55 protein-coding genes (2 of these 55 running past the window's edge) are annotated in these 57,671 nt (G+C 56.8%); 17 read left to right on the top strand and 38 right to left on the bottom strand.

Annotated elements, in window-relative coordinates:
- Positions 1-471, top strand: partial view of a pyroglutamyl-peptidase I gene (gene pcp, locus ABLO27_RS19040; RefSeq protein ID WP_353034745.1) — the 3' portion only. The gene continues 198 nt to the left of window position 1, outside the view; 471 of the gene's 669 nt are visible here — the last part of the coding sequence; its start codon lies off the left edge, out of view; the stop codon is at positions 469-471.
- Positions 472-526: 55 nt separating this feature from the next.
- Here the strand turns inward: pcp and ABLO27_RS19045 are convergent, their stop codons facing one another.
- The 5 genes from ABLO27_RS19045 to ABLO27_RS19065 all read right to left on the bottom strand — a co-directional run bounded on the left by ABLO27_RS19045 (position 527) and on the right by ABLO27_RS19065 (position 4,670).
- Positions 527-1,279, bottom strand: coding sequence for an ABC transporter permease (locus ABLO27_RS19045; protein WP_353034746.1), 753 nt, complete (start codon positions 1,277-1,279; stop codon positions 527-529).
- Between the two features lie 9 nt (positions 1,280-1,288).
- Entirely contained in the window at positions 1,289-2,089 is an 801-nt protein-coding gene (locus ABLO27_RS19050) for an ABC transporter ATP-binding protein (protein ID WP_353034748.1), read from the bottom strand.
- Complete coding sequence (locus tag ABLO27_RS19055; RefSeq protein WP_353034750.1) at positions 2,076-2,837, bottom strand: ABC transporter permease; 762 nt, start codon at positions 2,835-2,837, stop codon at positions 2,076-2,078. The genes ABLO27_RS19050 and ABLO27_RS19055 overlap by 14 nt, the downstream gene beginning before the upstream one ends.
- 72 nt (positions 2,838-2,909) lie before the next feature.
- Positions 2,910-3,887, bottom strand: a complete 978-nt coding sequence (locus ABLO27_RS19060) for an ABC transporter substrate-binding protein (RefSeq protein ID WP_353034752.1) — start codon at positions 3,885-3,887, stop codon at positions 2,910-2,912.
- A gap of 93 nt (positions 3,888-3,980) precedes the next feature.
- Positions 3,981-4,670 (bottom strand): FadR/GntR family transcriptional regulator, encoded by a 690-nt coding sequence (locus ABLO27_RS19065; RefSeq protein ID WP_353034754.1) that lies wholly within the window; start codon positions 4,668-4,670, stop codon positions 3,981-3,983.
- Between the two features lie 193 nt (positions 4,671-4,863).
- Here ABLO27_RS19065 and ABLO27_RS19070 point away from each other — a divergent pair, with 193 nt between their 5' ends.
- Positions 4,864-5,550, top strand: a complete 687-nt coding sequence (locus ABLO27_RS19070; protein ID WP_353034756.1) for a fumarylacetoacetate hydrolase family protein — start codon at positions 4,864-4,866, stop codon at positions 5,548-5,550.
- Positions 5,551-6,395: 845 nt separating this feature from the next.
- A complete protein-coding gene (locus ABLO27_RS19075; RefSeq protein WP_353034758.1) occupies positions 6,396-8,171 on the top strand; it encodes an SLC13 family permease in 1,776 nt (591 codons plus the stop codon).
- Between the two features lie 4 nt (positions 8,172-8,175).
- On the opposite strand, the gene ABLO27_RS19080 is transcribed toward ABLO27_RS19075, so the two are convergent.
- Entirely contained in the window at positions 8,176-9,075 is a 900-nt protein-coding gene (locus ABLO27_RS19080; protein WP_353034759.1) for an AraC family transcriptional regulator, read from the bottom strand.
- A 233-nt stretch (positions 9,076-9,308) separates the two neighbouring features.
- Here ABLO27_RS19080 and ABLO27_RS19085 point away from each other — a divergent pair, with 233 nt between their 5' ends.
- The 3 genes from ABLO27_RS19085 to ABLO27_RS19095 all read left to right on the top strand — a co-directional run bounded on the left by ABLO27_RS19085 (position 9,309) and on the right by ABLO27_RS19095 (position 10,671).
- Complete coding sequence (locus ABLO27_RS19085) at positions 9,309-9,662, top strand: hypothetical protein (protein WP_353035072.1); 354 nt, start codon at positions 9,309-9,311, stop codon at positions 9,660-9,662.
- 74 nt (positions 9,663-9,736) lie between these two features.
- Positions 9,737-10,195 (top strand): MaoC family dehydratase, encoded by a 459-nt coding sequence (locus tag ABLO27_RS19090; protein WP_353034761.1) that lies wholly within the window; start codon positions 9,737-9,739, stop codon positions 10,193-10,195.
- Entirely contained in the window at positions 10,192-10,671 is a 480-nt protein-coding gene (locus ABLO27_RS19095) for a MaoC family dehydratase (RefSeq protein ID WP_353034763.1), read from the top strand. The genes ABLO27_RS19090 and ABLO27_RS19095 overlap by 4 nt, the downstream gene beginning before the upstream one ends.
- A 46-nt stretch (positions 10,672-10,717) precedes the next feature.
- On the opposite strand, the gene ABLO27_RS19100 is transcribed toward ABLO27_RS19095, so the two are convergent.
- From ABLO27_RS19100 to ABLO27_RS19160, 13 genes are all read right to left on the bottom strand, one after another.
- The gene (locus ABLO27_RS19100; protein WP_353034765.1) at positions 10,718-11,197 is read right to left on the bottom strand and encodes a GNAT family N-acetyltransferase; all 480 of its coding nucleotides are present in this window, start codon (positions 11,195-11,197) and stop codon (positions 10,718-10,720) included.
- An 11-nt stretch (positions 11,198-11,208) separates the two neighbouring features.
- Complete coding sequence (gene bluB / locus ABLO27_RS19105) at positions 11,209-11,871, bottom strand: 5,6-dimethylbenzimidazole synthase (protein WP_353034767.1); 663 nt, start codon at positions 11,869-11,871, stop codon at positions 11,209-11,211.
- A gap of 6 nt (positions 11,872-11,877) precedes the next feature.
- The gene (locus tag ABLO27_RS19110) at positions 11,878-12,426 is read right to left on the bottom strand and encodes an adenine phosphoribosyltransferase (protein ID WP_353034768.1); all 549 of its coding nucleotides are present in this window, start codon (positions 12,424-12,426) and stop codon (positions 11,878-11,880) included.
- A gap of 129 nt (positions 12,427-12,555) precedes the next feature.
- The gene (locus tag ABLO27_RS19115) at positions 12,556-13,437 is read right to left on the bottom strand and encodes an S-methyl-5'-thioadenosine phosphorylase (RefSeq protein ID WP_353034770.1); all 882 of its coding nucleotides are present in this window, start codon (positions 13,435-13,437) and stop codon (positions 12,556-12,558) included.
- 129 nt (positions 13,438-13,566) lie between these two features.
- Positions 13,567-14,406: a cytochrome c1 gene (locus ABLO27_RS19120; protein ID WP_353034772.1), complete on the bottom strand. Its 840-nt coding sequence runs from the start codon at positions 14,404-14,406 to the stop codon at positions 13,567-13,569.
- 30 nt (positions 14,407-14,436) lie between these two features.
- Positions 14,437-15,702, bottom strand: a complete 1,266-nt coding sequence (locus tag ABLO27_RS19125) for a cytochrome b (RefSeq protein WP_353034774.1) — start codon at positions 15,700-15,702, stop codon at positions 14,437-14,439.
- 25 nt (positions 15,703-15,727) lie between these two features.
- Positions 15,728-16,288: a ubiquinol-cytochrome c reductase iron-sulfur subunit gene (petA, locus tag ABLO27_RS19130; RefSeq protein ID WP_353034775.1), complete on the bottom strand. Its 561-nt coding sequence runs from the start codon at positions 16,286-16,288 to the stop codon at positions 15,728-15,730.
- 307 nt (positions 16,289-16,595) lie between these two features.
- A complete protein-coding gene (locus tag ABLO27_RS19135; protein WP_353034777.1) occupies positions 16,596-18,434 on the bottom strand; it encodes an ABC transporter ATP-binding protein in 1,839 nt (612 codons plus the stop codon).
- Positions 18,435-18,436: 2 nt separating this feature from the next.
- The gene (locus tag ABLO27_RS19140; RefSeq protein ID WP_353034778.1) at positions 18,437-18,865 is read right to left on the bottom strand and encodes a hypothetical protein; all 429 of its coding nucleotides are present in this window, start codon (positions 18,863-18,865) and stop codon (positions 18,437-18,439) included.
- Positions 18,866-19,314: 449 nt separating this feature from the next.
- Entirely contained in the window at positions 19,315-21,165 is a 1,851-nt protein-coding gene (locus ABLO27_RS19145; RefSeq protein ID WP_353034780.1) for a putative bifunctional diguanylate cyclase/phosphodiesterase, read from the bottom strand.
- A 147-nt stretch (positions 21,166-21,312) separates the two neighbouring features.
- On the bottom strand, positions 21,313-22,632 hold the full coding sequence (locus tag ABLO27_RS19150) for a methyl-accepting chemotaxis protein (RefSeq protein WP_353034782.1): 1,320 nt from the start codon (positions 22,630-22,632) through the stop codon (positions 21,313-21,315).
- A gap of 205 nt (positions 22,633-22,837) precedes the next feature.
- Positions 22,838-23,239: a DUF2177 family protein gene (locus ABLO27_RS19155; RefSeq protein WP_353034784.1), complete on the bottom strand. Its 402-nt coding sequence runs from the start codon at positions 23,237-23,239 to the stop codon at positions 22,838-22,840.
- A gap of 67 nt (positions 23,240-23,306) precedes the next feature.
- Entirely contained in the window at positions 23,307-25,094 is a 1,788-nt protein-coding gene (locus ABLO27_RS19160; RefSeq protein WP_417714813.1) for an ABC transporter ATP-binding protein, read from the bottom strand.
- 224 nt (positions 25,095-25,318) lie between these two features.
- Between ABLO27_RS19160 and ABLO27_RS19165 the strand changes: the two genes are divergently transcribed.
- The gene (locus ABLO27_RS19165; RefSeq protein ID WP_353034787.1) at positions 25,319-25,789 is read left to right on the top strand and encodes a tRNA (cytidine(34)-2'-O)-methyltransferase; all 471 of its coding nucleotides are present in this window, start codon (positions 25,319-25,321) and stop codon (positions 25,787-25,789) included.
- Positions 25,790-25,846: 57 nt separating this feature from the next.
- Positions 25,847-26,773 (top strand): oxygen-dependent coproporphyrinogen oxidase, encoded by a 927-nt coding sequence (gene hemF / locus ABLO27_RS19170; protein WP_353034788.1) that lies wholly within the window; start codon positions 25,847-25,849, stop codon positions 26,771-26,773.
- A gap of 13 nt (positions 26,774-26,786) precedes the next feature.
- On the opposite strand, the gene ABLO27_RS19175 is transcribed toward hemF, so the two are convergent.
- The 5 genes from ABLO27_RS19175 to ABLO27_RS19195 form a co-directional block, all read right to left on the bottom strand.
- On the bottom strand, positions 26,787-27,899 hold the full coding sequence (locus ABLO27_RS19175; RefSeq protein ID WP_353034790.1) for an HD-GYP domain-containing protein: 1,113 nt from the start codon (positions 27,897-27,899) through the stop codon (positions 26,787-26,789).
- Positions 27,900-28,004: 105 nt separating this feature from the next.
- Entirely contained in the window at positions 28,005-29,249 is a 1,245-nt protein-coding gene (locus ABLO27_RS19180; protein ID WP_353034792.1) for a CCA tRNA nucleotidyltransferase, read from the bottom strand.
- Between the two features lie 4 nt (positions 29,250-29,253).
- Entirely contained in the window at positions 29,254-29,514 is a 261-nt protein-coding gene (locus ABLO27_RS19185; protein WP_352940851.1) for a DUF6111 family protein, read from the bottom strand.
- On the bottom strand, positions 29,514-30,164 hold the full coding sequence (locus ABLO27_RS19190; RefSeq protein WP_353034793.1) for a CoA pyrophosphatase: 651 nt from the start codon (positions 30,162-30,164) through the stop codon (positions 29,514-29,516). Before ABLO27_RS19190 ends, ABLO27_RS19185 begins: the two co-directional genes overlap by 1 nt.
- Before the next feature lie 46 nt (positions 30,165-30,210).
- Positions 30,211-30,819 carry a DUF1285 domain-containing protein gene (locus ABLO27_RS19195; RefSeq protein WP_353034795.1) on the bottom strand — a complete coding sequence of 203 codons (609 nt, stop codon included), beginning with the start codon at positions 30,817-30,819 and terminating at the stop codon, positions 30,211-30,213.
- 284 nt (positions 30,820-31,103) lie between these two features.
- Between ABLO27_RS19195 and ABLO27_RS19200 the strand changes: the two genes are divergently transcribed.
- From ABLO27_RS19200 to ABLO27_RS19215, 4 genes are read left to right on the top strand one after another with little or no spacing between them, the layout of a single operon-like run.
- A complete protein-coding gene (locus ABLO27_RS19200) occupies positions 31,104-32,123 on the top strand; it encodes an AAA family ATPase (protein ID WP_353034797.1) in 1,020 nt (339 codons plus the stop codon).
- A 30-nt stretch (positions 32,124-32,153) separates the two neighbouring features.
- Entirely contained in the window at positions 32,154-33,077 is a 924-nt protein-coding gene (locus ABLO27_RS19205; protein ID WP_353034799.1) for a DUF58 domain-containing protein, read from the top strand.
- A 3-nt stretch (positions 33,078-33,080) separates the two neighbouring features.
- Positions 33,081-35,900, top strand: coding sequence for a DUF4159 domain-containing protein (locus tag ABLO27_RS19210; RefSeq protein ID WP_353034801.1), 2,820 nt, complete (start codon positions 33,081-33,083; stop codon positions 35,898-35,900).
- Between the two features lie 8 nt (positions 35,901-35,908).
- Complete coding sequence (locus ABLO27_RS19215; protein WP_353035074.1) at positions 35,909-37,984, top strand: hypothetical protein; 2,076 nt, start codon at positions 35,909-35,911, stop codon at positions 37,982-37,984.
- A 3-nt stretch (positions 37,985-37,987) separates the two neighbouring features.
- Here the strand turns inward: ABLO27_RS19215 and ABLO27_RS19220 are convergent, their stop codons facing one another.
- A complete protein-coding gene (locus ABLO27_RS19220) occupies positions 37,988-38,485 on the bottom strand; it encodes a GNAT family N-acetyltransferase (protein ID WP_353034802.1) in 498 nt (165 codons plus the stop codon).
- A 371-nt stretch (positions 38,486-38,856) separates the two neighbouring features.
- Here ABLO27_RS19220 and ABLO27_RS19225 point away from each other — a divergent pair, with 371 nt between their 5' ends.
- Positions 38,857-39,831, top strand: a complete 975-nt coding sequence (locus tag ABLO27_RS19225) for a glutathione S-transferase family protein (RefSeq protein WP_353034804.1) — start codon at positions 38,857-38,859, stop codon at positions 39,829-39,831.
- Positions 39,832-39,858: 27 nt separating this feature from the next.
- Here the strand turns inward: ABLO27_RS19225 and ABLO27_RS19230 are convergent, their stop codons facing one another.
- On the bottom strand, positions 39,859-40,299 hold the full coding sequence (locus tag ABLO27_RS19230) for an NUDIX domain-containing protein (protein ID WP_353034806.1): 441 nt from the start codon (positions 40,297-40,299) through the stop codon (positions 39,859-39,861).
- 372 nt (positions 40,300-40,671) lie between these two features.
- On the opposite strand from ABLO27_RS19230, the gene ABLO27_RS19235 reads away from it, so the two are divergent.
- Both ABLO27_RS19235 and ABLO27_RS19240 read left to right on the top strand, forming a co-directional pair.
- Positions 40,672-40,797: a hypothetical protein gene (locus ABLO27_RS19235; RefSeq protein ID WP_353034808.1), complete on the top strand. Its 126-nt coding sequence runs from the start codon at positions 40,672-40,674 to the stop codon at positions 40,795-40,797.
- 81 nt (positions 40,798-40,878) lie between these two features.
- Positions 40,879-41,805 carry a metallophosphoesterase family protein gene (locus tag ABLO27_RS19240; RefSeq protein WP_353034810.1) on the top strand — a complete coding sequence of 309 codons (927 nt, stop codon included), beginning with the start codon at positions 40,879-40,881 and terminating at the stop codon, positions 41,803-41,805.
- Positions 41,806-41,931: 126 nt separating this feature from the next.
- Here the strand turns inward: ABLO27_RS19240 and ABLO27_RS19245 are convergent, their stop codons facing one another.
- Positions 41,932-42,513, bottom strand: a complete 582-nt coding sequence (locus ABLO27_RS19245; RefSeq protein ID WP_353034812.1) for a hypothetical protein — start codon at positions 42,511-42,513, stop codon at positions 41,932-41,934.
- Positions 42,514-42,740: 227 nt separating this feature from the next.
- Between ABLO27_RS19245 and mtnA the strand changes: the two genes are divergently transcribed.
- Positions 42,741-43,847 (top strand): S-methyl-5-thioribose-1-phosphate isomerase, encoded by a 1,107-nt coding sequence (gene mtnA, locus ABLO27_RS19250; protein WP_353034813.1) that lies wholly within the window; start codon positions 42,741-42,743, stop codon positions 43,845-43,847.
- Between the two features lie 14 nt (positions 43,848-43,861).
- On the opposite strand, the gene ABLO27_RS19255 is transcribed toward mtnA, so the two are convergent.
- Positions 43,862-44,473 (bottom strand): GNAT family N-acetyltransferase, encoded by a 612-nt coding sequence (locus ABLO27_RS19255; RefSeq protein WP_353034815.1) that lies wholly within the window; start codon positions 44,471-44,473, stop codon positions 43,862-43,864.
- 143 nt (positions 44,474-44,616) lie between these two features.
- Between ABLO27_RS19255 and ABLO27_RS19260 the strand changes: the two genes are divergently transcribed.
- Positions 44,617-44,892 carry a flagellar biosynthesis protein gene (locus tag ABLO27_RS19260; protein WP_353034817.1) on the top strand — a complete coding sequence of 92 codons (276 nt, stop codon included), beginning with the start codon at positions 44,617-44,619 and terminating at the stop codon, positions 44,890-44,892.
- Between the two features lie 38 nt (positions 44,893-44,930).
- On the opposite strand, the gene flhA is transcribed toward ABLO27_RS19260, so the two are convergent.
- The 10 genes from flhA to ABLO27_RS19310 form a co-directional block, all read right to left on the bottom strand.
- Positions 44,931-47,105 (bottom strand): flagellar biosynthesis protein FlhA, encoded by a 2,175-nt coding sequence (gene flhA, locus ABLO27_RS19265; protein WP_353034819.1) that lies wholly within the window; start codon positions 47,103-47,105, stop codon positions 44,931-44,933.
- A gap of 83 nt (positions 47,106-47,188) precedes the next feature.
- Positions 47,189-48,541, bottom strand: a complete 1,353-nt coding sequence (locus ABLO27_RS19270; RefSeq protein ID WP_353034821.1) for a sigma-54-dependent transcriptional regulator — start codon at positions 48,539-48,541, stop codon at positions 47,189-47,191.
- Positions 48,542-48,553: 12 nt separating this feature from the next.
- Positions 48,554-48,889: a flagellar motor switch protein FliN gene (gene fliN / locus ABLO27_RS19275; protein ID WP_353034823.1), complete on the bottom strand. Its 336-nt coding sequence runs from the start codon at positions 48,887-48,889 to the stop codon at positions 48,554-48,556.
- Positions 48,886-49,617: a FliH/SctL family protein gene (locus ABLO27_RS19280; protein ID WP_353034825.1), complete on the bottom strand. Its 732-nt coding sequence runs from the start codon at positions 49,615-49,617 to the stop codon at positions 48,886-48,888. The genes fliN and ABLO27_RS19280 overlap by 4 nt, the downstream gene beginning before the upstream one ends.
- Positions 49,617-50,663 carry a flagellar motor switch protein FliG gene (gene fliG / locus ABLO27_RS19285; protein ID WP_353034827.1) on the bottom strand — a complete coding sequence of 349 codons (1,047 nt, stop codon included), beginning with the start codon at positions 50,661-50,663 and terminating at the stop codon, positions 49,617-49,619. Before fliG ends, ABLO27_RS19280 begins: the two co-directional genes overlap by 1 nt.
- Positions 50,664-50,665: 2 nt before the next feature.
- Positions 50,666-52,279, bottom strand: coding sequence for a flagellar basal-body MS-ring/collar protein FliF (fliF, locus tag ABLO27_RS19290; protein ID WP_353034829.1), 1,614 nt, complete (start codon positions 52,277-52,279; stop codon positions 50,666-50,668).
- Positions 52,280-52,766: 487 nt separating this feature from the next.
- Positions 52,767-53,042, bottom strand: a complete 276-nt coding sequence (locus tag ABLO27_RS19295) for a DUF1153 domain-containing protein (RefSeq protein ID WP_068412649.1) — start codon at positions 53,040-53,042, stop codon at positions 52,767-52,769.
- 388 nt (positions 53,043-53,430) lie between these two features.
- Positions 53,431-54,090, bottom strand: a complete 660-nt coding sequence (locus tag ABLO27_RS19300) for a flagellar hook assembly protein FlgD (RefSeq protein WP_353034831.1) — start codon at positions 54,088-54,090, stop codon at positions 53,431-53,433.
- A gap of 31 nt (positions 54,091-54,121) precedes the next feature.
- Positions 54,122-56,197 (bottom strand): flagellar hook-length control protein FliK, encoded by a 2,076-nt coding sequence (locus ABLO27_RS19305; RefSeq protein WP_353034833.1) that lies wholly within the window; start codon positions 56,195-56,197, stop codon positions 54,122-54,124.
- A gap of 219 nt (positions 56,198-56,416) precedes the next feature.
- A protein-coding gene (locus ABLO27_RS19310; protein ID WP_353034835.1) for a GNAT family N-acetyltransferase crosses the window boundary here: on the bottom strand, positions 56,417-57,671 show its 3' portion. Its footprint extends 410 nt past the window's final position; the window shows 1,255 of its 1,665 coding nt (coding positions 411-1,665); its start codon lies beyond the right edge, outside the window; its stop codon occupies positions 56,417-56,419.

Raw genomic sequence — 57,671 nt, forward strand, 5'->3', positions numbered from 1 at the left:
ATGATGGGCGAATATGGTGGCCGCGCAACGATTACGGTCGAACGCATCGCCCAGAACTTCAACGATTCCACCCGCTACAAGCTAAAGGACAATGCCGGGGTATCCCTGCAGGGCCAACCGACCGCCCCCGACGGCCCGCTTGCCTATCAAAGCACATTGCCCATTCGGGCGATGGTGAAGGCCATGCGTGATGGCGGTATTCCGGCAGACATTTCCGATGCGGCCGGTACCTTCTGTTGCAACCATCTTTTTTACGGGATCCAGCACCATCTGGCAGTGCTCAAGAGCAAGGTACGGGCGGGCTGCGTGCACCTTCCTCACCTTCCCGAGGTCGCGGCTATGGAAGAAAATCTTGGCGCGCCAAGCATGTCTGTTGAAACCGCTGCCAGGGGCGTGAAGCTTGCAATCGCGGAAGTCATCAAGCATCCGCAGGATATTGACCTGCCGATCTCCGGTCGCCTGCAGATCTGAGCTTCACGGAAAAAAGCCCGGAGATACCTCCGGGCCAGTTTTCGTCATCTGAAACTCAGCGCTTGGCTGCATAGTAGGAAACGCGACGTTCCAGATAGGCGAGAAATTCCGAAACCGTGAACGCCAGCGCGAAGAGCACCAGCAGGACAGCCCAGAAATGCGCCATCAGAAAGTTGTTGGCGTAGAGTTCGAACAGGGCTCCAAATCCGACAATCGAGATTAGAAGCTGGCCGATGATCACTCCCTTGACGGCGCGGATGACACCAATGCGCACCCCGCCAAGAATTTCCGGCAAGGCTGCCCAGAAATAGATCTTGTAAAACGCCTGGAACGGGTTGGCCCCATAACACCGGGCCATTTCAACAAGGGAACGGTTGATCTGCAGAACTCCTGCCCGCGCATTCAAAATGATGATCCAGATCGCAAACAGCGTCGTGGTGATGATGATCGACTTCATCCCGAACCCGAACAACACCATCAACACGGGTACGAGGGCTGTCAGCGGTGCGCTGAGGAAAACATTGACCCACGGCAGCAACAGTTCATCCACCAGCCGGTTCTTGCCCATCAGAATGCCGATCGGAATTCCGATGATGACCGCGAAGAACACGCCGGCTGCGAAGGCATAGGCGGTTTCAGACAGTGCTTTCAGAAACGGTGCGGTCCCGATGACTGACAAGAGGGTCACGAAGACTTCTGACAGCGGCGGCAAAAAGAATGTCAGGTCAAGCCGCCCGATAATCTCCCACAGCAGTCCCCAGAGTATGAGGGACGACATCGCCGGCAAGCGGACACCAGATATTGTCATGGCATCCTCCTATTCCACGTAGCTTCGCAGAGAAGCCCAGATCCGGTCGACGATATCCAGGTATTCCGGATCCCGGCGGATGTTGTCAGTGTTCTTGTTCCGGAGACCTGCCGGACGGATGATTTCCGAAACCCGGCTCGGACGCGGCAACAGGATTGCGATCTGATCGGACACATAGACCGCCTCCTCGATGGAATGAGTGACGAAGATGAAGGTCTTGTTCTCATTCTGAACGAGATTCAGGAGATCTTCCTGGAACTTGCGCCGGGTTTGCTCATCGACCGCTGAAAAGGGCTCGTCCATCAGCAGCACATCCGCATCCACGGACAATGCGCGGGCAAGGCCAACGCGCTGCCGCATGCCGCCTGACAGCTGGTGAGGGAAGCTTTTTTCAAATCCGGACAGGCCGACTTCAGCGATGTATTTCTCCGCGATGGCCTCACGCTCGGACTTCGCGACACCGCGCAACTCAAGACCAAAAGCCACGTTGCGCAGCACGTTGGCCCAAGGCAACAGCGCGAAATCCTGAAAGACGAATGCGCGGTCAGGTCCAGGACCGGTTACGGGCCTGCCGTTGACTTCGATTTCACCCGCCGTTGGCTCGAGCAGACCAGCGATGATTTTCAAAAGAGTTGTCTTGCCGCATCCCGAAGGCCCCAGCAATGAGGTCAGCTGGCCGCGTGGAAACTCCAGCGTGAGGTTCTTGAGTGCTTCCACGGTGCCGTAGGTCTTCGATACGCCCCGGGCGACAACAGCGTTGTCGTTACCAGGCCCCTCGACGGCGTCAACGACTTCCTTAATCTGAGGCATAACCACGGACATTTCCTTCAAAGAGGTAGACTTCCAGCCGCTCCAGCAGGTTGAGGAACAGGACAGCAAGAAGGATGATTGAGAAGATCGCGGCATACATGGCGGGGTAGTCCGCGATCGAACGGCTGTAGGTGATGATGTCGCCAACTCCGGTCGGCGTGATCTTGAGTTCGGCCAGAACGGCACCGATGAAACCGGCAGAAATGCCCAGCCTCAATCCACTGAAGATCACGGGCGATGCCGCCGGAATGACGATCTTGAGAATGATCTCGGTATCAGATGCCAGAAAGGACCTGCCCATTTCCTTGATCGAGGAAGGCGTGTTGCGGACAGCCCCGGCCGTGTTGAGCACGATCACCGGCATTGCCATGATGCAGACCACGAAGACTTTTGAGGTCAAGCCGATGCCGTAGGCCATGACCAGCAACGGTATCAGGGCGGCCAGCGGAGCTGCCTGCATGACGATGAAGATCGGCGAAAACAACCAGTCGAATTTTTCGCTCAGACCGATCCAGAGGCCGAGCGCAATGCCGAACACGGCAGAGATCGCAACACCAACAACCAGTGGCCGAAGCGTTTCGACATAAGCCTGGAAGAGCGTGCCGTCACCGGCCATGCGGACAAGCGCCGACATTGATTCAAGGAAAGTCGGAAAGGCGTAACTGACCGGGATCATACCCGCGACCTGCCAGGCGCCGAACAGGAGCACTGCGGAGAGAATTTTCAACCAGAACGAACGGTTTTTCATAAGCCGGGGCCCTTTGCATGACAGGAACCGGGATCGGCTGCCGGACAGTCCCGGCAGCCATGGAAGCCGGACTTACTGTGTCGCCGCATCCAACGGTGCGAGATACCAGAAATCCTCAATGTTCAAGGATGCCGGATCCCCCTCCAGCTGACCTGCATTCGAGTACCACTCGATGTCCGCAGCCGCTGCTTTGCGGCCTCCACCATTGGGGTCGTAAAGCCCTCCCGCGACCGCGTCGGTGTAGAAGGCATCCAGGTTCCCCAGAATTTCCGGTGGCAGTTGGCCGATGGGACCGTCCGGGTCCGTTTCCCTGGAGATGATCGTCGGGTCTTCGGCCATATCCTGCCAGACACTCACCAGAGCGTTGACGAATATCTCGACGTCCTTCTCGTTGTTCTTGATCCAGTCAAGATTTGCAAACAACGCTTCGTCGCTGGCATCGACTTCGAACATCGGCAGGACGTTGAACTTGTCACCTGCGATCTTCATGACCTTGTTCTTGTTGGACAGGTCAATGATCGTTGCATCCGTCTGCCCCGCCATCAGGGCAGCGACACGGTTTGACGATCCGGGCACGTAGGAGCGATCGCCGAACTTGATGTTCAGCTTGTCCTCGATCACGTTGGCGATGGAGTCCGTTCCTCCGCCACGCGAATGCAACATGATCGGTTCGCCGTTGAGGTCTTCCAGTTTACTGTATTTCTGTGAGGTGACCGGGAAAAATTTCAGTTTGGAGAGCTGAAACACGATACGGATCGGAGCCTTCGAGCGTTGCATCGCGGCATAAGGCGTTCCAAAACCGATATCCATTTGTCCGCTCAACACGGCCTGGATCGCAAGCTCCTCATCGGAAAACGCCGTCCATTCGTATTCAAGACCATTGGCCTTTGCCCGATCCAGCGCGACAAAGAACGCAGCCAGTTCATCAGATGGCGTCTCGGCCAGGGCAATCTTGATTTTCCCGGCGGCTTCCGCAGCACCTGCCATCAGACCGACGGCAAGCGGAACAACGGCAACCGCCGTCCCCAGTTTGCGTAATAAAGACTTCATCGTTTCCTCCCTGAATTAGGACCTTCTGGTCCTCTGTGTTTCAGATCAGGTCGCGGCTTTTGGGCTCTCTTGACCCGCTGAATGCTGCTCTCCCTAAACCTCCCCGAACAAACGTGCTGATACGGAGCTGATGTGCTGCCACATGGCATCATGCGCAGCCTTGGGATCCCGATCCTCGATCGCGGCACAAATGCGATCATGCTCGGCAAAACTGGTGTGGTTTTCCGGCGGGCGTTCCGTTTCGCGAATGACGGTGCTCACAGCCACGGCCCGGCGCACCTTGTTCAACTGATCGAACAGGGCAATCAGCAGAATATTGTCCGTGGCCTCGGCGATAGCGTAGTGGAACTGGTCGTCCTGGGTTTCATAGTCGTTCCAGTTGGAAGCCTGCCTTGCCCGTTCCTTAATCTGCTTGATCTTCATGACCGCCTGGCGCGATGCATTGATCGCCGCTTCACGCGCGATGACAGCCTCGATGCATTGACGCGCCCGCATCATCTTGACCGGTGTGATCTGGTGACCGATCTCCGAGAGCTTGGCGATGTCGATCTGATCGTCATGTCCGGCGATGAAGGTCCCCTTGCCGACATGCCTCCAGATCACCCCTTCGCGCTCCAGCGAATCCAAGGCCTTGCGCAGCGAATTGCGCGTCATGCCGAGATGCCCGATCAACTCTCGTTCCGCCGGCAGGCGATCACCGGGCGCGTAGGCTTTTTCGGCAATGAAGTCCTTCAGTAGGCTGACAGCGCCACTTCGGTCTGCGGTCTCGGAATGGTTCAGCACAAGCGCCTCTCTTCATCACAAACGTGTGAACACTCTTCAGATTGATCGACCAATTTGCGATCAATACCCTAATTAATCTCGAATCAATCCAATTTTGCAAGAAAAAATCGACAAATTAAAAAATTGGTTGTGATTGATATGAAATTGGTTAGGGTCTTTTGCGAAGAAATTCCAGAGAAGGCAGAGGGAGCGCATGTCTGAATTTGTTATCGAGTTGCCACAGCTTGCAACGCTGCCGGTCAGAGGCACGGACAGCCTTTTTCCGGTTCGCCGGGTCTATTGCATAGGACGGAATTATGCAGCTCATGCCGTTGAAATGGGCCATGATCCGGACAAGGAGCCGCCTTTCTTTTTTCAGAAAAATCCCAATAACCTCAACATCTCGGGTGAATTCCCCTACCCGCCCAAATCAGATGATGTGCATCATGAAATAGAGTTGGCCGTTGCCCTGAAATCCGGCGGCAGCAACATCCCGGTCGATAAAGCTCTGGATCACGTTTTCGGCTACGGCATTTCGCTTGATATGACCCGCCGCGACCTTCAGGGCCAGGCAAAAAAAATGGGACGTCCCTGGGAAATCGGGAAGGCTTTCGAAGCCTCGGCTCCGATCACACCGCTGGTTCCGGCAGCCGAGTGCGGCCATCCGGACAACGGTGCGATCATATTGAAGGTCAACGATGATGTTCGTCAGCAGGGCGACCTCAACCAGATGATCTGGAAGGTTCCGGAGATGATTTCCTACCTGTCGGATTACTTCGAACTGGCTGCCGGAGACGTCATCCTAACCGGCACACCCGCCGGTGTCGGACCGATCAAGCGTGGTGACAGGATGGAAGCGACGGTGGACGGATTGCCCTCCCTGGCTGTCACCGTCATCTGACCAGCGGAAACTCGCGCAAAACAAAACCCCGTTGGGCTTCCAACGGGGTCTTTTCTCAACTGCGGTCCAGTCCCATCATCATCAATGGATTTGGGCCTTTTTGGTCTTTCCACTTTCGGCTTCTCTTCAGGCCGATCCGTGAACTCCAACTTGTTTTCGGAGCGCCATACTCCCGCAGCAGATGGTTCATTTCGTAGTACGAACGATTGTTGAATTCCATTGGTCTCACTCCCTTTCTTTCGCAACGGCTTCAAAGCCTTGCTGCTGATCAGGATATGGGGAACGCGCATGTCCGATGCCTGACCGGGAAATTACAAATCGGACACACGCTGCCAAGCGCATGAGATTCAGGGAGAATTTTGTTGGGCTGTCTGAAGTAGCAGATGGCCGGTAATCAATTACGCCACCCGGGGAACTGATTCCGCGTCTCGCAAGTCTTTCAGACTGCGCCGGAGCCCCGTCCGGTTCGACAACAGCTTTCAAAAGGTCAAAAAAACCCCCGCTGGAAAACCAGCGGGGTTTTGATTAGCTGCGATCCAGCCCCATCATTGTAAGAGGGTTCGGGCCTTGATGATCTTTCCATTTGTTCTTGTGATTTCCGAAGCCGAACAACGAACTCAAACTTGAGCTCCGTGCGTTCCTTGCACGCACCATGATGTCAACTTCGTCTGCTACTCCTTTTCTGCTTCTCATATCTTCTCTCCCTTTCTTGCAGCGGCGTCATTGCCTTGCTGCTGATTAGAATATGGAGAGCACACATGTCCGATGGCTGGCCTTGAGATTACGTTTTGGTCATGTTCATCTGGCAATGTCCCAGCAGTGGAAGACCAGAAGGCCTGCCTTACGTGACCAGTGATCAAATTGAACTTTTCGCCCTGTTTGCCGTCGTTTTCGCGCTGTTGGTCTGGGGCCGGATACGCTTTGATCTGGTTGCTTTTTCCGCGCTCATTCTCGGTGCGTTCCTGGGACTGGTGCCCTCGGATCAGATCTTTTCCGGCTTCGGCCACCCCGCCGTCATCATCATCGCCCTGGTCCTGATCGTCTCGCGGGGTTTGATGAACTCAGGTGCGGTCGAGCTGATCGCCATGCACCTCCTGTCGGCTTCGCGTGGCCTGTCCGGTCATATCGGTCTCATGGCGGTGGTTGGGGCCGGTCTCTCCGGGATCATCAACAATGTCGCCGCCCTCGCCCTGCTGATGCCGCTCGATCTGGAAGCCGCCAAAAAAGCCGGTCGGTCTCCGGGGCTCTCGCTGATGCCCCTCTCCTTCGCGACGATCCTCGGCGGTATGATCACCTTGATCGGCACACCTCCGAACATCGTGATCGCGGAGTACCGTTCCGATGCACTCGGCAGCCCGTTTTCCATGTTCGACTTTGCACCTGTCGGCTTGACCGTTGCCGTGTTCGGCATCGCCTTTGTCGCAATGTTCGGCTGGCGCCTGTTACCTTCCCATTTTCGCGACAAGCCGAAACAGGAGGGTTTTGCGGAAAGCCTTTATTCCGCAGAGCTGAAAGTCGGCAAGATATCCGAAGACAAACCTTTGTCGGTCGGCGACCTTTATCCCATCGCCGAAGACAAGGATGTTGCAATCATAGGCCTCATCCGCAACGGCCGCCGGATCAGGGGCTTTGCCCGCCGTGAACCCATCAAGTCAGACGACTATCTGGTTGTCGAAGGCGATCCCAAAGCCATTGAGAGCTTCATGGGAGCCGCCAAGCTGGATTTTGCCGGTTCCGAACAGCACAAGGGCGGACTCGTCGGCTCCGCCCTCTCGCTCGTTGAAGCGATTGTTCCGGACAGTTCGCGGATCACGGGACAGTCCGCGTTCAACATGCGGCTTCTTTACGGGCACAGTGTCACCCTGCTTGGTATTTCACGTCAGGGCAGACGCATCCAGAAGCGCGTGCGTCACGAGACCATTCGCCCCGGAGACGTCCTTCTTCTTCTCGGCAAGTCCGAGCGCCTGGAAAACGCCTGCAACTGGCTGGGTGTGCTGCCCTTGGAAGGCAGGCAGACCGGCCTGATCCAGCGCAACAAGGCCTGGTTGGCGATTGCCGGCTTCATTCTGGCCATCTCTGCTGCGGTCGCCGGCATTGCCTATCTGCCTGTTGCCCTGGCAGCTTGTGTGGTGCTTTATGCAGCCAGCGGGCTGATCAGCGGAACGGAAGTTTACAGTTCCGTGGAGTGGAAAGTGATCGTGCTCCTGGGCTCATTGATCCCTCTCGGGCAGGCATTTGAAAACGCCGGAAACGCCCAGTTGATCGCCGACGGCATCATAACGCTCACTTCTGGTGCACCTGCTTGGGTCACGCTCTCGGTTCTGATGATCGTCACCATGACCCTGTCGGACTTCCTGAACAATGTGGCCACCTGCCTGATCGCAGCGCCGATATCCGTTCAGATTGCCAACTCGCTGGAAGTGAACCCGGACCCGTTTCTGATGGCTGTGGCCGTGGCGGCCTCTTGCGCATTCCTGACCCCGATCGGCCACAAGAACAACACCATCATCATGGGTCCGGGCGGTTACAGATTTGGAGACTATTGGCGCATTGGCTTGCCGCTTGAGCTGCTTGTGCTCGCTGTCTCCATACCGTCCATCCTCGTATTCTGGCCGCTCTGATCGGTCAGGAGGCAGGTTTCAGCGGCAAACAGATATCCGTCAGTAGGTCTGCTGGAGCCGTTTCTCTCGGGTTGTTGAGATAGATCTCCACGCACGGGGCATCCGCCGGCTCCCGCCCGGACTGGGTCAGCCATTCCCCGTAAAGCCATTCATAAGCCCATTTCATGTCTGCATATGGCCCCTTGTAGTGAAGAACGGCATAGTCCCCACCTCTCACCTCAACCTGCTCCAGCGGCGCTTCAACGGCCATGCTATCTGTGACTGCAACGCCTGCTGCCGACTGAAGCTCCTCTTCTGGTACGTGCGTTGGATCTGAAAAATACAGCGCCTTCATCGCGCCGACCTGCCCCATAAGGTTCCGGCTTGCAAGAATTCCGATCAGGTTCTCGAACGCCTTGCCGATTTCCATATACGGCCCCTTGTGGCGAAGCACGGCCAGGTGCTCGGACGGCAATGATTTGATTTCAACTTCATGCATGAGGGAATGTCCTTTGGATTGGGGAACTGGCGCCCCACCGTGGGCAGGCTGAACACGCGCCTGCACTCCGGCAGAACGATAGGAGGAAGGAGAATGGCCATAGGCCTGTTTGAAACTGCGGCTGAAGGCCTCCAGGCTGCCATAGCCGGCACGTTTTGCGACCTGGGCAACTGGCGTATCCGTGTAGGAAAGATCCGCCGCCGCCCTGTGAAGACGCAGGCGCTTCACTGTCGCAACAATCGATTCGCCATAGGTTGATTGCCACACTCTGTGCCAATGCCACGGCGAAAGGGCAGCAATTTCTGCAAGCGTTGCCAGATCCGGGTCCTGGTCCAGATTGGCATAGATGTATTCGATCACTCGGCTGAACCGCCGGATGTAACCGTTGTCCTTTGGAGAGATCGTCTGTTTTTCGTGTTGCGTCATTGCAAATGCCCTTGCTCGATTGAGGTGACCCTAGCACCGGCCAATCTGATAAATCTTGCTGAGTTGAAGGTCCTTCTGCCGCAAAAGCATCCGGTCACACTGCCGTTGCCTGCGTATTCGGGGCGCCGGACAGAATGCACGAAAAAAGATTTTACTTCGCCGGGCCTGACCGATAGCGTCTGTGCCGAATATTCCCACTGACGGGACAAACCGAGGAAAACTCCGTGACATTCATGAAAGCCATCGGCTGCGCAGCCGTGATTATCGCGAGCGCGACGTCTGCAATCGCGCAAGGTACGGGATCGGAAGGCTTCTTCCAGATCTACAACAACACCAGCGGCAATGTTGTGGTGGGTTTCTACACCAATGATGGAAGCGGCTGGAGCGACAACTGGCTGTCCGACATTCTCGATCCGGGCGAAAGTGCCCAGGCGGAGTTCACGGCCGACAGCGGTAATTGCGACCAGACATTTCAGGTCGGTTGGCTCGGAGAAAACGACGAGGAGGTCCTCGACGACCCGATCAACATCGACATCTGTGCAGCCAGCAACGTCTATCTGGACGACAATGAAATCTATTACGACTGACCGGTCGGTTTTCCACTTGCATGACATGCAGACCAGCCAAACCTGCATGTCTTCACCGAACACCATTTACCTTCATGCCAGATCTCCTACATTTTGAAGACTTTGCGACCGGTCAGAGTTTCGACCTCGGCTCCATTCAGGTTAGCAAAGAAGACATCATCGAGTTTGCCAGTGAATTCGACCCGCAGGATTTCCACCTTGACGAGGATGCCGGAAGGAACTCGATGCTCGGGGGTCTGGCTGCATCCGGCTGGCACACGGCAGCCCTGGTCATGCGCCTGCTTGCAACCGGCCTCCTGAACAAAAGCACCGGGAGAGGCTCACCCGGCATCAGCAAGCTGAAATGGCAAAGGCCGGTCTCACCGGGAGACGTCCTGACAGCAGTTGCCGAAGTTCTGGAAACCAAGGATCTGCGCACCAAGCCTGACCTCGGATTGGTCTTTGTTCGCGTGACTGCCACCAATCAGTCTGGCACCCAGGTAATTCTTTGGGAAAACCCGATCCTCTTTCAGAAAAGGCAAGCAGACCAATGACCCAGTTCTTCGAGCAGATATCCATCGGAGAAAAGCTGGAACTTGGGCAGCACACCTTTTCCAGCGATGAGATCATCCGTTTCGCCGAAAAATACGACCCGCAACCTTTTCATTTGAGCGAGGAAGAAGCCGCCAAAACCCATTTTGGCCGGCTGTGCGCCTCCGGGTGGCACACGTCCGCTGTGTTCATGAAGCTGTTTGTCGCCAAGTCGGACGCCTTGCATCGGCAGGCGCTTGAAGAAGGCAGAACGCCAGCCCGCTACGGTCCCTCTCCAGGCTTTGAAGACCTGAAATGGATCAAGCCCGTCTATGCCGGGGACACATTGCATTACACCCGTATCGTGACAGGCAAAACGGAAAGCCGCAGCCGCCCGCAATGGGGGCTGCTTCATTCCGACATGCTGGCGCACAATCAGGATGAAAAGTTGGTTTTCTCCTTCAAGGCCACCGTGTTTGTGGAAAGGTTGCCTCGCTGAACGCGCTTAAGCCCGGATTGGCAATCCGGATATCGGATCGCCGGTGCTACAAGGCGCGGGCAAAGAGGATTTCGTCGCGGATCTCTATGCCGTAGTCACCGCGCAGCGGAATTCCGGGCTTCTGTTCTCGCTCCCGGTCAATCACACCCTGCCCGATGCGCTCGAACCGGAATCCACGGCGCTGGTAGAAGCGGAATGCATCCAGATTGTCGTTTGAGGTTCGTACCGTCAGCCGCGTCAAGTTGTTGGCACGAGCTTCTGTCACGACTGCATCAAGCAGCTGACTGCCCACACCTCCCCAGCGATTGATGGAATCAAGGGTCAGAATTTCCCACTCGTCATCGGTCTTGATCAACGTGACAAGTCCAACAAGATCGTCGCCGTCATAAGCGACATAGCCCGGTAGGCGCGAGGCGTCATACATCTTGCCACCCAGCATGATGTCCGGCGCTGTCCAGCGCTCCGTCAGAAGCTGATGCACGGCTGCATGATCTTTATCTTCAGTCGGGCGGATGATCACAGGCATAAAAGATGCTCCTATCGTCGGAATAACCGCGTCTCCAAGGGACTGCGCGATTGCCAGCGCGCGCGTTCCAATTCCGGGTCGATGTGTTCTTCTTCAGGAAAACCAACGCATAGATAAGCCACAAGCCGCCAGCTGGCGTCAACCTGAAGAACCTTTGCAACCAGGTCCGGATCCAGGATCGACACCCAGCCCACACCAATGCCTTCAGCCCGTGCCGCCAGCCAGAAGGTGTGAACCATGCTGACTGTGGAATAGGCAAGCGTTTCATGCATGGTCGCCCGGCCAAGGCCATAGCCCTGCTCAGGATCATCATCGCTGAAAACCGCCAGGTGAACGGGCGCTTCTTTCAATCCCGCGAGTTTCAGCTGCCGGTAAAGTTGTGCCTTGTCGTCGTTGTAGTGCTTCGCCGCTTCTTCATTTTCCGCTTCAAAGGAGGCGATAACCTCCGCCCGCTTTTCCGGCGCTTCGACAACAACGATACGCCATGGCTGGCTGTTCCCCACTGATGGTGCAAGGTCCGCCAGATGCAATAAATGCTCCAGAGCGCCTTCCGGCAACGGATCCGTCTTGAACCGGCGCACATCGCGGCGCCACTTCAGCAGGGTTTCGAAGTCCTTCTGAAACTGCCTGGAAAATTCCGGTTTGCTGACGTCGACCTTGGCTCCTCCCACCATGTCAGGTCAGTGTCCCGGGAATTCCACCAGGGTGCGAACCGGGACGTTCAGCGCTTCGAGCTTCTTGCGTCCTCCAAGATCCGGCAGGTCGACGATGAAACAGGCCGCTTCAATATTTGCCCCCATGGACCGCAGCAGCTTGCAGGCAGCTTCGGCTGTCCCGCCAGTCGCGATCAGGTCATCCACAAGAATGACCCGGTCTCCCGGCTGGATCGCATCCTTGTGCATTTCCATTTCATCGAGGCCGTATTCGAGCGAATAGGCGATCCGGACCGTTTCGTGCGGCAGCTTGCCCTTCTTGCGGATCGGCACGAAACCGGCAGACAACTGGTGAGCAACTGCACCGCCCAGAATGAACCCTCTCGCCTCGATACCGGCAATCTGATCTACCTTGGATCCGGCCCAAGGCTGCACCAGCGCGTCGACCGCGCGCCGGAATGCCCTGGCATTTCCGAGAAGCGTCGTGATGTCACGAAACAGGATACCCTCTTGCGGATAGTCCTTGATCGTACGAATCGCGCTGATCAATTCATCCTGGATCGTCTGGTCGGTCATCGAGTTCTCTTTCTTTGGATGATCGTTCCGGCATAGGCCCCGACCGACGCTTATATCAAGTTTGATATGCCGGTCGAAGCGAATTCGTCAGTGTCCGACGAATGTTTTAGAGCAGGAAAAGGCTTAGTTTCAGGAGGTCTTGTTCAAAACCCGGCCCGCAACGGCATCGAGCTTCGCCATCAGAGCCGGATCCCGTTTTTCAGGTGCCGTCATCATGGCAAATTCAAGCGCGGTGTCCGATCCGGCCGGACAGGACTGATGCTCACGCGGAAAGTCCTTTGCCACACGGGCGACGAGCTTCTGGGCGTTCTCCGCGTTGTCCTGCAGAACCTTGATGATCGACTGGATATCAACTTCACCGTGATCGGGATGCCAGCTGTCATAGTCGGTGACCATGGCGACGGTCGCGTAGCAGATCTCGGCTTCGCGGGCGAGCTTGGCTTCCGGCATGTTGGTCATGCCGATCACGTCACAGTTCCAGGACCGGTAGAGATTGCTCTCTGCAAGCGATGAGAATTGCGGACCCTCCATCGCCAGATAGGTCCCGCCCTTGTTGTAGCGCAGGCCTTCCGCCTCTGCAGCCGCTGCAACAGCGTCCACAAGCTTTGGGCTGACCGGCGTTGCCATGGAGACATGCGCCACGCATCCGGTGCCGAAGAAACTCTTCTCGCGTGCGAAAGTCCGGTCGATGAACTGATCGACAAGAACAAACATGCCCGGAGCATGCTCTTCCTTGAGGGAACCGCAAGCCGAAACTGACAGGAGGTCGGTCACGCCACACCGTTTCATGACATCGATGTTGGCGCGGTAGTTGATGGTGGTAGGCGAATGTACGTGGCCACGGCCGTGACGTGGCAGAAACACCACCTTGAGGCCGTCAATGGTTCCGATGCGCACCTGGTCGGACGGTTCGCCCCAGGGGCTTTCCACTGTGACCCACTCGGAATTCTCCAGTCCGGGCAAGTCGTAAATGCCGGATCCACCAGTGATGCCCAAAACCGCGTCTGCCATTGTCCGAACTCCAGGGTCAACTTCCAATTTGACAAGCTGATTAGCAAGCGGCTGCCACGTTGAACAGACCTGAAAACAAAAAAAGGCGGGCCCAAAGCCCGCCTTTCGAATTCCCTCTTGCAAGGGAAATTAGTGTTCGACGTTCCGCCACAGCTTCTTCTTGGTGAAGTACAGCAGGGCCGCAAAGAAAATCAGGAACACCATGACACGGAAACCGATTTTCTTGCGCTGCTCCAGATGCGGCTCTGCAGCCCACATCATGAACGCGGAAACGTCTTGCGCGTAGTGGTCAACCGTCATCGGTGTGCCGTCGGTGTACTCAACCAGATCATCGGAAAGCGGTGGCGCCATCGAGATGAACTGACCCGCCAGGAAGGAGTGGTTGTAGTACTGGCCAGGCGGAACTTCGATGCCTTCCGGGTCTTCTTCATACCCAGTCAACAGCGAATAGATGTAGTCCGGACCGTTTTCCTGATACTGCGTGAAAATGTCGAAGACGAACCACGGGAAGCCGCGCTGAGCTGCACGGGCTTTTGCCAGCAGCGAGAAATCCGGCGGGTAGGCACCGCCGTTTGCCGCACGGGCAGCCTGTTCGTTCGGGAACGGTGACGGGAAGCGGTCCGCAAGGATTGCAGCGCGCTCATACATTTCGCCATCGTCATTCGGGCCGTCGATGACGGTGTATTCGGACGCGATCTGCTTGGCAGCCTCTTCACTGAAGCTCGGACCGCCATTTTCCGCAAGGTTACGGAAGGCCACAAGACGCAATCCGTGACAGGCCTGACAGACTTCCTGGTAAACCTTGAAACCGCGTTGCAGCTGGCCGCGGTCGAAGACACCGAAGGGGCCTGAGAACGACCACTGCTGGCGGTCGATGTGAACTTCGCCGCCGGCAGACAGTGCCGGGGTCGCGATGGCAATTGCTGCCACCGCTACGAAGGAACGAACCATTTTGATCATGGTGCTCATTGTCTCAATTAACTCCTGATCCGGTTCGCGTTATTTCGTTTCCGGTGCAGCAGCAGCACCAGCCGGTTTACCGGATCCACCCTTCAGCACCGCTTCGGAAATCGACGCCGGCAGAGGACGCGGCTTCTCAAGGAAACCGAGCAGCGGCAGGATGACCAGGAAGTGTGCGAAATAGTAGACGGTGAAGATACGCGAGAACGTTACGTACCAGCCTTCCGCCGGCATCGCTCCGAGGTAACCCAGAGCCACTGCGTTGAAGGCGAAGATCCAGAAGAACTGCTTGAACAGCGGACGGTACTTGCCGGAACGAACCTTTGAGGTGTCGAGCCACGGCAGGACGAACAGGATGGCAATCGCGCCGAACATCGCAACAACGCCGCCAAGCTTGTCCGGAACCGCACGCAGGATCGCGTAGAACGGCAGGAAGTACCATTCAGGAACGATGTGCGCCGGAGTAACAAGCGGGTTCGCTTCGATGTAGTTGTCCGGGTGACCCATGTAGTTCGGCAGGTAGAAAGCGAACCATGCGAACAGGATCATGAAGACGACGATCGCGAACAGATCCTTGATCGTGTAGTACGGGTGGAACGGAACGGTGTCCTGCTTGGTCTTCGGCTGAACACCGGACGGGTTGTTGTTACCCGTGGTGTGGAACGCCCAGACGTGCAGCAATACAACGCCGAAGATCATGAACGGCAACAGGTAGTGCAGCGAGAAGAAGCGGTTCAGCGTCGGGTTATCAACCGCAAAACCACCCCACAGCCACGTCTTGATAGCTTCACCGACCAGCGGGATTGCCGAGAACAGGTTGGTGATAACCGTCGCGCCCCAGAAGGACATCTGGCCCCAAGGCAGAACGTAGCCCATGAAGGCGGTGCCCATCATGATCAGGAAGATGATCACGCCGAGGATCCAGGAGATCTCGCGCGGAGCCTTGTAGGAACCGTAGTAGAGACCGCGGAAAATGTGGATGTAAACGGCGATGAAGAACATGGAAGCGCCGTTGGAGTGCAGGTAACGCAGCATCCAGCCGAAGTTCACGTCACGCATGATGTGTTCAACACTGTCAAACGCAAGGAGCGTGTTCGGCGTGTAGTGCATCACCAGAACGATACCGGTGATGATCTGCGCAATCAGCACGAAAAACAGGATACCGCCGAAGGTCCACCAGTAATTGAGGTTCTTCGGGGTCGGGAAATCGACGAAGGAACCGCGAACGAGCGAGATAACCGGCAAGCGGCTTTCAAGCCACTTCGCTGCCGCGCTCTGCGGTACATAGTTTGAATGTCCAGCCATGGCTGTCTCCTAAAAATCTCTGCCGTTAGCCGATCTTGATCGTCGAGTCGCTGACGAACTCGAGCGGCGGAATCAGCAAATTCTCGGGAGCCGGGCCCTTACGGATACGGCCGGCAGTGTCATAGTGGGAGCCGTGACATGGACAGAACCAGCCACCGAAGTCGCCGGCGTCGCCAAGCGGCACACAGCCAAGGTGCGTACAAATACCAACCTGGACCAGCCAGTTTTCCTTGCCCTCGACGCCGCGGTTCGGGTCGGTAGCTTCAGCGCTGGCAGGAAGGTTGGCATTCCGTGCCAGTTTGTCCGGCAGTTCGGCGATCGGAACAACCTTGGCTTCTTCCACTTCCGCTTCGGTGCGGTTGCGGATGAAGACGGGCTTCCCGCGCCATTTGACTGTAATTGACTGCCCCTCTTCCACGGCAGACACATCAACTTCAATAGAAGCCAGAGCCAATGCGGAGGCATCCGGGTTCATCTGATCGATGAACGGCCATGCCAGCGCGCCAGCGCCCACAACGCCTGCGGCGCCGGTCGCAATATAGAGGAAATCGCGGCGGGTCGGTTCCGCCTGATCCGTATGTGCCAAGGTCGCGTCCTCTCGAAACCTGTTCAACCTGTACCGAAAGCCCGCATCAGGTCCGAAACACCTTTTTGACAAAAAGGAGTCGGAACCATGCCGGGCTTTTCGGGGACCGGGTACGGCGAAAAGCCTGCACCGGTCAAGCGGCTTGTCTTTTTGCACCCTTCGAAACGCTTGTCCAGATCAACAAACGTGTCAAAACGCATATGTCGCAGCCAAAACCACTCCCGTGCCGCTTTTCTGCCCTTTTTTTTGGAAAAAGCGCAAGACCGGAATTCGATTGAATCCCGGTCTTGCCTATTGGTTCTGTGAATTAAGCCGCCTGCACGGGTGCCAGAAAGCCACCGGACTGGTGTTGCCACAGCTGTGCGTAAAGGCCGTTCTTCTCCAAAAGCTCCTGATGGGAGCCCTCTTCGATGATTCGGCCCTTGTCCATGACAATCAAACGGTCCATGGCCGCGATCGTGGACAGTCGGTGAGCAATGGCGATCACGGTTTTGCCCGTCATCAGATCGAACAGGCTTTCCTGAATGGCCAGTTCGACCTCTGAATCGAGAGCTGATGTCGCCTCGTCCAGAGCCAGGATCGGCGCGTCTTTCAACAGGACCCTGGCGATGGCGATACGCTGGCGCTGACCACCGGAGAGTTTGACACCCCTTTCACCGACATGAGCGTCGAGCCCCGTGCGACCTTCCATGTCCTCGAGCCCATGGACGAACTCAAGCGCATGCGCTTTGTTCAGGGCTGCCTCCACATCTTCGCGCGTCGCATCCGGTTTCCCGTAGGCAACGTTTTCGAAAATGGAGCGGTGCAGCAGTGACGTATCCTGTGTCACGACGCCCACGTTTGCCCGGATATCGTCCTGACGCACCTTTGCGACTTCCTGACCGTCGATCAGAACACGCCCGCCTTCAAGATCGTAAAACCGCAGTAGCAGATTCACGAGCGTCGACTTGCCTGCACCCGACCGTCCGATCAGACCGATCTTCTCGCCCGGATGAATGGTCAGGCTGAGATCGTCAATCACACCCGATTCCTTGCCATAGTGGAACTTGATGTGATCGAACTTGATCTCACCCTGATCGACGACAAGTGCCTTGGCCTGCGGAACGTCCATCACTTCCCGTTCCCGGGAAATGGTGGTGATGCCATCCTGAACCGTACCGATGTTTTCAAACAGACCGGCCAGTTCCCACAGTATCCAGTGCGACATTCCCTGAAGACGCAGAACGAAGGCAACGGCGATCGTGACTTCACCGATGGTCACCGTACCGGCCTGCCAGAGAAAGATCGCAAGTGCTCCGATCGAAGTCAGAAGCAGCATGTTGATGAACACCAGAACAATATTGAGCCCGGTGACCAGCCGCATCTGAAGAAACACCGTCTTCAGGAAGCCATACATGGAGTTCCTGGCATACGCCTCTTCCCGGTCCGCATGCGAGAACAGCTTTACTGTCGTTATGTTGGTGTATGCATCAACGACATGACCGGTCATCAAAGAACGGGCATCCGCCTGTTCCTTTGACACATCGCGCAGCTTCGGAATGAAGAAACGGATGGTCAGAAGATAGGCACCGACCCATACCAGAAATGGCAGGCTCAGCCAGAAGTTTGCACCGGCAACAACGATCACCGCCGCAGTGAAATACACCACGACATAGACCATGATGTCGGCCATGCGGGAGATTACCTCCCGCACACCCAGAGCCGTCTGCATCAGCTTCGTCGCAATCCGTCCCGCAAAGTCATTCTGATAGAACGAAACGCTCTGACGAAGCAGATATCGGTGCACCCGCCAACGTATGGACATGGGATAGTTGCCCATGAGCCCCTGGTGGAAAAAGAGCTGCCAGACAACTTCCAGCGCCGGCCTGAGAACCAGCAGGATCACCAGCATGAAAAGCAGCGTCGGCCAGTTCTCGTTCAAGAACGTGGACGGATCGGACTTTTCAAGCCACGTGACCAGGTCGCCCAAAAAGGTGAAGATGTAAACTTCAGCAAGGGCGACCAGGGTTCCAAAGAGCGACACGCAGGCCAGAATCGGCCAGACAGGTTTGGTGTAATACCAACAGAAAGACCAAAAACCTTTGGGCGGCACGTCGAGTTCAGTGTTTTCGAACGGATCTACGAGTTTTTCGAACCGATCATACATGATTACCTCTCAGGCCCGCTCAACCGTAGCACAGCCAGGTGATGCACAGCATCCTCACGGCTAAACGATTGATTTCGCGGACGAATTCTCAGACCAGACGCAAACATCAAGAGACTGGCCACAAAGCTGGTAAAAGCGAGAGCCAGGATTGCCGTGCCCCAGAAAAGGGCACCAAGCTGCTCGGCAAACAGCGACGCAGAAATTTGCTGCCCCGCAATTTCAAGAGCCTCGATCCTGCTCACATTGAAGATAAGCACCGGGACAAAGAAAATCACGGCGACTAAGGTTGTGGTTCCCACGAAAATCCCCAGGGAGGCAGCCATCCGACCGATACGGCGGATAAATCCCGGTTCTGGTTCTTCAGGAACAGACACTTCGAAGTCCGGACGGTCTGCTAACGCAGCCAGGTCCGGCGGTAACTGGAACGACATCGGAAAGACTCCGAATTGGAATTATGTAACAGGTGACGGCGGACATGCGCAGACGCGCATGCAGCACACAGGAGACGGCTTGAGCCGGTCACCGCAAAGTTCTGGATATTGAAGAAGGACTGAGCCCCCTAGAGGAGGCGCACAGAAACCTTGGAGCAACCTGCTGGAGCGGCATATGGGTGGATCATGCAACGATCTATCATCTAGTGCCCTCCTGGTTGCGCAGCCGGGCGGCCGCTGGGGTTCATAAAGAAGAGCCAGCTGTCAGAGCTGACTGGTTGCAGTGGTAACCGCTTTTGATCCGCTTGAAAAGAGGCAGCGTGACGAATTGCTGCAGGAAAGCGAAAACTGTTGCCGAACGGACACAGCTGTTGGTTTCACCGGGCTGAAGTTTCAATCAGAGAAGGGCAACTCGGCAATCCAGTTGCTGGATAGAAATCCTCCAGAATTCACTGAGCAGCATCCGGAAGTGCAAACCCGCGCATATGTATCTCGGCCTCGTCAGGCGAAAGGGGCCTGGATATGAGCTCCCCTTGAATAAGGGTGCACCCGAAGTCCTTCAGAAGGTCCAGCTGTTGGGGCTGATCCACTCCGACGGCAACAACCTTCAGACCGAATTGCGCCGCCAGTTTGATGACCGACTGAACCAGTTGCCGCTTGTTCGTTTCGTGTTCCAGACCGGCGATCAATCCTTTGCTGACCTTCATCACATCAGCTTTCATATGAAGAAGCTGGCCAGCCCCACCGTGCCCACCGCCAAACTCATCCAGTCCGACCTGAAAACCATTTGCCGATAGCTTTTCGACCTGCCCCACAAGTCCCTGCTGTTCATCGAAGCGGATGATCTTCTCGTCAAGTTCGATCACGATATCTGCCGGCTCGAATTTAGCTTCCCGCGCCAATTGCAACAGCTTGTCCTGCATACGAGAACACTTGAAGCTCGCTTCGGTGAGGTTGACGCACATCTTAAAGGGAATGTTGGATGCTTCCCGCAGCCGCCTGACCTGAGCAAAGCCGTTTCTCAAGGCGAAGCGCTCAACTTTCGCAATCCGTTTGCTGTCTTCCTGCTGAGAGAGCATCTGTACCGGATCGATCAACCCCTCGTTCGGATGCAACCATCTGGTTGAAACCTCATATCCGACGATCTGCTGCCTCTCGATGTCGAATTGCGGTTCCATCAGCAGGGTTAAGTTATCGTTTTCGAGATCCCGATCCAGCTTTGCCAGTATTGTCCGCTTCTGGCGATGCGCTGCACCAAGCGCATCTGTGTACCAGGACAGTCTGTTGCGGCCCGATCTCTTTGCCGCGTAGAGAGCGATATCCGCGCGATGGATCAATTCAGAGGCACTTGTTTTTGCTGCATCGGCAAGCACAAGTCCGACGCTGCCCGCAGCTCGCAGGGGTTGGTTTTCGAACGAGACCGGTTGAGCAAGACCTTCCAGTATCTTGTTCCCCAGCACTTCCATTCGGCCCTGATCCTCGGGATCGGCAACGATACCGATAAACTCATCGCCTCCGATACGTGCCACCAGTCCCCTGCCCTCAAGGCTGGTTTTCAGAACGTTGGCCGCGTGCCGCAACACCGCATCGCCGGCGATATGCCCATGGCTGTCGTTGATGTCCTTGAAGTGGTCCAGATCAATATGGACGACGCCGATCTTGCCGCTACCGTTCTCCGGCTTGGAAAGCTGCTCCTCCAGGTAGGCCGCCAGACCGGTTCGGTTCGCAACACCGGTCAGGTCATCATGCTCAGCCTGATACTTCAGCTTGTTGCGGGCCTCCTCCAGCGCTTTCACATGCTCCACCTGGCTGGTGACATCCTGGCACAAGGTGATCATTCTGGTGTTTTCAGGCGTGTCGCCATCAACCACCGCGAATGTCAGCTGGTTCCAGAACTGCTCGCCGTTCTTCCGCCGGTTCAGGATCAATTCCTTGTAACCGGAATGAATGTCGTTCAGATCGAATTTGAAGCTTTCGATGGTCTCGGCAGGAAGCTCATTTTCCGGTGTCAGCACGAATTCCTGCGGTCGCCGCCCGCGGATTTCTTCGGCGGTGTATCCGGTCAACCGGCTATAGGCGGGATTGGACCATTCGATGCGGCCGTACAAGTCTTGCAGGACAAGCCCCTCGTGGGCGTGTTCCACGACCAGCTTGAGGATGGCGGCATCATTTTCAAATCTGGAAGACAGCTCCGCTTCTCGCCTGCTTCGCTGCCAGCGACCGAAAGCATACCCGAGACCGAGAACAATTGCCCCGATCCCCAGGCTGATCAACAGGTGGTTTGCTGGCCATTCAGCCAAGGTTTCTTCCGATCATCATCTTCGTCTCAGGTCTCTCCTTGCGTTAACCTAAGACGAAAATTCTGAAACAATCTCTAACTTGAGGCTCTCCTGGGAAAGCCGCCCCAAAACCCTCCGCAATTTTGCGGAGGGCGAGCACCTTGCTCGTTAGGCTGCACGAATGCTCTTCAGAAACTGGCTGACCTGTGACTGAAGATTGTTGGAAAGCTCTCCCAGATCAGCAGAGGCTTGCTGCATCTCGTCCGTTGCCGAACGGCTGGTCTCCATCACGCCGCTGAGCGTGTTGACGTTGCTACCGACCTGTTCGGAGCTGGATCGAGCTGTCTGCGCATTGCTGCTGATCTCGTGTGTCGCGGTGGTCTGCTCTTCAACAGCTTCCCGGATCTTGCCGGAAATATCGCTTACCTGCCCGATCGTTTCGGCAATGGAGCGGATCGCAGTCTCGGACTGTTCGGCAACATCCTGAACCGACGCGACCTGTGCGGATATGTCGTCGGTGGCCTTCGTTGTCTGCTCCGCGAGAGCTTTCACTTCATTGGCCACAACTGCAAAACCGCGACCGGCGTCACCTGCTCGCGCCGCTTCAATGGTCGCGTTCAGCGCCAGCAAATTGGTCTGGCTCGCGATCTGACTGATCAGTTCGACAATTTCCCCAATTGCGCGACCGGTTTCGGAAAGCCGGCCGACGACCTCGTCCGTCTTGCGGGCTTCTTCTACCGCGGTGCTGGCGATGGTGGTCGCCTGATCCACATCCTCGCGAACCCTCATCAGGGATTGCGACAGATGCTCGGCGGAATTCGTAACCACTTCTACGGAGTTGTTGGCTTCACACGTTGCCTGATGAACGCCTTGTACCGCTTCCAAAGACGAACCCATGGCATTGTTCAACTGACTGGAATTGCCTTCCACGCTGCCAGCTGCTTTGGAGAGAGCTGACACGACACCGATAACCGACTTCTCGAAGTCGTCAGCCACATCCTGCATAAGAGCCTTGCGCTCCGCATTCATCGCCTGCTGGTGAGCAAGATCCTGTTCGGCCTGCTCCTTTGCCTTTTCAACCAGGTTTTCACGGAATGCAGTAACCGAACGTGCGATGGCGCCGATTTCGTCGTCGCGCTCCGCCCCTTCGATCTGAATATCAAGATCACCTTCAGAAAGGCGGTCCAGGCCGTTTTGCAAACGTGCCAGAGGACGTGCGAGGCCGATTGCGAGAATCAACGCGAAACCCAGGAACGCCAGTCCGACTGGTGACACGACCATCCCGATCGTGATCATCTGATCAAGTATGAGACCGTCAATGTGGCTGGCGACGTCACCTGTAAGGAACCGTTGCGCACTCTCCGGTGTTCCGATTTCCTGCATGAAGGCCTGGCGAAAGGTGTAGAATGCAAATGCCGTCCCAGCCATCATGATGACGGCGGCGGACAGAACCATGGCGACGAATCTGCCCTTAATCGATAGAGTCACGCTATTACCCCGAGTATCACACCGAATTTCAGCAACCTGAGATTGCTGAAAACTCTTTTTCTACTGAGTCCAGGAAAATCTATAGTGGCGTGCGTAAATAATCAGTAACAACAGCGCATAAGTTTGTCGCCGAGGTACTGTTTGAGTTGTCAGGCTCGAAGATTTGGCTGAATAATGTCAGTGGAATGGAGGTATTTGCAAAGCCTCACGCAACCATACGTGCGAATAAATATCCACCGCACGCAGAAACTGCAGATAATGTTGTGCCCCACGCAACATCGACGATCGTGACAATAACCGGCCAGTCTCGCAGGGTAGCGAAGTTGGTCACGTCATAAGTCGCGTAGGTGAAGAAGCCAAACATTGCGCCGTATATGACCGCGACCGCCAGACTATCTGCCTTCAAAGCCGGAGCCACGGCAAAAAACACGATCCCGACAATGTAAATCACATAGAACACGCCCGCAGCGGCCATGTTCGGCTTGTCCATCAGAAGGTGCCCGATCCGGTCAAAATAAAATCTGGTCGCCACCTGAGACAACCAGACATAGTCGACGGCAAGGAACACCACGGCGGTAAAGAAATAGGCAGCAGCAAGCTGAATCATTGGACCCTCAGATTATTGACCCACGATATACGCCGGCCGCAGGCGGTCGGATCAATCGGCTCAGTCATCACGCAAGCTCAGGTTCTCCCACCAGAAAACCGCCTGACTGTCGATGCCAGAGCTGCGCATAAAGCCCACCTTCCTGAGCCAATAGAGCTTCGTGGCTGCCCTGCTGCACAACTTTGCCCTTGTTCATGACGATCAGGCGATCCATCGCCGCGATGGTGGAAAGACGATGGGCAATGGCAATCACCGTTTTGTCGGCCATGAGGCGCTGAAGATTTTCCTGAATGGCCGCCTCGACATCTGAATCCAGAGCCGAAGTTGCTTCATCCAAAACCAGTATCGGCGCATCTTTCAGCAGAACACGTGCAATTGCGATGCGCTGCCGCTGCCCACCCGACAATTTCACGCCGCGTTCTCCCACAAACGCGTCAAATCCCGTGCGTCCTTTCTTGTCTTCCAGCCGCTGGATGAAATCAAAAGCATGCGCCCTTTGCGCAGCTTCAATGAGCTCCTGATCGGTTGCAGACGTCCGGCCATACAGAATGTTCTCGCGAATTGACCGGTGCAACAGGGATGTATCCTGCGTCACCACGCCAATTGCCTTGCGCAGAGACTCCTGTGTGACGCCGCGCACGTCCTGCCCGTCAATCATGATCCGGCCCGCCTCAACGTCAAAGAATCTCAATAGGAGACTGACCAGTGTCGTCTTCCCGGCACCGGATGGCCCGACAATGCCAACACGTTCTCCTGGCGCAATCGACAGATCCAGATGTTCGATCACGCCATCTTTCTTGCCATAGTGAAAGCGGACGTTTTCAAATCTGATTCGTCCCTGTGTCACGTCCAGCTGCTGCGCATTATTCTGATCCGCGAGGGAAATCGGCTTTACGACCGTCTCCATACTGTCCTGCAGCGAGCCAAAATGGCGAAACAAACCGTTCAACTGATTGAACAACCGGTTGAGCAGAATATTGAGACGCAAGATCAGGCTGAGAGCAAAAGCGACATGACCGGTACTGATCCCTCCGTCCTGCCAGACCTTCAGCGCCATTGCCGTGATTGAAACGATCATTACCCCGTTGATGACGGACATGATCATCCGGATCGACGTCAGCAGACGCGTGAAGGTTTGCAGTTTCAGAATAAAGGCCTCGACTGAAGCCCTCGCACCCCGACTTTCTTCCCTTGTTGAACCGAACAGCTTCACCGACTGAATGTTGGTGTAGGTGTCCACGAGCCGACCGGTGACGCCTGAATAGGAATTGGCAACTGATTTTGACGCATCACGGACGCGTGGAACGAAGGCCCATGCCGTCACGCCAAAACAGATCAGCCAGACCCCGACGATTGCGCCGAGGCGAATGTCCAGCTCGCTTACCATCACCAATGTGGTGGCAGCATAAACAACAATGAACCAGGCGACCTGAAGCAGGTTGATCATGAAATCCCCTGCCGACATGCCTGATTGCATGACCTTTTGCGAAAGCCGCCCGGCAAGGTCGTCCTGAAAATAGCTGAGGCTTTGCTTCATGACCCGCTGATGACATTGCCAGCGGACAAGATTGAAGAAACCCGGAACAACGGTCTGCTCTTCCACCAACGCCATGAGCGCGCTGACAATGGTTCGCGCGAGCAGAACCACTGCAACCATCGTCAGAAGCGTCCAGGCATTGTCGGAAAAGAACGTTGCCCGGTTACCGGTTTCCAGAAGGTCGACAATGTTTCCCAGAAAACTGAAGATCGTGACTTCGACCAGCGCCGATGCAAACCCGAGCCCCAACATCGCTGCAAACGGCCAGCGAACCTGGCTGACAAAGTAGAACAGGAAGGCGAAGCCACCGCGCGGCATGTCTTTACGAGGCGCAGCACGAAAAGGGTCTATCCAGGTCTCGAACAGTCGGAAAAGCGGGGACACAGCACGTCTCCAGTAGGGGCAGGAGCGATTCTCGGCTGTATCCTACGCGCTTGAAAGAAATTTGGCCCAGACATTTTGAAGCGGTGACGCGCACTCAAAATGACAAACCTGTTGGCAACTGTTATGTCGGCGCCATTGCGACGAAACCTCGGAATCCCATGCCAGACATTGCTCTTTATCAACCCGATATTCCGCAAAACACCGGAACCATTCTGCGCCTTGCCGCTTGTATGGGCGTAACGGTGCATCTTATCGAGCCGGCCGGTTTTCCGATTTCCGACAGCGCGCTAAAACGCGCAGGCATGGACTATCTCGAGCGCGCATCGATGCGGCGTCACACGTCCTTTGGCGAATTCGAAACCTGGCGTGAAGAACAGAACCGGCGGTTGATTTTGCTGACAACCAAATCTGCGTTACCCTACACGGATTGTGTTTTCGAGCCGGGCGACATTCTCTTCATGGGACGGGAAAGCACCGGGGTTCCTAAGGAAATTCATGATCTTGCAGATGCGCGACTGACAATTCCGATGATTGAGGGAATGCGCTCCATAAACGTAGCAGTATCCGCTGGAATGGCGCTTGGCGAAGCCTTGCGGCAAACGGGTACATTTCCTAAAAGCCAGAGCTGAAGCAACCATCCGGGGGTCGTCCCCGGAATAACAAGACAATCTTTCAAGGCCGATCACATGAGTGCACCTTCTCCGGAAAACCGCGGTGGTCCGATCCCGGACGGTATCGAGGACAAGAAACAGGTAGCGTCCAGCTGGTTCCAATCCCTGCGAGACCAGATCTGCAAGGCCTTTGAAGACCTTGAGGACGAAATTGCCGACCGTTCCGGTCCGCTTTCCGATTGGCCAGCAGGCCGCTTTGAGCGAACTCCCTGGGAGCGGACGGACAGCACCGGTGCCAAGGGTGGCGGCGGCGTCATGTCCATGATGTATGGTCGCGTCTTCGAAAAGGTTGGAGTTCACGTCTCAACCGTTCACGGCGAGTTCTCACCTGAGTTCAGGGGCCAGATACCGGGTGCGAACGAAGATCCGCGCTTCTGGGCCTCCGGCATCAGCCTGATTGCCCATCTGCACAATCCCCATGTGCCGGCCGTGCACATGAACACCCGCATGGTGGTCACGACAAAACAATGGTTTGGCGGCGGGGCAGATCTCACTCCCGTGCTAGATACCAGGCGCACTCAAACCGATCCGGACACCATCACTTTCCACGAAGCAATGCGCAGCGCCTGCACCCCCCACGAGGTCGCAGACTACGATGCCTACAAGGCTTGGTGCGACGGCTATTTCTTCCTGAAACACCGGAACGAGCCACGCGGCGTCGGCGGCATTTTCTATGACTATCTCAACAGTGAAGACTGGGATGCCGACTTCGCCTTTACCAAGGACGTGGGCAGTGCATTCCTGAACGTCTACCCCGAGCTGGTACGCCGGAATTTTGAGAAGACATGGTCGGAAGCAGAGCGTGAGGAGCAGCTGGTGCGCCGGGGACGCTATGTCGAATACAACCTGCTTTATGATCGCGGCACGATTTTCGGCCTCAAGACAGGCGGCAATGTTTCTTCCATCCTGTCCTCGATGCCACCGGTTGTGAAGTGGCCCTGAGCTTCAGCTCACCTCAGGCAGCCGCGCCGCCTTTCGCTTGAACAGGCGCGCGGCTGACAGCCCCGAACTCCCGCCCGAACAGCATGTTGGCAAACTGCGCAACCATCTTCTGATCGAGTTTCGGCCCCATGTCTTTCAGCATTGTCAGAGCCGTGCGCGCCGGTATGGCGTCCTTGTAGGACCGCTCTTCAGTCAGCGCCGTGAAAACATCGCAGATCGTCATAAGGCGAACCTTCGGAGTGATCCGGTCCCCTTTGAGGCCGTCCGGATAACCTGATCCATCCAGATACTCATGATGTTGGATCGCCATCCGCTTGATATCGGCCGAAACTTCCAGCCTCGACTTCAGAATGTTCCGGCCAAATTGCGGGTGCTTTGCAATCAGCGCCCGCTCCTCTTTCGTGAGTTTGCCGGATTTGTCCAGGATGGTCAGCGGAATACGCATCTTGCCGACATCATGAACGAGCCCACCGGCAATCACTTCCTTGCAGTCTTCGTCGCTCCACCCCAGATGCTTGGCGAACATGCCTGCAAGACCCGCAACCCTGAGGGAATGACAGTAGGTTGCACTGTGATGTGTCTGAACCGCTCCGAGCCACGATGAAAGTCCATCGGTGGAGAGAGCGTTGAGCATTTCGTCTGCGCTTTCGTTCATCAGGGTGACCCGCACGGACGAGCCTTCGGCCGACGAAAGACAAAGGCTCTCCAAAAACGCGTTGCTCTTTTTGTAGGCCTCTACGGTTTGTGCCGGTGTCTTTCTGGGAAGAGCAGCACAAATGTCGGTATTCAACAGCGTCTTTATTCGCTTCAGCAGCAACGAAAATGGTGAGTCGCGTTCCAAAGTTTCCGTTTTGCCCAGCGCCGCAGCCTGAATGACTTCCTTGCGGGTCTTGTGGGACACCAGGCAGATAACGGGAATTTCAGCGATACTTGCCCAGGAGGCCTTAAGCGCCTTGAGGCCGTTGTCGGTTGAATCCAGAAGCTCAATGACGGCTATCTTGCCTTCTCCGACAGTGTCCGGCGAAACCTTGGACATATCGATCAGGCGCGCCGGAAAGAAAAAGGGAAGTTTTCTAACTGGAGAGTCCAGCGGAAGTGGTCCATCTGAAATCAGAACAATTTCCATCCACGCCTCGTCTGATTTCTCCAGCAGCGGGAGAAAAAATGAACTCAGGAATTTTGAGCTGCGAAAAACATCCGCATATTTGGCCGGATTTCTTTTAAAAATTCGCTAAAAGTGCTTGTCAGCCCTGGAAATCAGGTCGCTTTTGCTTAACGAGAATCCACTTTCACGCCAATCGTCTTCAAGTTTCTTGAGAATATCACCAAGCCCAGGCCCCGGGCGATGACCGGAGGCGATCAAATCCGCGCCCTTCAGGGGAAATTCCGGAATAGCCTGCAATCTGATGTCTGAAAGCATCTTCCTGAAGGATTCAGCATCTGCGCAATTGTGAGCGTGCTGCCTGGCCCATACCGCCAGCAGCCCGTCTACCGCTCCCTGCCTGCCGAACTCGTAAACAAGCGATGCAGCCGGGGGAAACGTGCTGGTAGACCGGAAGGCTTTGCTTGCGGCCCAGGCCGTTTTCATGCGCTTGCGCTCGGCGTTCGACAAGCGGAAGCGATCGCAAATTCTCTCAAGGTCTTCGCGCACAAATCCGACCAGAACCACAAGCCCCACTTCAGGGTCCCGGATTTCGGGAGCGTGAACTTCCAGGTCACGCAAGGCCTCAAAATCGCCAATACGTGCCAAGCCACCGGTCGCGATTTCCCAAAGCCCGCAGTCATTCATCATGCGCAGTGCAATTGCTGCCAGGGGAGCCCGCAAAAGACGGCGCATTTCGTGGCCAATTCGCTCCGCAGACAGGCGTCTGAGCCCGTCGCGCTGACGCAAGCACGCGCCGAGGCCTTCCGCGTCCATGTCACCGCGCCCATAGGCAGCGTAAATGCGGAAGAAACGCAGAATGCGCAGATAATCTTCCTTGATACGTTTGTCCGGATCGCCAATGAAACGCACCCGGCGTTCCAGGCAATCCTTCAACCCGCCAAGAGGATCGTGAAGACCACCGTAGCGATCCACATAAAGGGCATTCATTGTGAAATCGCGACGCTTTGCGTCCTTCACCCAATCCTTGCCGAAAACAACACGTGCCTGTCGACCGAAGGTCTCAACGTCTTCCCGCAGGGTTGTGACTTCATAGGGAAAGCCGCTGCTGACAACCGTTATCGTGCCGTGATCAAGACCGGTTCCCACCGACTTCAGCCCACTTTGCGCCGCCCGTCGCATGACGTCTTCCGGCCGTGCGGTTGTCGCAATGTCCACGTCCGGAACTGGATGACCGAGAAGAGTATTGCGGACAGCACCACCAACAACACGTGCCTGATCCCCGTCCTGCTCGATCGCAGAAAACACATCCTGTATCCCAGGAACCTGCAGCCAGTCGGCCTGCCGGAGTATGTCGTCGACGTTTACAGTCATCGCATCATTCAAACCGGCCCGGCACAAATACGCCGTCTTTCATCTGCGACGGTTTGTAGTCCGTGCCTTCCGGCCCCCTCGTTATCGAGGCCATCACAACAAAACCTGAAATCACCAGAACAAGTCCGGTGAGCGTAAGCCAGGCAATCGGGCCCTTGGACCAACGGTCCGGGTGTTTGTTCCTCTTGGTCACCCACAGCCAGAGCGCATAGCAGAAAAATGGCAGGAAGAACAAAATAAGGTGTGTCAGGAAAACACGCAGCATCAGCGATAGACCGTTTCGTACAAGGAGCGGATGATACCGGCGGTAACACCCCAGATATAGCGTTCGCCGAAAGGCATGGCGTAAAAGTAACGTCTTTTCCCCTGCCAGACCCGGCTTTGTTTCTGGTGATTGGCAGGATTCATCAGGAAATCGAGCGGCACCTCGAACACGTCCTCCACTTCACCCGGATTGGGATGATAGGAAGAAATCTCACGGATCGCACCGACGACCGGGACGACGCGATAACCGGAACCTGTCAGGTACGGCGCAAGGTTTCCCAGTGGCTCCACATGTCCCGGCGGCAGTCCGATTTCTTCGTCGGCTTCTCTCAGCGCGGCTTCAATCGGCCCATCGTCGGTCGGGTCAATCTTCCCGCCTGGAAACGCGACCTGCCCGGCATGGGATTTGAGATGACCGGTTCTCTGGGTGAGCACGACGCTTGGACCGTCTCCACGCTCCAGGATGCCGATCAGAACTGCAGCATCGCGTGGCGGACCTTCCCATCTGGCATAAGGGCCCAGATCGGGATTCAGCACGTGATCTCCCGTATCCTGCTCACCATCGTGAGCGGACGCTTCCCCCAAACGGGAACGAAGATCTCCCATCCAGTTTTCACCGGAGAATGTTTTTGTCTCGAAAGGTGCGGTCATTCAGTCTGGCCGTTCGAATTTGGTTTCTGGTCCTGATCTCAAATAGTCATTCGGAGAGTATCAACAAATCCGGATCGATCGAAAAATACCGGCCACCGCTCCATACTCCCAATTCCGGACCATTCGTTCCCTCATGTTCGTCCAGCATGTCCGCCAGCTGATAGGTCAACGCGCGAGTAAATCTCGCCTCAAGCCTTCCCCGGACCTGAACATATGGCTTCAGGCCATCGCTGCCTTGTTCCTTTTCGAACCTAAGCGGATGATCTTCACCCATTGCAACCAGATCACCGAGATTTGTCCTGACCGTCAGAACCTGGTTTTCGCCCGTACCGGAAACTGCCATCTCCACTGCCAGGAGAGGCGCATCGTCCACGGTGATGCCAACCTTCTCGACCGGAGTGACAAGATAGTGCTTTCCATCATCATCCTTGCGCAAAACGGACGCAAACAGCTTCACAAGCGCTTCCCTGTTGATCGGAGAACCCTGGTAGGACCACGTTCCGTCACGGGCGATCCTGATGTCGAGATCGCCGCAAAACGGTGGGTTCCACTTGTCGACCGGTGGGGGAGACCAGTCGGAGGCATTCGCCCGGCTCATCAACGCCTTCAGACCTTCCGGCATGTTTTTTCCGATGTCTGCCGATCCCGCCGCCATGAACCAATTCACTCCAGAATATTCAACTTCATCCCCCCGGATTTTTACCAATCCGAAGCTTCATCCAATTGTGATGCGCCGAATTTTATCGCCCGGGAGAGCCACCTTATCCCCAAACCTGCGAAAGAATCTTGGACGATTCCACTGTATGGCGCACAATTGCGCCTTATCTACCAAATTATATGGTGTCAGACTGCCTGAGTCGCAGCAACCAAGGTATCTGGCGAAAAGGCCTTCTGCCAAACGACTGAGACAGAAGGCAAATATTACGGGAAAGGTGATTCATGAGCGTTGTTTCCCCCTCGAACCCTTCCGAAGAAGACATTGCCGCCGTCGCGCAAAACGCGGAGCGAGCCGTCGCACGAATTTCCGATGCGAAAGCCGATATCGCGCGGATCATCTTCGGACAGGAAACCGTGGTCGAGCAGTCGCTCGTGACGATCCTGGCCGGCGGGCACGGACTGCTGGTCGGGGTCCCGGGACTTGCAAAAACAAAGCTGGTGGAAACGCTGGGCACCGTTCTGGGGCTGGACGCACGCCGGATCCAGTTCACTCCCGATCTGATGCCTTCCGATATCCTCGGCGCCGAGGTCATGGAGCAAAGTGCCGATGGCGGACGTTCCTTCCGCTTCATTCCAGGACCGGTATTTTCCCAGCTTCTGATGGCCGACGAAATCAACCGGGCCAGCCCACGCACCCAGTCCGCGCTTCTTCAGGCCATGCAGGAATATCATGTGACCGTCGCCGGTCATCCCCATGACCTGCCGCGCCCGTTTCACGTTCTGGCAACACAGAACCCGCTCGAACAGGAAGGCACCTACCCGCTGCCGGAAGCCCAGCTCGACCGGTTCCTGATGCAGATCGACGTCCATTATCCCGATCTTGAGGCGGAACGGCGCATCCTCCTGGAGACCACGGGCGCCGAACAGGCCCAGGCACAGGTTGCCATGAGCGCCGAGGAGCTGATGGACTACCAGCAGCTGGTCCGGCGCATGCCTGTGGGAGAGACCGTGGTCGAAGCGATCCTGAAACTGGTGCGCTCCGCCAGACCCGATGACGAAGCCGAGGCATCGGACATCACCAAGCTGATCGCATGGGGACCAGGTCCCCGCGCCAGCCAGGCCCTGATGCTGACGGTCCGTGCCCGTGCCCTAGTGGATGGCCGGCTGGCCCCGTCAATCGATGACGTTCTGGCGCTTGCCGAGCCGGTATTGCAGCACAGGATGGCCCTGACCTTCGCCGCCCGGGCCGACGGCCACACGGTTCGCGATGTGATCCGTCGGGTAAAAGATTCAATCGCCTGATTGTCAACGGACCACTGGAGCCCGCCCTGAATGGATCCCCGGAACACAAAGTCAGGCATTGACCAGGACACCTGGCCGAACGTCATCGGCGAAGCCAGGTCGGTTGCCGATGCGCTGCCGGACCTGCTGGTCGAGGCGAGCCACGTCGCCAGCTCCATCATTGCCGGCTGGCACGGCCGACGCCGCGCGGGACCGGGTGAAAGCTTCTGGCAGTTCCGTCCGTTCAACATGGGCGAGCCCGCCAAACGCATCGATTGGCGCCGGTCGGCCCGCGACGATCATCTCTATGTGCGCGAACGCGAATGGGAAGCCGCCCACACAGTCTGGCTTTGGGCCGATCTTTCCTCATCCATGGTATTCCGCTCGCGTCTTTCAGACGTGACCAAGCGAGACCGCTCCATCGTCCTGATGCTGGCGCTCGCGGATATGCTTGCTGAAACAGGTGAACGTATCGGGCTCCCGGGCCTGACCCGCCCCTTTTCCGATCGACGCGCCGCTGAAAGGCTTGCGGATGCCCTTGCACATCTGTCCCGGCCGATTGCTCTGCCGGATACGATCTCGGTAAAGCGCTTTGCGGATATTGTTCTGGTTTCGGACTTTCTGGACCCACTTGACGAGATTGCAGCCTGGATCGCCCGTGTTGCCAGCACCGGGGCAAGAGGCCATCTCGTTCAGGTCCTCGATCCGATCGAAGAGACGTTTCCATTTGATGGAAGGGTGGAATTCACCGACCCTGAGCTTGGTACCCGCCTGACCGCGGGCCGCGCCGAGAACTGGCGTGAAGACTATCAGAACAAACTGGAAGCTCATCGCGCTGAAATAAGAGACATGGCAAGAAAAGCCGGATGGACTTATGTTCTTCATCATACGGACCGTCCGGCTTCGGAACCGCTCCTGGTGTTGCACAGCGCGTTGTCCGGTGCTTTGGACGTCATGCAAAGAGGAGGCGTCTGACCCGTGTTTGCAGGCCTGCCCCTGACTTTTACGGCTCCCTGGATTCTGGCGGCACTCGCCTTGCTGCCGGTCATCTGGTGGCTGTTGCGGTTAACGCCTCCCCGTCCGCGCGAGATCACCTTTCCCCCTACACGCTTGCTTCTCGATATCGACCAGCACGAGGAAACACCGCAAAGAAGCCCGTGGTGGCTGACATTGCTGCGGCTTCTTCTGGCCGCGCTGTTGATAATCGCACTTGCCGGTCCCGTCTGGCGCGCCTCGGAACCGGTGCAGACCGGCGATGGTGTTCTCTGGCTTCTGGTCGACAATGGCTGGACTTCATCAAAAGGCTGGGACACGCAAGTCCGAACGGCAGAGCAGCTTCTGACAGCAGCCGAACAATCAGGCAGGCCTGTCCTGTTTGCAGCAACAGCTGAAGGTCCGGCTCAAAGCCTGACACCGGAAGCGGCGGCAACAGCCCTTGAAAAATTATGGGCTCTGGAGCCCCGCCCCTATCCACCACAGCGCAACGAACTGAGCCTGGGTCTGCGCAAGGCCGCTCAGGAAAACACGCCTGGAGCCGTCGTATGGCTCTCGGACGATACCAACACCGAAGGTGCTTTCCTGACAGACCTGTCCTCGATCATTGGCGACATCCCGGTGACCGTCCTCTCGGGTCTTGATACGCCCATGGGACTGAAAGATCTTGCAAACGACGCCGACGCGCTTTCGCTGACGGTTGTTCGACATCCTGAAAAGCAACTCAGCGCCGCGACGGTTCAGGCCCTTGACCTGAAGGGACTGGTGCTTGGTGAAGTTCAGGCAACGTTTGATGCCGGTGACACCGAGACCACTGCCCGTTTCGACCTGCCGAGCGAACTGAGGAACGATATCGCCCGCGTCGAAATTGCAGGGGAAGCTGCCGCGGGCGCGGTGCAACTGGTCGATGACAGCTGGCGCCGTCGCACCGTCGGCCTGATTTCCGGTCAATCCGGGGACCTCGATCAACCACTTCTGTCTCCGGTCTATTATCTTGAACGTGCGCTTGCGCCGTTCTCGGATATCCGGCGTCCCAGAGACAACGACATCGATGAAGCGGTTCCTGCGCTGATCGATCAGGGTATCTCGGTGCTGGTGCTGGCCGATGTTGGTCGCCTGCCCGACACGACAACTGATGTTTTGCGCGAATGGATCGAAAATGGCGGAACTCTGGTTCGCTTTGCCGGTCCGCGGACTGCAGGTGGAAGCGACGACCTGATACCCGTGCACCTGCGTGCCGGCGACCGTTCCCTGGGCGGATCTCTGTCCTGGAAGCAACCGCAACATCTGGCAGACTTCCCGGAAGACTCACCTTTTGCCGGCCTGAAAGTGCCGAAGGAAGTCATGGTTACACGGCAGGTTCTCGCCGAACCAACCTCCGACCTTCCCGAGCGAACCTGGGCGATGCTGGAAGACGGCACCCCGCTTGTAACAGCCGCTCCGATTGGAGCCGGCAGCGTGGTCCTTTTCCATGTCACGGCGGATTCGTCCTGGTCCAATCTGCCACTCTCCGGCGTCTTTCTGAACATGTTGCGACGGATCCTTTCCGTCTCCAACGTAGCCGCGGCTGCAGAAACACCAACCGACAGCAACCAGTCCCAAAGTGTGTTGCCACCCTTGCGGCTGCTGGATGGCTACGGGCGCTTCGGTCCTCCACCCGTGGAAGTCACTCCGGTGAGTGCAACGGAGTTCCGGGACGCCGCTGCCAGCCGCCGGACGCCACCTGGCCTTTACGGGACCGAAGACGGGTTTCGCGCCTTGAACCTAATGCTGGAGGATGACGAACTCTTGCCTTTGGACCTGACCGCACTCGGCGAAAATGTTTCGAAAGCTGCCTATCCGGCCACAGATCCCTTTGATCTGAGGTCGGTGTTTTTCACCCTCGCGTTCATCCTTCTTCTGGTCGATGCTATCGCCGTATTCCTCCTTGCGGGCGGATTGAGCAGGATCGGAATGCGCAGCAAAACCGCAAGCTTCGCCGCCGCGTTCATGCTGGCAGGTTCCTTTCTGATTGCGACGGGCCCTGGTCCCGCTGCAGCTCAATCGACATCTCCCGACTTGCAGGCACTTGAATCGGCCCTCGAGACCAGACTGGCCTATGTCATCACCGGAAATCCGGAGATTGACGATGCCAGTGCCGCTGGCCTTGCCGGGTTGACCCGCTTCCTGGCAGAACGCACCGCCCTGGAACCCGGCCCCCCGATTGCAGTCGACATCACGAGGGATGAACTGGCCTTCTATTCTCTGCTGTACTGGCCAATCGACCCTGCGTCGGACAAACCCAGCAATCAAACGATGGCCCGCATCGACACCTTCATGCGAAACGGCGGCACGATCCTGTTCGACACGCGTGACCACATAAACGCGTCTGCAAACAGCTTTGCCTCCACCCCGGCGACCCTTAAGCTTCGGGAAATTCTCGAGGATCTGGACGTGCCGCCGCTCGAGCCGGTGCCACCCGATCACGTGCTGACAAAAGCCTTCTACCTGCTGGATTCTTTCCCCGGCCGGTATGCGACCAGCCCCTTATGGGTGGAAAGCCTTGAGGAAATTGCAGCGCGCGGCGATCGCCCGGTGCGTGCAGGTGACGGCGTGTCCCCGATCCTGATCACCGGCAATGACTTCGCGGCCGCATGGGCCATCGCTGACAGCGGCGAGTTCATGTATCCAACGGTGCCGAACAATCCCGTCCAGCGGGACTACGCCTTCAGATCCGGAGTGAACATCGTCATGTACAGCCTGACCGGCAACTACAAGGCCGACCAGGTGCACATCCCCGCGTTGCTTGAGCGCCTCGGACAATAGGAGCAATGATGGTCTGGTCCCTCTCCTTTGATCCCTTGCTTCCCCTTTGGGCACTCATCGCCGGTGCAACCGTCGCCGTTCTTCTGGCCGGTCTGACGGGTTTCCTGCGGCTGCGTGGCTGGGCTCTGCGCGCCACCACAATGGCTCTCCTGCTGCTGGCGCTTGCCAATCCAGCCATTGAGCGTGAGGACCGGGAACCGCTTTCAAGCATTGTTGCACTGGTTATCGACAAGAGCCAGAGCCAGCGTCTCGCGGACCGTGAATCCACAACAGACGAGGCAGCGCTGGAAATCCAGAACCGGGTTCAGGCGCTGAAAGGGTTTGATCTGCGTGTTCTGGAATCACGTAATTCCGGGACGGGCAATGGCACCGAAATTTTCCAGACCTTGACCAACGGACTTGCGGACGTACCGCCCGAACGCGTCGGCGGGGCTATTATCGTGACTGATGGCCAGATCCACGACATTCCGGAAAATGCCGGAGCGCTGGGGTTCGATGCTCCTGTACATGGCCTGATCACGGGCACCGCAGACGAGCGCGACCGACGCATTGTGCTGGAGAAAGCACCGAGATTTGGTCTGGTCGGTTCGGAACAGACCGTCAGCCTGACTGTGGTTGACCAGGGTCAGGGCACCGGTCCTGGCGATCAGGTCCGCCTGACGATCAAACGCGATGGAGATGTCGTCAGCGAGCGGGTCGCACGAACAGGCGAAAAGATCGACATTCCTGTCGAGATTGCCCATGGCGGCGACAATATCTTCGAATTCGAGGCCGATGCGCTCACCGACGAGCTCACCACCTTGAACAATCGCGCCGTGGTCACGATTGACGGAATTCGCGAAAATCTCCGGGTTCTGCTGGTTTCAGGCTCCCCTCACGCAGGCGAGCGCACCTGGCGCAATCTCCTCAAATCGGACGCTTCGGTTGACCTGGTGCATTTCACGATTTTGCGTCCGCCTGAAAAGCAGGACGGCACGCCGATCAATCAGCTCTCGCTGATCGCCTTTCCGACCCGCGAACTGTTTTCGGTCAAGATAGACGAATTCGACCTGATCATTTTCGACCGTTATGTCCGCCGCGGCGTTCTGCCAATGCTCTACTTTGACAACATCGCCCGCTACGTTCGCGATGGCGGAGCAGTGTTGCTGGCCGGTGGTCCTGACTATGCAGAAACGGGTAGCCTCTACCGCACGCCACTTGCCCCAATTCTACCGGCGCGTCCGACAGGCGCCATTCTCGAACAGCCGTTCCACGCCACCCTTGCAAGACTTGGCGAACGCCATCCCGTCACCAGAGGTCTGCCGGGATCGGAACAGGACCCTCCGGATTGGAGCCGCTGGTTCCGGGTGGTCGACACGGAACTCGATGCCGGTCATGAACTGATGTCCGGCCCCAGCGACACTCCGCTTCTGGTGCTGAACCGTGAAGGCGAAGGCCGAGTGGCCATGCTGCTGTCGGACCATGTCTGGCTATGGGCAAGAGGTTTTGAAGGTGGCGGTCCTCACGTCCCGCTCCTGCGCAGGCTTGCACACTGGCTCATGCAGGAGCCCGACCTTGAAGAAGAAGCCCTCAATGTGTCCCTGCGTGGGCCCGAGCTTGTCGTTGAGCGCCAGACGCTTGGCGAGGAAGTTGGAGAAGTAACCGTCATTTCCCCGACCGGGGATCGGACAGAAATCGGCATGAGCGAACAGGATCCCGGTCTCTGGCGCGGTGGCATGCCGGTGACTGAAACAGGTCTTCATTCGGTAACAGATGGTGAGATGAGTGCGCTCATTCATGTCGGTCCGCAAAACCCGCGCGAATATACAGACGTTTTGTCCACCACCGAGGTTCTGGCGCCGATCAGCGACGCAACAGGTGGCGAAACGCAGCGCGTCAGGGATGTCGGCGGCGATCTGGATGTCCCGCGCGTGGTCTCCATGCGCCAATCTGCCAGCTACGCGGGCAATGGCTGGATCGGTCTCAAGACGACCGAGGCCAGCGTTCTGAACGGGGTGGATCGCTATCCTCTGATGATCGGCCTGCTCGGCCTTGCCCTGCTGCTCGGAGCGCTTTGCGTGACGTGGTACCGCGAGGGGCGGTAGTTCTCACAAAGCACCGCCGTGAACCGCCCCCGTCGGCATTGCACCGTTGTTCAGCAGAGCGACCAGCAACCGTGCCGGGTCAACCGGCCCGGGCAAGGTTATCTGCCCGAATGGAACCTGCTGAAATCCAAATGGACTGTAATAAGGCGCATCCCCGACAAGCAGCACCACCTTGTCACCTGCGTTTTCTGCAGCATCCATTGCGGTCCTCAAGAGCGCTTTGCCAAGACCACGGTTCTTGAATTCTGGCGAGACAGTCAGCGGACCAAGAAGCAATGCTTCCGTTTCACCAATCAAGATAGGTGACAGCCTGATGGAACCGGCAATCCTGGGACCTGCAAGTCCGACAAAGGACAGGTCCGCCCGGTGCGGAACGTTTTCCCGAATGCGAAACGCCGTCCGTGCAAATCTACCCGGTCCGAATGCTTCGGCCTGGAGGTCCTCAATTACGGTATCGTCGGAGGTGTCTTCGAGCCGGATGACCCATGTGGTCTGTTTCATGTGGCAGTTCCTAACAAGCGATCTTATGGAAAAGCGCGCCTGCCAGCAGCCCAGATGAAAGTTGAAGAGTATCCGGGATCAGGTCAGCCGCGACGGTGCGGACGAGAGCTTTCTCGTCGGCTGGTTCGTCGTCGGAGTGTCAGACCTGAGGTCATGGAATCCTGTCTCGTCATCAACACTGGCAAACACGTCGCTCGCCAGCAGCTCATTTGTGAGGCAAAGCGGTTACCACGCAATCCGGGTCCGGTCCAGTGCTTTTTTCCATTCTCCGTCCGCTTGAGATTGTTCAGAAATCGCGAACAGAGCATTCAGTTGATTGATTTTCCTGCTCCACGCACAACCTACTTGGTATCTTATCAAGGGAGCGCATCATGGGATTGCTGGTCGACGGTGTCTGGAAAGACGTTTGGTACGAAACGAAGTCTACCGGCGGACGCTTTGTCCGCAAGGATGCGTCCTTCAGAAACTGGATCACTTCGGATGGTTCCGCCGGACCAAGTGGCACGGACGGCTTCAAGGCCGAGGCTGGCCGCTACCATCTGTTCGTGTCCTATGCCTGCCCATGGGCGCACCGCACGATGATTTTCAGGAGCCTGAAGGGCCTGGAAGACATGATTTCCCTGTCGGCGGTGCAACCCCTGATGCTTGAGAACGGCTGGGAATTTCCTGAGACCGAACCGGTCGCAGGGGCGAAATATGCCTGGAACATTTATGCAAAGGCAGACCCGCACTACACCGGCCGCGCAACCGTCCCGATTCTCTGGGACAAGCACCGGGAGACCATCGTGAGCAATGAATCTTCGGAGATTATCCGGATGTTCAATTCTGCATTCAACGGACTGACCGGATCAAACCTGGACTTCTATTCTGAAGATCTGCGACCTGCGATCGAAGCGATCAATGAACGCATTTATCACACGGTGAACAACGGCGTTTACAAGGCCGGCTTTGCGACGACCCAGGAAGCCTATGAAGAGGCGGTGCTTGCCTTGTTCGAAACCCTGGACATTCTTGAAAGTCTGTTGTCCGAACAGCGCTACCTCACCGGCGATCGATTGACAGAAGCCGACTGGCGACTGTTCACAACACTGATCCGGTTTGACGCTGTCTATGTCGGTCACTTCAAGTGCAACATCCGCCGGATCGAAGACTATCCGAACCTGTCAAACTATCTGCGCGAACTTTATCAGGTGCCGGGCGTTGCGGACACGGTCGATATGGAAACCATCAAACAGCATTATTACGGCTCGCATGAGAGCGTTAACCCGACCAGGATCATTCCGGTCGGGCCAGACCTCGATTTCGAAAGGCCTCATGATCGGGATCGGCTGCAGGCTGCCGCGTGATCTGAATTCCTGGTCCGGGCGGCAGTTTCACCACTTGCCGCCCGCCGGAAAAAACCCGGAACGGAATTCAAGCAGGCGGCGACCTGTCGCCGCGCTAAGCTCCTGCGGCAGTTGCTCAAGGGCGAAGAAACCAGATTCGACGACTTCGGCGTTTGGTTTCAGGAAATTCTCCGCCTGCCGCCATGCAGCAAGGTGAAACAGGCCGACATGGTCACGACCTGTCGCCTCTTCGTTCAGATACATGTTGAGCAGGACCGGAGACCCCTCGGCGGCAATGCCTGCCTCCTCGCTGACTTCCCTGCACGCTGCTTCGTCAAGGGTCTCACCCCGCTCGACGCCACCACCCGGCAAATACCATCCGGGAAGATAGCTATGACGCACCAGCAACACCTGCTGACGATCATCTTCAACGATCACCCTGACACCCAACGTGTAGGGATTGCGGATCAACCCCGCACTCTGGATCAATCGCTTGGTCCAATGTCGCGGCAGCAATGAAAAGAACTTAAGCATCTCTTGAATTAGACTGTCATTCCTTGCGGAAGGCCTTTGTTAACCCATGCATTCCCTGCAGGGCAGCTACGCTAGAATAACGCTCCTCCTTTTACCAGCTCGTGCCTATATATCGTGCAACATGATGATTTCGAAGGCAGACACGTTGCCTGCCTTTCTTATGAAAGGAAAAACCGATGTTGAACGCTCTGTTTGGAAAACGCCGCCGCCGCACTTCTAACTACCAGTGGAAGCCGGCTATCGACCTGAGCAACCCGCGTGTGGCTGCTTCCCTGACAACTTTCCCGACCAACTAAGGTTCGGTTCGAGCAAAAGCGGAGAAACGAAATGTTCGGGTTTGTGAATGTTGTTGGTGCGACGCTGCGCGAAACTACGCGCTCCGCAGAAGACACTGCGCCCAAGGCAACCAAGCAAGAGCCGGTTGCCAACAAGAAGGTGAAGGCCAAGGCCTGATCGCTTAAAAACTTGTGTTCCGCTTTTCAAGCGCCGCGTTTTTTCTTGACGCGGCGCTTTTTGATTTGAAGATGCGCCCTCATGTTCACACTTGCGCATCTATCCGACCCGCACCTTGGTCCCCTGCCGGACCCGAAGCTCATCCAGCTTTTCTCCAAGCGCATTCTCGGCTACCTGAACTGGCAGCGTAACCGCTCCAAGATCATGGGCGCCAACTATCTGGAGCAGCTGGTCGATGACATGAAAGCCAAGGCGCCCGACCACATTGCGGTCACTGGCGATCTGGTCAATATCGCTCTTCCCCTTGAAATCGAGGGCGCGCGCACTTGGTTGGAAGATATGGGCGCTCCTGAAAATATCTCGGTGGTTCCGGGAAATCATGATGCCTATGTGCCGGGTGCCGTCAGGAAGGCCAGAACAGCCTGGTGGCCATACATGTGCGCCGACGAAGCTGACAGCGCACCCTCCGTGGACACCCGCTCGGAGGCGACATTCCCATATGTGCGCAAACGAGGCGACGTTGCCTTGATCGGCGTTACCACCGGTCGCGCCAGTGGTCCGTGGTTTGCAACGGGCCGGGTCGGCAGTGAGCAGAGCAAGCGTTTGAGAACGATCCTTGATGAGCTTGGCGAGGAAGGTCTCTTCCGCGTTGTGATGCTTCATCATCCGCCATTCAAACAGGCGACCAAGTGGCACAAACGGCTTTCAGATGCCTCAAGGGTGCGCACAGTGGTCAAGCGAGCTGGTGCGGAGCTCATTCTCCATGGACACACCCACATAGACAGCTTCGAGGAAATCGAAGGCCCCAACGGGCCGGTGCCAGTCGTTGGCGTTCCCTCGGCAACCAGCGCTCCCGGCGGCAAGAAACCAGCGGCAAGATACAATCTCTTCAAGATCGACAAGACCGGCGACGGCTGGAACTGCCACATGGAAGAGCACGGTTTCGAAGCCCCGAATGCGCCGGTCACCCTCATGCATCAACGGGATGTTGTCATTCCAAAGGTGTGAGGCTGCTTTTCGCCGACGCGGTCATGACATCGCCGGTGGTGCGGCAGGTAACTTGAGACACAACAACGAGAGGCAGGTACATATAAAGCGCCCTGCCTTTGTTTCATCCAAACTACGGGACTGGCTTCAAAGCGGATTGGCGAACCAGGCAAAGGCGATCAGGCCTATAATGCCAGCCGCAATGCCGATCCCGAAAGCGCCTGCAACGGCGAGCCATGGGGTCTTGCTTTCCTTGACCCGAACGACCTGGGAATCCAGTGCGACCTGACGCAGCCGATTGTTGAGCCAGTCGCCCTCCAGGGCCTTTTCCCGCTCAAGAACACGCTCGGCGATGTATTCGGTCAGGCAGTCGGCCATGTCGTCGATGTTCGCGGTTTCCAGAATGACCACGCGCCCCAAACGTGTGTCCTTCAGGAACCGGTATGTGCGACGGTCGCCGCCCACGGCCACGTGGCCGGTCGCGTCGATCCACAGACGCGGCGTCGAACCGGCAATGATCTGCAGCGAAAACTGATCATCGTCTTCAGGAATCTCCTTGAAAACGTCCTTCAGTTCATCGGCAAGCATGTCCAGACGGGCCCGTTCGGTGTCCTGCAACTCAACCACCACGTCCGAGCGTTCAACTTCACCGAGCTGAACCTTGCGGATTGCATCGCGCAGGGAGCGCATGCGCGTATGTGGTACAACGTTATCCTGCATTTCAGACATTAGGGGCCCGACTCCGTTCTTATGCCTTTGGTGAATCGAGTCTTAACCAACTCCCACCGGCGTGAAACTGCCTCTTGGCCGCTACAGCTGGCTATCCACTGGCAATCATTCAAACTTGGTTAATAAAGCTTAATGGATTTTTAACCCTGAAGCCAGCCAACGCGCTGGTTTGCGCCGTAATCATGGTTTATGCAAACGCATGTCGCCGCCTTTCGGGAGACCTCGTGATGAATGTAGACGGAAAGAAATATCGCACCATCTGGCTTGCAAAAGACGGCGCCAGTGTCGAGATCATCGACCAGACCAAATTCCCCTACGCCTTCGAAATCGCAAAGCTTCACACCATGGAAGATGCAGCCCACGCGATCCGTGTCATGCAGGTGCGTGGCGCCCCGCTGATAGGTGCGACCGCAGCTTACGGTGTGGCTCTGGCCATGCGCGCGGATTCTTCCGACGAAGCTCTGCACGCGGCGTGCTCTGCTCTTCTGGAAACGCGCCCCACTGCGGTCAATCTCCACTGGGCGCTGGACCGGGCGCGCAAAAGCCTTATCCAGGTCGCCCCGGCCTATCGTGCCGCGGCCGCATTTACCCTGGCCAATGAGATTTGCGACGAGGACATCGCCATCAACATGGCCATCGGAATGCATGGCATGGAATTGATCGCAGCCATCGCACGCACCAAGCGCGAAGGAGAACCGGTCAATATCCTCACCCATTGCAACGCCGGCTGGCTCGCAACCGTGGACTGGGGAACGGCGACGGCCCCCATCTACATGTCACACGACGGCGGCATTCCGGTTCATGTCTGGGTTGACGAAACCCGTCCGCGTAACCAGGGCGCTTTCCTGACCGCCTGGGAGCTTGGTCATCATGGTGTCCCGCATACCGTGATTGTCGACAATGCCGGCGGTCACCTGATGCAGCATGGCGAAGTGGATATGGTCATCACCGGTACGGACCGCACGACGGCCACCGGCGATGTCTGCAACAAGATCGGCACCTATTTGAAGGCCCTGGCCGCGAAGGACACCAACGTTCCCTTCTATGTCGCCCTTCCCTCCCCAACCATCGACTTTTCGCTGTCGGACGGTGTTCGTGAGATACCGATTGAAGAGCGCAGTGGTGACGAAGTCCGTCACATGACAGGCCGCTCTCGCAGTGGAGCCATCGAAACCATCGATATCGTGGCGGAAGGGTCAGAGGTCAGCAACCCGGCCTTTGATGTCACTCCCGCCCGCCTGGTCACCGGTCTGATAACCGAGCGCGGAGTGCTCAAGCCCAATCGGCAGGCGATCGCGGAAGCGTTCCCGGAACGTTTAAAGCTGAGTGCTTGACCGAGAAAGCCGCTCTATTCAATGATCGGGACGTGCCCGCCCTTGTCCTTCGGCAGCACACCCGACAGGCGTGGATCGTCGGCAACCTCGATAGAACGCCTGTAGGGTTTAAAACCGCACGACATGTAGAATTTGAGGGCCTGTGGGCTGTCTCCGGTGCAGGTGTGCACCCAGAACCGTCGGGTTTCAGGGCGGGACCAGACCATGTCGACAGCCTGCGCCATTAGCCAGCGTCCAATGCCACCGCCAATGGCATCCGCGGTCAGACCGAAATAGGACAGTTCCGGATTGGCAGCATCGGCATAGTCTATTTCCAGAAGACCGACTGGCTTGCCATTGATCATGGGGCGGAAAAACTCACGCGTCGGCTCACCGAGTATCCCGTCAAGCGTTTCCCTTTCAAGCGTAAGCCGGCCAAACCAGAGCCACTCTTCTCCGACCTGTCGAAACATTGAGCAATAGCCGTCCGCAGAAGGTGAAACCCAAGGTTCCAGGCTCACATCTTCTCTGGCCGGTGCAAGCGGCACCGATGGCCCTTCCAGCATTTCAAGAGAAGTCACGACAAAGGCAATTTTACCTTCGGGAACATCTGTATAGCCATTCAGATTGAGCGCTTGCCCGGACATGAAACCTCCTGCTTTCATTCACTTTCAGTGCCTTATCAGCAGATCAGGTCCGTACCAAGTGCCCAAATTGCGTATTGCAACCTGTTAACCGGTTATTAACCATGCCTTGAGAGATTGGGAACGTATCCAGGAAAGATGCGATCATGCCGAAAGTCGGAAACTACGTCCAACGCGACTATCACAAGCGCTTCAACTCAAAGAGGAAGTCGACCTGGTCCGACTACAACAAGGGCTGGAACAATCGACGATCCAATGCGATCCAGAAATCGCAGCAGCTTCGAAACGTCGCCAATACCTTCAGCACAATCAACGTTCAGGCCGTCCAGGCAAGCACCACGCATCTGATGCAAAATCAGGCCGCGCGCGGACCTTATGCCAATCCAACCGCCGTCATGTCTCGCATCAACGTTCTGATCTAGCGCATTTCGGAAATTCTGCGGTCGTCAGCTGCGAATAATCAGATTGATCCGATTGTCTTCAACTTGACGCGAGGATGCACTTCCGCCTGGCTCATGATGGTGGTGTGAGCACGGAAGCGCTCTACGATTGAGCGGACAAATGGCCTAGTCTGGGGAGACGTCAGAAGCACCGGAACTTCCCCCTGATGCGCTGCTTCCTCGAAAGCGTCACGCACCTTGCCGACAAACTCCTGCAACTTGCTTGGCTGCATGGCCAATTGCCGGTCGTCCCCTTCACCCACAATCGATTCCATAAACGCCTGCTCCCATTGCGGTGACAGGGCAATCAACGGCAGATAACCGCCTGGAGCCAGGTTGGCCGCACAGATCTGGCGTCCAAGTCGCGTGCGTACGTGTTCTGCAATCGTATCCGTATTGCGGGTCATTCCGGTGGCTTCCGAGACGCCCTCCAGGATCGTTCCGAGATCACGAATGGAAATCCGCTCGTTGAGCAGAGATTGAAGAACACGCTGCAGACCGGATACGGTAATCTGTGAAGGCACAAGGTCTTCAACCAGCTTGGCCTGCTCGCCCTGAAGCTCCTTCAGCAGCTTCTGAACGTCGCCATAGGTCAAGAGTTCGCTGATGTTGCCCTTGATCGTCTCCGTCAGGTGAGTGGAAAGCACGGTCGCGGGATCGACCACCGTATAGCCACGCAAGGATGCGTCTTCCCGGTATTGTGCTTCTACCCAGGTCGCAGGCAGACCGAAGGTCGGTTCGGTCGTGTGCGTGCCCGGCAGTTTCACCTGGCCACCAGCCGGATCCATGACCATGTAGTGGTTGGGATAAAGAATACCGCGTCCCGCCTCGACTTCCTTGACCTTGATGACATAGTCGTTGGCGCCCAGCTGGATGTTGTCGAGGATACGAACGGGTGGCATGATAACCCCCATGTCACCGGCGACCTGACGGCGCAATGCCTTGATCTGCTCGGTCAGAACGTCACCCTCGCCCTGCCCCTTGCCATTGATCAGCGGCAGAAGTGCGTAACCGAGTTCGATGCGCAGTTCGTCCATCTTCAGTGCGTCGGTAATCGGCGGTTCGGGAGGAGGCTTCGGTGCTGCCTCGACTGCTTTCTTCTGCGCAACCTTTGCAGCTTCCTGCTTTTTCTTGTTTCCAACCTGGTAAGCTATGTATCCGGCGATACCGGCAAGACCGAAAAACGGGATCATCGGCATGCCCGGCAGAAGCGCAAGGATCACCATGACCGCAGCGGACATGCCAAGCGCCTTCGGGTAGCCGGTAAACTGGCTGGTCAGCGCCTTGTCGGCAGCTCCATGCACACCTGCCTTGGAAACAAGCAGACCGGCGGCGGTCGATACGATCAGCGCCGGAATCTGGGACACCAGACCGTCGCCGATGGTCAGCAGGGTGTAGTTGTTGGCAGCTTCCGAAAAGCTCAACTCCATCTGTGCAACACCGATGAAGATGCCGCCAAGGATATTGATGAAGGTGATCAGAAGCCCTGCGATGGCATCGCCGCGCACGAATTTGGAAGCACCGTCCATCGCACCGAAAAACGAGCTCTCGTCTTCAAGTGCCTTGCGCCGTGTCTTGGCCTCGGCCTCGTCGATAAGTCCAGCAGACAGATCGGCGTCGATTGCCATCTGCTTGCCGGGCATTGCATCAAGGGTAAAACGCGCCGCCACTTCCGCGATGCGGCCCGAGCCTTTGGTGATGACGACGAAGTTCACGATCACCAGGATCGCAAACACGATAATCCCGATGACAAAGTTCCCGCCCATGACGAGATTGCCGAAGGACTGAATAACGTTTCCAGCGGCAGATGTGCCCTCATGGCCGTTTGCCAGGATCAGGCGCGTGGACGCAATGTTAAGACCAAGACGCAACATCGTCGCGATCAGAAGCACTGTCGGAAACGACGAGAATTCCAGTGGCTTTTGAATGAAAAGGCCGGTCATCAGGATCATGACCGAGAAAATGATGGAAACCGCCAGAAACGTATCCAGCATCATCGGCGGCATTGGCAGGATCAGAAGTGTCAGGATTACCAGGATACCTGTGGCGAGGCCGACATCCCCCTTGCGCAGGGTGTCGATCAGCTCCTGCACACTCGGCAGACCGGAAACAGCCGCGGCGGGTTGGGCCGCCGCCGCTTGCTTGTTCGCTGGGGTCGCCTCCCCGCCTTGTCCGCCTGCTGCCGTGTCCGACATTCCTCAATTCCGCCAATCAAAGGCCCGGTCCCGGTTTCGGTAACGGCCCTTCTGTCGTTAAGTCCTTGTTTCAGTTCCGTTGGTCAAGCGCGGGCTTCTCCAGGTGCCGGAACGCTAACTCCTTCATCGGTATACTGATTCAGCTTGTTGCGCAGCGTGCGGATCGAGATACCCAGAATTTTTGCCGCATGCGTACGATTGCCCAGGCAATGGTCGAGCGTGTCCAGGATCAGGTCCCGCTCCACGTCGGCCACCGTTCGCCCAACAAAGGACCGCGTGACAGCTTCGGCAGCCTGCGCCGCCTTTTCTGCCGGTCCCCTGGAAACGGACAACGGCGTGCCGTCAGGCATACGGATCGCTTCGACGCCAATATCGCCACCCGAAGCAAGCAGAATGGCCCGGTGCATGGTGTTTTCCAGCTCACGCACGTTGCCCGGCCAAGGATTTGCCATCAGAGCCTGACGCGCTTCCACTGACAGCGGCCTCACCGGCACGCCATTGGCTTCCGAATAGTGATTGATGAAGAACTGAGCGAGCTCCATGATATCGGCAGGACGCTCCCGCAAAGCCGGCAGCTTCAAGTTCACCACATTCAGGCGGAACAGCAGATCTTCACGGAACTGTCCCTGCCGGACGCTTTCAGCCAGGTCGCGGTTTGAAGTCGCAAGAATACGGATGTTGACCGGAACAGGTCGTGTACCGCCGACGCGGTCGATGACGCGTTCCTGGATCGCTCGCAAGAGCTTGGCCTGAAGGCGAACATCCATTTCCGAAATCTCGTCCAGAAGCAATGTGCCACCATCGGCTTCCTCGAACTTGCCGATCCGTCGGGCAACGGCCCCGGTAAAGGCACCTTTTTCGTGACCGAACAGTTCGGACTCAAGCAGGTGTTCGGGAATTGCCGCACAGTTGATCGAAATGAAAGGCTTCGATGCGCGGTTGGAGCAGTTGTGGACGTGGCGGGCGATGACTTCCTTACCGGTTCCCGATTCACCGGTAATCAGGACAGAAGCTTCGGACGGAGCAACCTGCTCCGCCAGCTTGACGACTGTCGCCATGGCTTCGTCACGATAGATCAGGTCGCCCCGCTCCTGAGCCACGGCGGCCAGGACAGCAGCAATCATCTCAGGATCGGGAGGAAGCGGGATATACTCCTTTGCACCGGCCCGGATAGCTGATACCGCAGCCTGGGCATCGGTTTCGACACCGCAGGCAACCACCGGCACATGGACCCGCTCGTTCTGAAGCTTGGCAATGAGACCTGCGATGTCCAGGTGAACTTCTACCATCATCAGGTCTGCGCCACGGCCGGAGCGAAGCACGCGCAAGGCGCCTTCCACATCTTCCGCATGCGTGACCTGTGCTCCGCCCTGCATCGCGATCTTCGATGCCGTAGTCAGCTGGCCGCCCAGGGTTCCGACAATTAGCAGTCGCATATTTTCTCTTCCCTATCGGTCGGTCTTGATGATTTCCGTCATCGTCACACCCAGTTTGTCCTCAACAAGGACAACCTCGCCACGGGCGACAAGCCGGTCATTCACATAGATATCAATGGCTTCACCGACCTTCCGGTCGAGTTCCAGGACGGTCCCTGAAGCCAGTTTCAAAAGATCCGAGACATGCATCCTGGAATGCCCGAGAACTGCCGAAATCCGGACCGGCACATCGAAAACGGCTTCCAGGTCTGCGGCAGACTGAGGAGCCTGTATCTCACCGTCGTCCTGAGCACGCTGGGGCGCTTCAAGCTCATCCAGCGGAATATTGGTGTCTTGTTCGTCACTCATACGTCAGTATCCTTCTCCGCCGACGTGTCGGACACTTTCGCCTGTCCGGCGGCTCCGCGCGCGCGCAAATAGGCTCTGATGCTGTTGTCGATTTCGCCTTCGAGCGCTTTCCGGTCACGCCTGATGCCGCCGTCGGCCCACTCGATATGGCAGTCGCCTCGCTCGATGTCAGGTTCCCCCAGGAGCACGAGCCGGCCTTCAAAACCTTTTTCGTGAACGATCGGGTCGACCTGGGCCTTCAGAGCTTCGATATCCCTTTCAGCGACGCGGATCACCAGATGCGGAGCCTTACGCAGCGGTCCAAGGCATTCTGACACCAATGCGACCGTCTCGGCCAGCGGCTGACGGGCAATCAAATGGGCACAAAGCCGTCTAGCCACAAGAAATGCGAGGCTGATGGCATCCTGCTCACGGGAAGCCTGCTGATCGTCCAGTGTCTGCACCACCTGCCCGACCGCTTCAACAAGGCGGCCGACCTCTGCTGTCAGCAATGTTTCCTGTTTCGTCTGCAAATCTTGCAGAGCCTTGACCCGGCCTTCCTCCAACGCCTGCTTTCTGGCATCAGCCAGAAGTCTCTCGTGATCAGCCACCGGAATCATTGGAATCTCGGGCTCGGGTGGAGCCACGACTTCAGGCTCTTCCGGTTCGGAAAAGTCGATATTGAACAGAAATTTGGACGGGTTATTCATGCTGCCCATGCTGTTGTAAGTGCCTGCCGACTGCCGCATCAGTAGATAATTTCATCCTCGCCCTTGGACTTGGAGATCATGATCTCGCCCTTGGCAGCCAGGTCCTTTGCCTTGTTGACCATGCCCGTCTGGGCTTCATCGACATCCCTCAACCGGACCGGTCCGAGCGCGTCCATGTCATCTTCCAGCAACTTGGCCGCCCGCGACGACATGTTGCCGAAGAAGAACTCCCGCGCGGTATCCGTAGATCCCTTGAGAGCAATTGCCAGCTGATCTTTTTCCACGTGACGCAACAGGGTCTGAGCGCTCGCCGCATCCAGCTTCAACAGATCGTCGAAGGTGAACATCAGTGTCTTGATGCGATCTGCGGCTTCGCGGTTGTCCTCTTCAAGCGCTGCCAGGAAGCGTGCCTCGGTCTGCCGGTCGAAATTGTTGAAGATATCCGCCATCATTTCGTGGCTGTCACGCCGCGACGTGTTGGTCAGGTTCGACATGAACTCGACGCGGAGCGTCTGCTCGACCTTTTCCAGAACTTCCTTCTGCACCGCATCCATGCGCAGCATCCGGCTGACAACTTCCAGCGCCAGTTCTTCCGGCAGAATTCCGAGAACGCGCGCCGCATGGTCCGAATTGATCTTCGACAGAACGACGGCGACTGTCTGCGGATATTCGTTCTTCAGATAGTTGGCAAGAACGTTCTCCTGCACGTTGGAGAGTTTTTCCCACATGTTACGACCGGCGGGACCGCGGATCTCTTCCATGATGATGGAGACTTTTTCACCCGGCAGGAAGTTCGCCAGCAGTCTCTCGGTTGCGTCCACATTGCCTGTCAGTGCCCCTCTGGAGCTGACCCTGCGGACAAAGTCCTTGAAGAGGTCCTCAAGCATGTTTGGCGTGACCGGACCGAGATTGGCCATCGCTGCAGAAACCTGACGAACCTCGATTTCATCCAGCTTTTGCCAGATAGGGGCACCATGAGATTCTCCGAGCGCAAGCAGCAGAACAGCTGCCCTTTCGGCCCCTTTGAGCTCACGGTCGTCCTCGTCGGCACTGACCTTGAGCTGTTGTTGAAGTTGATCGCTCACTGTCAGGCCGCCTGCTCATCCAGCCAGCCGCGAACAATCGTGACCGCTTCTGTCGGATGATCCTTGATCATGTCACCCACCTTGGCGATCGAGCTCGCCTGCATTGCGCCTTCCTGTTTGGCCTGCTCCAGCCACTCGATCACAAATTCATCCTCATCGTCTTCTTCCTGTGGCACCTCGGTCTCGACCACCAGCGTGCCGTCCGGACCAATCATCAACTCCTGCGGTTGTTTTTCTTCCGGTGTCACGATCCGGCGCAGCAACGGACGGACAACAAACAGAAGCAGAAGAAGTGCAATCAGGAACAGAACCCCGAGTTCGGCAAAGCGGATGATATCGTCCCGCGTGAAGTCGAACAGGCCATCACCTTCGGTAAGAACGTCTTCCTGAGGCGGCAGGGCGAACTGCAGATTGACAACTTCCACAACATCGCCGCGGCCCTGATCGAAGCCAACCGCCGAACGTACCAGGACGGAAATACGGTCCAACGTCTCCTGAGACCGCGGCGTATAAATGACGTCTCCGTTGTCATTTGGCTCATATGTTCCATCGACCAGAACCGCCACGGACAGGCGCTTGACCTGACCTGCTTCTACCACTTCGGTCCGCGTGGAGCGTGAAATCTCATAATTGACGACTTCCTCGGTGAGCGAAGTCGTATCGCGGTCGCCGCCGCCATTTTGTGCACCGGCATTCGGCAGCTCGTTGCCGACTGTTACCTGTCCGTTGCGGCTGGTGGCGGAAGACGCTTCTTCCTTGGTTTGCGTAGAGCGGACAACCTGACCTTCCGGATCGAAAGTTTCAGTGGTTTCGGTCAGTCGATTGTAGTCGACCACAGCGTTGACCCGCACACGTGCCCTGCCAGGACCGACAACGGAGTTCAGAATTTCTTCAACCTGGTTGCGAAGGCGGCTTTCCACCTCCACCGTCCGCTCTTGAAGAGATGCAGACACAAGTCCTTCTTCATCTCCACCGGCACCGGACGCCAGAAGGCGGCCGCTCTCATCAACGATCGACACCCGTTCAGGATCAAGACCGTCAACCGCAGTCGCGACAAGGTGCTGAACAGCACGAATTTCCCCAGGCCCGAGAGCGCCACGCACATTCAGGACGATCGACGCGGAAGGAGGACGGCGGTCACGCTGAAACAATTGCCGCTCAGGGATAACGAGGTGCACGCGGGCACCACGAATACGATCCAGAGAACCGATCGTGCGGGACAGCTCACCTTCCATTGCGCGCAGGTGGTTGATGTTCTGCACGAAGCTCGTGGCGCCGAGTGTGTCGGAACGGTCGAAGATCTCGTAACCGATGGATCCACCGGTCGGCAGCCCCTCGGCAGCCAGCTGCATGCGCAGACGCGCAACCTGCTCATTCGGAACAAGAATCGAAGCACCCTGGCGGGCCAGCTCGAACTGAACACCCTGGCTTTCAAGCTGGGAAACGATAGCCGCGGAATCTTCCAGAGTCAGCTCGTTGTAGAGCGTCGTCATTTGCGGTGCTGTGACACGAAAAATAATGAACGCGAACACACCGACAAGAATGGCGGCAACCGCCCCCATTGCCGCAACGCGTGCTGGTCCAAGAGTTTTAATGAATTCAATAAGTCCGTTCACGAATGCCCGCCCGCATCTGCAACATGCACAAGCCGTTATTATTGGAGTCGGCTCGACATGCCATGCCCTTGATGGGCAAAATTTGCCGCCCAGAAGGTTAACAAGTCGTTAACACCTATTAACCCCTTGGCGGGCAATGGCGGAATTCCGCGATTTCCCAAGACGCAAAATGCAACTGAAGTGGGGAAAAACTGCCCACCTCATTAACTTCTGGATAAGTTTCGACACGACCTCGAATTGAAACAGCCAAGTTTTGGCCTTGCTTCGGTCACAAATCACCGACCTATAGCGTTTCGTGAAAACCAGGAAACAAGGAGCATCAACTATCGCGTTGAAATTCTTGATTTCAGGCAGCCACCAGACGTTTCAGTCTTTTCTCGAAATGCTTTGAAATTGCGACGCTGAAAAACGGCAAATAAAAAAGGTCGGCAGTGCCGACCTTTCTACGTGCAAACAAGATGCACTCGTTTTTTCAGGTGTTACCGGATCAATTCCGGTACTGCTGGACACGGGTCGCCCTTAAACCGGCCAAGCCGTGTTTTTCAATCGAGCTTTGCCAGGAAAGAAATTCCTCAACCGTCAGAGTGTACCTCTGACAAGCCTCCTCGAGGGACAACAACCCACCACGGACCGCAGCCACCACTTCCGCCTTGCGACGGATCACCCATCTTTTTGTCGACGTTGGGGGCAAATCCGCAATGGTAAGCGGACTTCCATCCGGCCCGATGACATATTTTACTCGCGAACGAATCTGTTCGGTCATTGTACTCTCACACTAACCATGACCAAGGTTGAATTGAGACTACATGACGACACTTAACAAACGACTAAAGCAAAGTTGTGTTTTTATTAACTATAAAATCTAAATTTAGTGAATGATATTTAGGACTTCTTCAAGAAGAACACTAAAAATATTAACTCCAATATATGAATTTGTTAACCATAAAACCCTGCCGATGCAATTTGCGAGGCATAACGAAGTCATCGTGCATTTTACGGATAACGGGCCCGCCCCTCCTTCTTATCCCCCTAAGCCGGCGCAGGAACGCCCATAGCGCTCCAAACGCACTGCAGAGACATACAAAGGGAAAAGGTCCGGCAGCCAACAGCCACCAGACCTCCTCAACCCGAATATCCTGAAACAGCGTTCGTCAGGTCGGCTTCGAAACCGAAATCACCGAAGAAACCGGAATGTCCTGGCTTCCGACCCTCAGAATTGCCTCCCCGCTGGACCAATCAACACTCTCGACAACACCGGAGAGTTCCGTCTTGACCTTTTCAGGGCGACTTGAAGCATCCTTGACATTGAAAGAAATCGAATAGAGACCGTCCACGGCCTGGCTACCGGAATCTGTTTCTCCGTTCCATTCAAATTTGCCTTTGCCAGCCTCCAGGCTCGTCTCGCCGCTGTACACAACGGCGCCACTTGAGTTTCGGATCTCGAAAGTGCCGCTCGCGGCTTCACTGATTTCGTAGTTCCAGGTTGCCTTGCTGCTGGACAAGGTCGTGGTCGAAGCATCCGCTTTGACTTCATTGCCGATATAGCTGACGTAGCTCAGGCTCTGGCTGCTTTTCAGCGATGCAATGATGCTCTCCAGGTTCCGGTTCTGCTGGATGGACTGTTCGACATTGGAATATTGCACGAGCTGACCTGTGTACTCGGCGGAATCCATCGGATCGAGCGGATCCTGGTTCTGGATCTGCGTGGTCAAAATGCTCAAGAACAGCTCATAATTCGCCATCAATCCTGATTGGCTTGTGGAGCTCGCGCTCTGCGCGTTTGTTCCCGTACTGGAAGAAACCGTGGTCATTTCACTACTCCCGAACCGCCATCAGGCCGGCTTAAACCTTAAAATCCAGACCGCCGCGCTGCTCAGCGAGCGTCATACGAATAATCTCTTCATCAGCTGGATCGCCTTCCGCGCCGTTCGATCCGCCTTCGCCTCGAGCGTCACCAGATGAGTGTTCCGGCGCCCCATCACCTGATGCGAACTCACCGCCGCCTTCCTGCTTCAGCGAGAACTGAAGATCGCTTGAATTGGTGTTCAGCCCCGCAGCCTCCAACGCCCGCTCCAAACCGCGTTGATCGCGCAGGAACATATCGAGCGTTTCCGGCCGCTCCACGATCAGATGAGCCTGCACGCTGCCATCGGAAGCCACTTTCATGTTGACCTCGACACGACCGAGCTCCGGCGGATCAAACCGCATCTGGAACCTGGTCTGGCCATTTTTCAGATTGCGGGCGATTTCCGCAGCCACCTGAGTGGCTACCTGCCCTGATTGTGCCTGACTGGGCGTTTGCAGACCTTCCGTGCGCACGGCACCGCTCAGATCACCGCCACGCACAGTTGCGGCCCCCTCACCCGTGACACTGACTTCCGTCAGACTGGTTGTGATTTCACTCTCGTCAGCCATCATCTGGGAAGCCAGGACAGCATTGACGACTGGTGCCGCAGTTCCAACCACCTTATTTGCCGGCTGGCCAGGACGCTCCGCTGAAGCGTCGGCACCTGCAGAATGATCACGTTTGACCGTATCGGCTGCATCACCTCCGGCTTCCGAGACTTGTTTGCCCGACGCAAGGACAATCTCATCAGCAACCGGTTCAGAAGTTGACGAAACTTCAGAGCCATTCGAATTGGGCGGCGGCGCAACTGGCGCTTGCCCAGCTACCGCTTCGCTGACTGGTACGTTGCTTCCTGATGCTGCAGGCGAACGCGCCCCTGCGTTGGCCACCACTGTGGCCGCGTCGCCCTGAACTCTGGCGGCGTTCTCTTGCGCTACCTCAGCAACCTGCGGACCGGACCTCGTTTTTCCGCCTTCTACAGCGATGGCAGTTTCAGGCAGGGTACCCGCCTCCTTGGCGGTTCCGGTCGCCGGAACCTGCACCACGTCAGCGGCGCCAGTATCTACATTGGTCGGCACATTGACCGCTGACTGCACCGCTCCAGCTGTTTTACCTGATACGGGGCTTGCGGAAGCCAAACTGATTTCAGCGTCGTTCTGTTCCGGCGCTTGTCCGGCTCGAGCCACCGGTGCGCGAAGCTCCTGCGGGAGCTCACTTTGCCACCGGCGTGCAGTCGCAGCCTTGGGCCTTGCATCGACAACTGCAGAAGTGTTCTCCACACTTTCTCCCGTTGCCTTGGCGACGGCCGCCGCAGGAGCCTCGACACCGCGAACAGCCTTCCCTGTCAGGTCAGCATCCGTGGAGACTTCATTGGCATTGGCCTGTGCAGGCACCGGCACTACGCCGGACTTGACAGGAGCAGCTTCACCTTTGTCAGCCTCTCCCACCACATTCATTTGGGCTGGAGCCTTTTCCGCCAGAGTTGGCTTGACGGAGCCTTCAGGCTGCGCCTGTCCGTGTGCGCCGGACTTTACCTCGGCAGAATGCGGACCTACAGGAGGGACCTGAGCCTGACCGCTTTTCGACCCGGCGGATTTCACACCATCGCCCGTGGCAGGAGCAACGGCAACACCAGGCAGCGATCCTTCACCTACCGAAGATCCGCCATTCTTCGACCCTGTTCCCGATAGCACTGTCTCAGGCTGCGTGCCTGCATCTTCCGCACCCTGCCCGGATGGAGGAACATCGATGTTGCCATCAAGCTCCGAAATCACCTTGCTGACCTGCGGCGCGACAGCGGCCAGCACCGGCTCCGCCATCTCCGACGGCGGCAATTCCTTCTGGATATCCACCCCGACCTGCTGCGCAACAACTTCGGAAAGCTCAGCACTCCCAATCAGACCTTCTACAGCCGCCCCCTCAGCGCCCTCGTTTTCCAGAGCGTTGAGTTCATCAGCAAAGGCCGATTTCGTCCCGAGACTTCCCGGCACCTGAGCAGCACCTTGGGCATTGCCGGAACCAGCAGCCAAAGCCCCTGCAGAAACATCGGTTATCAGTCCAAATGGCAGCACTGGCGCCCCCGGTAGCTTGCCCACCCCTTGCGGACACAAATCATCAAACCAATGAAAGCAAGCTTCGGGCCAACTTATGGAAATTACGCAAGCACTTGTTTTTGCTGGATTTCCAACTGTCCGGGCGTGGAAAACCCCTTCACCTGGGCGGCAACCTTTGCCCAGGAGGCAATCGATTCCGGTCATAGGAGGAGTGAGTTGCCGACACTTTCAGAGGATTCACTTTTGCGGCGGTTTCGGCGACACACACGTACTCGCCTTCTTGCGCAGAATGATGGCCGCAGACTGATCAGCGGAGGCATCAGGGCGAACCAATGGATGGCTGGAAACAGTGCCCGGCTTCAGCACGCTCAAGAATTTGGTTGCTTCCGCGGCAATCCTGCGATCGGCTTCATTGAGCGCCGGCAAGCGCAAAATCGTATAGAGTTCTTCGACGGCCTCGCTCGGCCTTCCCAGGTCTGAAAGGCATTTTGCCAAGCCGAAACGGGCAGAGATCAGACCCGGCTCGAGCTCGACCACCCGGCGGTAAGCCTCGCAGGCAGCATCAACATCCGACAAACGCTGACAGACCTGTGCCAGGCGCAGCCACGCCCTCGCCTTGCCGGGCTGCACTCTTGTCAGCGCCTCATATTGCTGGCGCGCTCCCGCGTGATCCTCATGAGCTGCCAGCAACTGGCCCAAGCCGTATAGCGCCCCGGCGTGCTGCGGCACCGTTGCCAGAATCTGGCGATATCCGGTTTCTGCCTCTTCGCGGCGCTGTTGCTGGTGAAGAAGCGTCGCTTGACTGAAGACGGCCGGGATCGATTGCTCGGCAAGTCGGTCGCCGAGATTGACACCGCTTCTGGTCGTAATGTTGATGCAATCAATCAGGACTTCGTCGCAACCGAAGGAATATTTGTAGCGTTCGTTGCCGCGAAGAAAGTCATAGGTTTCAAATCCCTGATCTATGACGTGCCGGATACTGTGAGCGTGAAGCACCAGGCCACTCGGAATGTCATTGAACGATTGATCGCGACCCGCGATCATGAACAGGACCGTCTTCTTTTCATGGTCCAGAAAACTGCCCAGCACCGCGACAGGCTGCTCGCCCTTCCAGAGCATCGGCATGAACAGGTGCCCCATGTCGAAACCGCCCCGCAAGACGATGCGATTGTTGCTGACCATCTTGTCCAGCCGCGCGCCCTTTCGCTCTCCCCATTGCGCCTTCCAGAGATCAAGGAGGATCTCGATGTCGCGATCAATGGTTTCGGCAGTCGCATGCGTAATGCGATACCCCTGGTCTTCATCGACCTTGCGCAAGAGGCGTCGCAGCTTCTGGCGCGAGTTGGAGCTGAGCCGTTCGGTCAAATAAGCCTCGAATGTGCCGGGCAGATCAACGTAGGGACAAACGAGATTGTTCACATTGTCGATTTCGTTGACGCGCTCAACTGGCTTTATGCGGAAAGTCTTCTTTGGAAACTCGTTGAGAAACAGC

It is taken from the genome of Roseibium sp. SCP15, from assembly GCF_040329435.1.
Lineage (GTDB): Bacteria > Pseudomonadota > Alphaproteobacteria > Rhizobiales > Stappiaceae > Roseibium.

Bases quoted from the DNA above. Each gene is read 5' to 3' on its own strand.
- ABLO27_RS19045 (WP_353034746.1), bottom strand. From the start codon at position 1,279: ATGACAATATCTGGTGTCCGCTTGCCGGCGATGTCGTCCCTCATACTC.
- ABLO27_RS19050 (WP_353034748.1), bottom strand. From the start codon at position 2,089: ATGCCTCAGATTAAGGAAGTCGTTGACGCCGTCGAGGGGCCTGGTAAC.
- ABLO27_RS19055 (WP_353034750.1), bottom strand. From the start codon at position 2,837: ATGAAAAACCGTTCGTTCTGGTTGAAAATTCTCTCCGCAGTGCTCCTG.
- ABLO27_RS19060 (WP_353034752.1), bottom strand. From the start codon at position 3,887: ATGAAGTCTTTATTACGCAAACTGGGGACGGCGGTTGCCGTTGTTCCG.
- ABLO27_RS19070 (WP_353034756.1), top strand. From the start codon at position 4,864: ATGTCTGAATTTGTTATCGAGTTGCCACAGCTTGCAACGCTGCCGGTC.
- ABLO27_RS19080 (WP_353034759.1), bottom strand. From the start codon at position 9,075: ATGACGCAACACGAAAAACAGACGATCTCTCCAAAGGACAACGGTTAC.
- ABLO27_RS19085 (WP_353035072.1), top strand. From the start codon at position 9,309: ATGAAAGCCATCGGCTGCGCAGCCGTGATTATCGCGAGCGCGACGTCT.
- ABLO27_RS19090 (WP_353034761.1), top strand. From the start codon at position 9,737: ATGCCAGATCTCCTACATTTTGAAGACTTTGCGACCGGTCAGAGTTTC.
- ABLO27_RS19095 (WP_353034763.1), top strand. From the start codon at position 10,192: ATGACCCAGTTCTTCGAGCAGATATCCATCGGAGAAAAGCTGGAACTT.
- ABLO27_RS19100 (WP_353034765.1), bottom strand. From the start codon at position 11,197: ATGCCTGTGATCATCCGCCCGACTGAAGATAAAGATCATGCAGCCGTG.
- bluB (WP_353034767.1), bottom strand. From the start codon at position 11,871: ATGGTGGGAGGAGCCAAGGTCGACGTCAGCAAACCGGAATTTTCCAGG.
- ABLO27_RS19110 (WP_353034768.1), bottom strand. From the start codon at position 12,426: ATGACCGACCAGACGATCCAGGATGAATTGATCAGCGCGATTCGTACG.
- ABLO27_RS19115 (WP_353034770.1), bottom strand. From the start codon at position 13,437: ATGGCAGACGCGGTTTTGGGCATCACTGGTGGATCCGGCATTTACGAC.
- ABLO27_RS19120 (WP_353034772.1), bottom strand. From the start codon at position 14,406: ATGAGCACCATGATCAAAATGGTTCGTTCCTTCGTAGCGGTGGCAGCA.
- ABLO27_RS19125 (WP_353034774.1), bottom strand. From the start codon at position 15,702: ATGGCTGGACATTCAAACTATGTACCGCAGAGCGCGGCAGCGAAGTGG.
- ABLO27_RS19135 (WP_353034777.1), bottom strand. From the start codon at position 18,434: ATGTATGATCGGTTCGAAAAACTCGTAGATCCGTTCGAAAACACTGAA.
- ABLO27_RS19140 (WP_353034778.1), bottom strand. From the start codon at position 18,865: ATGTCGTTCCAGTTACCGCCGGACCTGGCTGCGTTAGCAGACCGTCCG.
- ABLO27_RS19155 (WP_353034784.1), bottom strand. From the start codon at position 23,239: ATGATTCAGCTTGCTGCTGCCTATTTCTTTACCGCCGTGGTGTTCCTT.
- ABLO27_RS19160 (WP_417714813.1), bottom strand. From the start codon at position 25,094: ATGCCGCGCGGTGGCTTCGCCTTCCTGTTCTACTTTGTCAGCCAGGTT.
- ABLO27_RS19165 (WP_353034787.1), top strand. From the start codon at position 25,319: ATGCCAGACATTGCTCTTTATCAACCCGATATTCCGCAAAACACCGGA.
- hemF (WP_353034788.1), top strand. From the start codon at position 25,847: ATGAGTGCACCTTCTCCGGAAAACCGCGGTGGTCCGATCCCGGACGGT.
- ABLO27_RS19175 (WP_353034790.1), bottom strand. From the start codon at position 27,899: ATGGAAATTGTTCTGATTTCAGATGGACCACTTCCGCTGGACTCTCCA.
- ABLO27_RS19180 (WP_353034792.1), bottom strand. From the start codon at position 29,249: ATGACTGTAAACGTCGACGACATACTCCGGCAGGCCGACTGGCTGCAG.
- ABLO27_RS19185 (WP_352940851.1), bottom strand. From the start codon at position 29,514: ATGCTGCGTGTTTTCCTGACACACCTTATTTTGTTCTTCCTGCCATTT.
- ABLO27_RS19190 (WP_353034793.1), bottom strand. From the start codon at position 30,164: ATGACCGCACCTTTCGAGACAAAAACATTCTCCGGTGAAAACTGGATG.
- ABLO27_RS19195 (WP_353034795.1), bottom strand. From the start codon at position 30,819: ATGGCGGCGGGATCGGCAGACATCGGAAAAAACATGCCGGAAGGTCTG.
- ABLO27_RS19200 (WP_353034797.1), top strand. From the start codon at position 31,104: ATGAGCGTTGTTTCCCCCTCGAACCCTTCCGAAGAAGACATTGCCGCC.
- ABLO27_RS19205 (WP_353034799.1), top strand. From the start codon at position 32,154: ATGGATCCCCGGAACACAAAGTCAGGCATTGACCAGGACACCTGGCCG.
- ABLO27_RS19215 (WP_353035074.1), top strand. From the start codon at position 35,909: ATGGTCTGGTCCCTCTCCTTTGATCCCTTGCTTCCCCTTTGGGCACTC.
- ABLO27_RS19220 (WP_353034802.1), bottom strand. From the start codon at position 38,485: ATGAAACAGACCACATGGGTCATCCGGCTCGAAGACACCTCCGACGAT.
- ABLO27_RS19225 (WP_353034804.1), top strand. From the start codon at position 38,857: ATGGGATTGCTGGTCGACGGTGTCTGGAAAGACGTTTGGTACGAAACG.
- ABLO27_RS19235 (WP_353034808.1), top strand. From the start codon at position 40,672: ATGTTCGGGTTTGTGAATGTTGTTGGTGCGACGCTGCGCGAAACTACG.
- ABLO27_RS19240 (WP_353034810.1), top strand. From the start codon at position 40,879: ATGTTCACACTTGCGCATCTATCCGACCCGCACCTTGGTCCCCTGCCG.
- ABLO27_RS19245 (WP_353034812.1), bottom strand. From the start codon at position 42,513: ATGTCTGAAATGCAGGATAACGTTGTACCACATACGCGCATGCGCTCC.
- mtnA (WP_353034813.1), top strand. From the start codon at position 42,741: ATGAATGTAGACGGAAAGAAATATCGCACCATCTGGCTTGCAAAAGAC.
- ABLO27_RS19255 (WP_353034815.1), bottom strand. From the start codon at position 44,473: ATGTCCGGGCAAGCGCTCAATCTGAATGGCTATACAGATGTTCCCGAA.
- ABLO27_RS19260 (WP_353034817.1), top strand. From the start codon at position 44,617: ATGCCGAAAGTCGGAAACTACGTCCAACGCGACTATCACAAGCGCTTC.
- flhA (WP_353034819.1), bottom strand. From the start codon at position 47,105: ATGTCGGACACGGCAGCAGGCGGACAAGGCGGGGAGGCGACCCCAGCG.
- ABLO27_RS19270 (WP_353034821.1), bottom strand. From the start codon at position 48,541: ATGCGACTGCTAATTGTCGGAACCCTGGGCGGCCAGCTGACTACGGCA.
- fliN (WP_353034823.1), bottom strand. From the start codon at position 48,889: ATGAGTGACGAACAAGACACCAATATTCCGCTGGATGAGCTTGAAGCG.
- ABLO27_RS19280 (WP_353034825.1), bottom strand. From the start codon at position 49,617: ATGCGGCAGTCGGCAGGCACTTACAACAGCATGGGCAGCATGAATAAC.
- ABLO27_RS19295 (WP_068412649.1), bottom strand. From the start codon at position 53,042: ATGACCGAACAGATTCGTTCGCGAGTAAAATATGTCATCGGGCCGGAT.
- ABLO27_RS19300 (WP_353034831.1), bottom strand. From the start codon at position 54,090: ATGACCACGGTTTCTTCCAGTACGGGAACAAACGCGCAGAGCGCGAGC.